Below are 56,959 nucleotides of genomic sequence, written 5' to 3' on the forward strand. Positions count from 1 at the left end.
AGCTCCGACAGCAGACCGTCGACATCCTCACGATCCAACGTCAGGTCATCGGCGAAATGCCGGTCACCGGTCGCGTCGGGCACGTACTTCACACAGACAACGATCCTCAAGCTCACGCCGGCTCTCCTACTGCATCGTCATTTCCGGGCTGCCTTGTTGCACGCAGCATAGGCGCCTGATGGGGCGTTTTCCGGTCAGGGCGACCGACGCTCCGACCGTAAGATTACTCGCCAGTACACCCATCCGAGGCCCATTAAGCAAGCGCTTTGCCTTGTGATCTGGCCTACGCCCGAGCGCCTCGGCGGGACCGGAAGGCCGTCACTCCCGCAGAGCCGTGAACCTGCCCTGGTGATAGACGAGCGGCCTGCCGCCACCGGCGGGATCGCCGACGACCGCCTGCGCGATCACGATCCGGTGGTCTCCCGCCGGGATCCGCGCCACGACCCGGCAGACGAGCCAGGCGAGCACGCCGTCCAGCACCGGGACACCTTCCGGCCCACTGCGCCAACCGGTGGACGGCCCGAACCGGTCGGCGCCGCTGCGGGCGAAAGTGGCGGCCAGATCCCGCTGATGCTCGCCGAGTATGTGGACGCCGATGTGGCCGGCCTCCGCGACGACCGGCCAGCTGGAGGACGAGGTGCCCACGCCGAAGGAGATGAGCGGCGGATCGGCGGCGACGGAGTTGAGGGAGGTGGCGGTGAAGCCGACGGGCCGGTCGCCCGCCGCGGTGATCACGGCGACACCGGCGGCATGCTGCCGGAACACGGACCGCAGGAGGTCCGGGGTTGCCGTCCGGGGGGTATCGGTCTCGGCTGATGCCGTCATGGAGAGGTCCTTCTGCGCGTCGGGAGTGCGGGGCCGTGGATGCTCAGGCATCCGGACAGCGCGCACTCGCGTTGCGGGCCAGGTCGACATGGACCCGGCCGTAGAGAAGGAGTTCTGGCGGCATAGCGTCAGACTGACGATGCGCGGCGGGTGCCGTCAAGAGCGTCCCACCAGGTGGGAGATGCATCACGGTCCGTCACATCGCCTGTCCCAGCGCGGCGACGACGTCGACGGTGCGCGGCTGTCCGACGGCCCGGCGCACCACCACTCCCGAAGCGTCGAGTACCAGGACCGTCGGGGTTCTCCTGATGTCGAGCGCCCGCACCAGAGTGAGATGCGCCTCGGCGTCGATCTCGACATGGGCGACGCCGTCGACCATGCCCGCCACCTCCGCGAGGGTGCGGCGGGTGGCCCGGCAGGGCTGGCAGAACGCACTGGAGAACTGGACGAGCGTGGCTTTCTCCCCCAATTCGACGCCGAGTTGGGCTGCGTCCAGCCTGTCCGCACGTGCTCGCCCGTCCACCTTCGGCCTCCTGTCAGAGCTCTACGCAAAGACTCAGCACCCAAGGAAGCCGGGACATTCCCTGCCGTTCCACGTGACGAGAATCTCGCGGCCCGCGGCCGCCGAGACTGGCCACCACGACGCGCATGGGGCACGATCGGCCCAATGCCGAAAACCTACGGCTGCGTAACTTCCGCCGGGAGAACCCTCCCCAGGCGCTGAAGAAGGGTCTTCTCCAGATGGCAGAACTCGTCTATCGGCCGGTCATCGGCGCCGCTCGTACGTTTTTCAAGGCGCTCGACCTGAAGATCGACACCCAGGGTTCGGAGCACATCCCGAAGACCGGTGGCGCGGTTCTGGTGAGCAACCACATCAGTTATCTCGACTTCATCTTCACCGGCCTCTCCGCGTTGCCGCAGAAGCGGCTGGTGCGGTTCATGGCCAAGGAGTCGGTGTTCCGGCACAAGGTCTCGGGCCCCCTGATGCGGGGCATGAAGCACATCCCGGTCGACCGCAAGCAGGGCGAGGACGCGTATGCGCACGCCCTCGAATCACTGCGCTCCGGCGAGATCGTCGGAGTGTTCCCCGAGGCGACGATCTCGGAGTCCTTCACGCTGAAGAGCTTCAAGTCGGGCGCGGCCCGCCTGGCCCAGGAAGCCGGTGTGCCGCTGATCCCGATGGCGCTGTGGGGCACCCAGCGCCTGTGGACCAAGGGACGCCCCCGCAATTTCCGGCGCAGCCACATCCCGGTGACGATCCGGGTGGGCGAGCCGCTGGAGGCCCCGGCCGACCAGTACGCGGGCGCGATCACCCGGCGGCTGCGCGAGCGCGTCCAGGAGCTGCTCGAGGCGGCCCAGCGCGCCTACCCGGTGCGCCCGAAGGACGCGAGCGACACCTGGTGGGTGCCCTCGCACCTCGGCGGTACGGCTCCGACCGCCGCCGAGGTCCGCGAGCGCAGCTGACGGCCCACGCGAAGGCGCGACGCCGGCACGTCGCCCGGGAGCGCGGATGCGTGGATGGGCCGTGGGCCGGTCGGCCGGGGTGTTCCGGCGGACCGGCCCGCGGCTCCGTGCGCGCCCGGCTCCCCTGCGACGCTCGGGCTCCGTACCGCCGACGTCAGAGCGCGGTGGGCAGCGCGCGCCAGAGCTCCTCGCGGTCGGCGGCTGTCCGAAGGCCCCGCAGGACCGCCGGGTGCGGCGCGGCGTAGAGCGTCGGGTAGTCCACTTCGTGAAGTTCGGGCCGGACGGGCCAGGCCAGCTTCTCCTCGTCCAGCGAGAACCGTGCGTCCACGCCCGCCGGCTGGTTGCCCCGTGCGTCCAGCCGGCTCCAGCGGTCCCGCCCGGGGAGCCGGACCGCGATCAGCCCGTGCACCACGCCGGGCGTTCCGTCGTCCTCGGCGAGCGCCTGGTAGCAGAGTGCGGCCGGAATGCCCTCCGCACGGAGCAGCGCGGCCAGGGCGTGCGATTTGGCGTGGCAGATGCCGTTGCGGGTGGCGAGGACGTCCGAGGCGCGCCAGCTGACGCGCATGTCGCCCGAGTCGGCGGAGTGCGGGATGGTGTCCCGCACGAAGCAGTAGGCCGCCTCCGCGTATGAGTATGCGTCGACGGTGCCGGAGCGCAACCGTGCGGCCGTGTCGCGGACCAGCGGGTGTTCGTGGTCGATCGCGTCGTCGGCAGCCAGATACGCCGAGATGTCAGGGGTTTGCTGGATCAGCTCCATGGCCGATGAGCGTAGGGAAGCGGCCGACCGGAGTCAATGAGTTTCCGGTCGGCCGCATATCCATGCACATTGTGTCCGCGTGCTACTGCGCGGCCATCTCTTCCTTCAGGGCGAGGACGAACGCGTCGACGTCGTCCTCCGTGGTGTCGAAGGCGCACATCCAGCGCACGTCACCGGCCTTCTCGTCCCAGAAGTAGAACCGGAAGCGCTTCTGCAGCCGCTCGCTCACCTCGTGCGGCAGCCGCGCGAAGACGGCGTTGGCCTGGACGGGGTGGAGGATCTCCACGCCGCCCACCGAACGGACGCCCTCCGCGAGCCGCTGGGCCATGGTGTTGGCGTGCCGGGCGTTGCGCAGCCACAGATCGCCCGCGAGCAGCGCCTCCAGTTGCACGGACACGAAGCGCATCTTGGAGGCGAGCTGCATCGACAGTTTGCGCAGATGCTTCATCGCCCGGACGGCGTCCGGGTTCAGCACCACGACGGCCTCGCCGAAGAGGGCCCCGTTCTTCGTCCCGCCGAACGAGAGCACGTCGACGCCGACGGTGTTGGTGAACGTACGCATCGGTACGTCGAGGGAGGCCGCGGCGTTGGCTATGCGGGCTCCGTCGAGGTGGACCTTCATGCCGTGCCCGTGGGCGTGCTCGCAGATGGCCCGGATCTCGTCGGGCGTGTAGACGGTGCCCAGCTCGGTGTTCTGGGTGATCGAGACGACCTGCGGCATGGCCCGGTGCTCGTCGTCCCAGCCGTACGCCTGCCGGTCGATGAGCTCCGGGGTGAGCTTGCCGTCGTCGGTGGGCACGGTGAGCAGCTTGATGCCGCCGACCCGCTCCGGCGCGCCGCCCTCGTCCACGTTGATGTGAGCGGACTCGGCGCAGATCACCGCGCCCCAGCGGTCGGTCATCGCCTGGAGCGCGACCACGTTGGCGCCCGTCCCGTTGAAGACCGGGAAGGCCTCGGCCGTGGGGCCGAAGTGGCTGTGCATCACGCGCTGGAGATGGCCGGTGTACTCGTCCTCGCCGTAGGCGATCTGGTGGCCGCCGTTGGCGAGGGCGAGGGCCGCGAGTACCTCCGGGTGGGTCCCCGCGTAGTTGTCACTGGCGAATCCGCGCACCTGCGGGTCGTGGTGACGACGCGCGTCGGTCCTTACGGTTGCGGGGTCAGCCACAGGCGCTTTCCGTTCACTTCGGGGGCGGGCTGGTCCCAGACGCCGGCGATGGCATCGGCCAGTTCCTTGACGTCGGTGAAGCCCGCGAACTTCGCATTCGGGCGCTCGGCGCGCATCGCGTCGTGCACCAGTGCCTTCACGACCAGGATCGCAGCAGCGCTCCGCGGGCCCTCGTCGCCCCCCGCCTTGCGGAAGGCGTCCGCGAGCGCGAGGGTCCAGGCCTCCGCCGCGGCCTTCGACGCCGCGTAGGCGGCGTTGCCCGCGGTGGGGTTGCTCGCGCCGGCCGCGCTGATCAGCACGTAGCGGCCGCGGTCGCTGCGCTGGAGGCCGTCCTGGAAGGCCAGCGAGGTGCTCTGGACCGTGCGGATCAGCAGCTTCTCCAGCAGCGTCCAGTCGGCGAGATCGGTGTCGGCGAACGTCTTGCTGCCGCGCCAGCCGCCCACGAGGTGGACCAGCCCGTCGATCCTGCCGAATTCCTTCTCGGTCTTGTCGGCCCATTCACGGGCGGCGCCGAGATCGAGCAGGTCCACGGTGTCACCGGTGACGGTGGCGCCGCCGTGGGCGTAGCGTGCCGCGTCCACCGCCTCGGCGAGCCGGGCGGCGTTGGCGTCCGAGGCGACGACCGTCGCGCCCGCCTCGGCGAGCCGGAGCAGGGTCGCCCGCCCCGCAGGACCGGCCGCCCCCGCGACGGCGACCACGGCACCTTCGAGCGCACCGTTCCCGTCGCCCTTGCCGTTTCCGTTCATGGCCACCGCCTCCTCACGACGTGCGCTCACGCGGCTGCCTGCCCGGCGTCCGCGGCGGTGATTCCCTTGGTCGAGGCGATCACGGTCTTCAGCTTCTTGGAGAGCGCCTCATAGAACATGCTCAGGGGAAACTCGTCGGGAAGCACGTCGTCGACGAGTTTGCGGGGCGGCTGGGAGAGGTCCAGCGCGTCGGGGCCCTTGGCCCAGCGGGACCCGGGGTGCGGGGCGAGATACGTCGCGACCAGGTCGTACGCGGCGAACCAGTGGACGAGCTTGGGCCGGTCGATGCCGTCCCGGTACAACTTCTCGATCTCGGCGCACAGCTGGTTGGTGACCTGGGGGGCCCGCTCCCAGTCGATCTTCAGGGTGTTGTCCGTCCAGCGCACGACGTCGTGCTTGTGGAGGTAGGCGAAGAGCAGCTGGCCGCCGAGTCCGTCGTAGTTGCGGACGCGCTCGCCGGTGACGGGGAAGCGGAACATACGGTCGAACAGCACGGCGTACTGCACGTCGCGGCCCTGGCCGAAGCCGTCGGCCTCCAGCTTCACGGCCTCCTTGAAAGCGGTGAGGTCGCAGCGCAGCTCCTCGAGCCCGTACATCCAGAACGGCTGCCGCTGCTTGATCATGAACGGGTCGAACGGCAGGTCGCCGTGGCTGTGGGTGCGGTCGTGGACCATGTCCCAGAGCACGAAGGCCTGCTCACAGCGTTTCTGGTCGGCGACCATCTCACGGATGTCCTCGGGCAGCTCGACGCCCAGGAGCTCGACGGAGGCCTCGGTGACGCGGCGGAAGCGGGCGGCCTCGCGGTCGCAGAAGATGCCGCCCCAGCTGAAGCGCTCGGGGGCTTCGCGCACGGCGATGGTCTCCGGGAAGAGCACGGCGGAATTGGTGTCGTACCCGGAGGTGAAGTCCTCGAAGGTGATGCCGCAGAACAGCGGGTTGTCGTAACGGGTCGCCTCCAGGTCGGCGAGCCACTCGGGCCAGACCATCCGGAGCACCACGGCTTCGAGATTGCGGTCCGGATTGCCGTTCTGCGTGTACATCGCGAAGACCACGAGGTGCTGGAGCCCGTCGACGCGGTTCCGGGCGGGCTGGAAGGCCAGCAGGGAGTCGAGGAAGTCGGGTACGCCGAACCCGTCGGCGGCCCAGCGACGCAGGTCCGCGACGAGGGCGCGGTGGTACTCGGCGTCGTGCGGGAGGAGCGGCGAGAGCTCCTCGACCGCGTTGGTCACCCGGTCCAGGACCGCCTCGGCGGCGGCGGGCGCGGGTGCGCCCTCGGCGTCGAAGTCGATGGAGCCGTCCTTCGACTGCCAGGGGCGGATCTCCTCCACGGCATTCTTGAGCGCGGGCCAGGCCGGGTGCTCGATCACCCGCCGGGCGGAAGCTATGTCGCCGTCGGCGACGTCGTGCACAAGAATTTCCGTCATCAGACTTCCTCCACGGGAGAAGCTCGCGTCAAGCAACCGTATCCGTGTGCGGTTCCCCGAGACAAGTGGGGACCTGGAAATTATCCTGCCGACCTCCATGGTCACCGCGATTTTTCCTGTCACTCAGCGTTTCGACGGCCTCTTCAGTGGACGAACCGGGTCCGCGCCTCGTGCCCGCCAGGGATATCCCGCCCCAGGGGATCCGTGTCGGTCATGCCGTCGCGCCAGTTGGGTAGGCAGGGGGGAGGAGCCGTCGACGGAAGCGAGAATCCCTTGTCTTTTCTCACCATCGGCCATCGCGGGGTGATGGGTGTCGAGCCGGAGAACACGCTCCGGTCGTTCGTCCACGCCGAACAGGCCGGGATGGACCTCATCGAGCTGGACCTCCACCTGACCAAGGACGGCGCCCTCGCCGTCATGCACGACGCCGAGGTGGACCGGACGACCGACGGCAAGGGGCCGATCGCCGAGAAGACCCTGGCGGAGCTGCGCGAACTCGACGCCGGTCAGGGCGAACGCGTGCCGGTCTTCGAGGAGGTCCTCGACGCTGTGCGGTCCCCCCTGCAGGCGGAGATCAAGGACGTGGCCGCCGCCCGGACGCTCGCCGAGGTGATGCGGCGGCGCGATCTCGTGGACCGGGTCGAGGTGATCTCGTTCCACGACGAGGCGATCGCCGAGATCGCCCAGCTCGTGCCGGGCGTGCGGACGGCCCTCGTGGCCAGCCGCTGGGGCGGCGACCTGGTGGACCGGGCGAAGGCGGTGGGCGCCACGCGCCTGGTGCTCAACATCAGGCGCATCACGCTGGAGCTGGTGGAGAGGGCCCACGCCGAGAAGCTGACGGTGGTCGGCTGGGTGGTCAACACGCAGGATCATCTGCGCCTGGCCCGCGGACTGGGACTCGACGGCGCGACCACCGACTTCCCGGAGATCCGTCGCGCGGGCCGTTTCACCGCGTAGGACGTGCGTCCGACAGGGGCGCGCCTTCGATGTCGGTCCCGTTCGTCCGCGGGCCGGGCGGGGCGTCCACCACCCGCCCGGGCCCGCACGGACCTTGCGGTCAGCTCCCGGACAGCTCCTTGACCAGCAGCTCGAAGGCGAGATCGTCGCGCTGCGGAACCCCGAAGCGCTCATCGCCGTACGGGAACGGGCTCAGCTGCCCCGTACGGCGGTAGCCGCGGCGTTCGTACCAGGCGATCAGTTCCTCACGCACCGAGATCACGGTCATGTGCATCTCGCGTGCGCCCCAGCTCTCCCGGACGGTACGCTCCGCCTCGGCGATGATCACCTTGCCGAGCCCCGCGCCCTGGAGCGAGGGACGGACCGCGAACATGCCGAAGTAGGCCGCCTCGCCGCGGTGTTCGAGCTGGCAGCAGGCGACGGGCTCGCCGTCCCGCTCCACGACGAGCAGCCGGCTCCCGGGCGCGTGGACCACGTCGCGCACCCCCTGCGGATCGGTGCGCTGCCCCTGCAGGATGTCCGCCTCGGTGGTCCACCCCGCGCGGCTGGAGTCTCCGCGGTACGCGGACTGGATCAGCTCGACGAGCGCGGGCACGTCCGCGTCGGTCGCGTCACGGAAGGTCAGCTGACCCGGGTCGCGGGGCGGGGCGGTGTCCATGGTGAGGCTCTCCGTTTCTCTGCTGTCGCCGTGCGCCAGCAGCGTAACCCTCAGGCGCCGGAGCGGGTTCCGGACCTCTTCCCGCTCGCCCGGCAGCCCCGTTTCAGAGCGGCCCCGTCACCTCCGCGCCGCGATTCACCCCCGCCGCGCGCTCCCCCTTGCCCCCGTGCGCCGCGTGCGGGCGTCGGGCCATGGGCATCGACTAGACGAAGGCGATGCCGTTCGCCCGGGGGGAGGACTGCTGTGCACGGACCTGCGATGTCCGGCTGGCTGCTCATGGCGTTGTGCGCGGCGACGGGCGCGTACTGCCTGCTGCGGGCCCGCGACGGGACCGGCGAGGAACGCAGGACGGCGCGCGCGGAGGCGCTGATGGGCTTCGGCATGGCCGCGATGGCCCTGCCGGCGGCTGTCGTCGCCCCGCCGGTGTGGGGCTGGGTGCTGTACACGGTGCTGTTCGGCGTCGCCGCCCTGCGCGCCCTGTGGTTCTCCCGCCGCAAGGGTCACCATCTGCACCACCTCGTCGGCTCCGGTGCGATCGTCTACATGTCCGTCGTGATGGCGCGCTCCGGCGGAGCGGGGCACGGGGGTCACGCGTCCCACGCCATGGCCGCCGCGGGCGGCGTTCCCCTGCTGACCGGACTGCTCCTCGCCTACTACGCCGCCTACGTACTGCGCTCCGGCGCCCGGCTGATACCCGTGACCGCCACCCCCGTCGGGGGCGGCGGGGCCGTCGCCGGCGGTCCGCCGGAGGGCGGCTGGGCGGCTCGGCCGGAACTGGCGCTGGCCTGCCGGCTGACCATGGCGATAGCCATGTTCGCCATGCTGCTCACCCTGTGAGACACGGGGCCCCGTACACCGTGGCGTACGTCACTTGCCCTGCGCAGCCATACCCGTGCGCGCCGTACCGCTCATAGGCTGACGCCATGTTGGTCTCCCTCGCGCTGCTGCTGCTCGGTGCACTGGCCGCCGTCGTGACCCCGCGGCTGATGGCACGGGCCGAGTGGCCCGAGCGCGAGCCGGTGGTGGCGCTGTGGGTGTGGCAGTGCGTGGTGGCCGGGGTGTTGCTGTCCTTCGCGTTGTCCATGACCTTCAGCGCGGCCGCGGCCTGGCAGGCGGTGCGCGGTCATGTGTTCGCGCCCGCCCCGCACGCCGTCGTCGAGGCCTACGCGCTCGCCGCCTACGGACCGTGGTCGGCCGTGATGGCCGTACTGCTGGCCCTGGGTGGGCTGTGGACCGCCGCGATGCTGACCCGTGAGATCCGCCGCGGCGGCCTGGAGCGCAGGCGGCGACGGGCCGAACTCCTGGTGCGTGCGCCGCTGCTGCCCGGCGAGGAGCCGGGCAGTGAGCGGCTGGTGGTCCTGGAGGGCGAGCGCCCGGACGCCTGGTGGCTGCCCGGCACGGCGCCGCGGCTGGTCATCACCACCGGTGCGCTGGGCCGGCTGAAGGGTCGTCAGCTCGATGCGGTGCTCGCCCACGAACAGGGGCACGCGAACGCGCGCCACGACTGGCTGCTCAACTGCTCGGCCGCGCTGGCCTCCGGTTTCCCGCAGGTTCCGGTGTTCGCGGCCTTCCGCGGCGAGATGCACCGGCTCGTCGAACTGTCCGCCGACGACATGGCTTCCCGGCGCTTCGGCCGTCTGACGATCGCGCTGGCCCTGGTCGAACTGAACGAGGAACGCGGCGTGTTCGGTCCCTGCCCGACGCCGGACGCGCAGATGCCGCTGCGGGTGAACCGACTGCTGGCCCCTGCGGGCCGGCTCACGGCGGGTCGTCGGCTGCGGCTCACCGCGGCGGCCACGCTCCTGCCGGCGGTTCCGCTGCTGGTGGCCTTCGTCCCCGCGCTGAGCGCACTGCGATAGGCGGCCCCGGCGCCTGGCGCGCCCGCGGAACCCTGCCGCTCGCCGCCCTGGCGCCCACCTCCGCGCTGACTGCACGTGGGCCGCGTCGACCCGGGACGCCCGCGCGGCCCTCCGACGCACACGGCGCACACGGAAGCCCGCGCGCCCACGGGGCCCACGGCGAATATGGAAGCCCGCCCGGTCCGCCGCCACGGCGCCCGCCGCCCACCTCCGCGCTCACTGCACGGGGGCGGCCCCGCCGCCTGACGCGCCCGCGGAACCCTGCCGCTCGCCGCCCGGGCGCCCACCTCCGCGCTGACTGCACGTGGGCCGCGTCGACCCGGGGCGCCCGCGAAAGCCCGCGCGGCTCGCCGCCACGGCGCCCGCCCACGGCACCCACGGAACGTGGGGTGCGTCGGGATGGCCCCGGGACCCGCCTTCGGCAAGGATTGCTCCATGCACTCCCCGCTCCTCTCCCCCGCGCACCGCACTCGCACCCGCACCTCCTCGCCGGTGCCGCGGGCGGGGGCCGTCTGCGGGGCCCTCGCCCTCGGGCTGGTGGCCCTGGTCTCCGGGCGATGGTCTCCCCTGGTGCGCCTGGACCGCGATCTCGCCGAGGCGCTGCACCGGAGGGCGGTGACGGAGCCGGGTCTCGTCCATGTGAACCGGCTGCTGACGGACTGGCTGTGGGACCCGTGGACGATGCGCGCCCTGATCGCGGTGGCCGCCGTCGTCCTGTGGCGGCGCGGGGACCGGGTGCTCGCGGCCTGGGTGGTAGCGACGACCCTGGTCTCCAGCCTCCTCCAGCAGGGCGTCAAGGCCGCCATCGGCCGGGAGCGCCCCCGGTGGCCCGACCCGGTGGACTCCGCCCACTACGCCGCGTTCCCCTCGGGACACGCGATGACGGCGATGGTGACCTGCGGTCTGCTGCTCTGGCTGCTGCGCCGGTCCGGCGCCCGCCCCTGGATCCGCAGGACGGCTCTGGCCGCCGCGGCGGTCTCGGTGCTGGGCGTCGGTCTCACCCGGCTCTATCTGGGCGTGCACTGGCCCTCCGACGTCCTGGGCGGCTGGCTGCTCGGCGCGGCCCTGACCGCCCTCGCCACGGCCGGATACGACCGGTACGCCTCCCGGCAGCGTACGGAAGAGGGCTGAACACGCCTCCTTGCCGCGTCGGCACCCCCTCGGCGAGGATCGGGCCATGCCGATCAAGGGTGCCCTCTTCGACTTCTCCGGGACGCTGTTCCGGATCGAATCCGTCCGCTCCTGGCTCGCGGCGACCCTGGCGGAGCGGGGGCTGCATGTGGACCGCGCCGACTTCGAGCAGTACGCACGCGAGCTCGAGATCTCCGGCGCACTGCCGGGCGGCCCTCCCCCGCACCAGGTGCCGGGACACCTGGCTGCGACGTGGGCCACGCGTGACGAGAGCGCGTCCCTGCACCGCGAGGCGTACACGGGCCTGGCGCGCCAGGTGGAGCTGCCCGATCCGGCGCTGTACGACGCCCTGTACGACAGGCACCTGAGCCCGGCGGCCTGGCAGCCCTATCCGGACGCCGCCGAGGTGCTCGCCTCGCTGCGCGACCGGGGCGTCGCGATCGGCGTCGTCAGCAACATCGGGTGGGACCTCAGACCGGTCTTCCGCGCCCACGGTCTGGACTCCTACGTGGACGCGTACGTGCTGTCCTTCGAGCACGGGGTACAGAAGCCGGACGCACGGCTCTTCCACACCGCCTGCACACTTCTGGGACAGGATCCGGCCGATGTGGTGATGGTCGGCGACGACCGGCACGCGGACGGCGGGGCGTCCGCACTGGGGTGCGCGGTGCGATTCGTGCAGCATGCGCCGGTGGACGAGCGGCCGGACGGACTGCGGGAGCTCGGACTGGCCGCCGGGGTTGCCTGAGAAACATGTGAGAGATGTCCCTGACGCGCCATGGGTCGGATTGTCACATCGGGGCCTTAGCCTGGTAGGTATGTCCCCGACTCCGTGCCCGTCCGGTTCCGTGCGTCCCGCCGCAGTGGTGAATGAAGACATTCGCGACCTGTGGCAGCGTTCGGGCGGATGCCTGTCCCCTGAGGACGAGGAGGAGTACCAGCGGCTGCTGGTCGAGTGGGCCGCGGCAACGGGTGGCAGCGCCAGGTCCGCCGCCTGACCCGCCTGACGGCGTGGCTCGTGTGACCGGCATGACCCGTGTGACCTGACTGACCCGCCTGAGGGCGTAGCCCGAGTGACCGGCATGACCGTGTGACCTGCCTGACAGCGTGACCCGTGTGACCCCGCCTGCGGCTCCCGGACCGGCACCGCCCGCGGGGCTCGCGCACGCCTGTCCGATCCGCCGTCGGCCGGGTTCCCGGTTCGCTGTGCGCCGGCTTCCCTCGCGTCGCACCCTGGAGGCATGACTTCTCCCCCGATCGTGATCTTCCGGCCGTCCCCTTCCGGAGGGCGGCGCGTCACCGTGCAGCGCGGCGGGCGGGTCCAGATACTCGGCCTCGCGCACTCGGACCACGAAGTGATCGTGTTCCTGGAGGGTGCGGGGCTCGACGACCCCGAGCGCATCCTGGACGACCCGGAGTGGGTCGAATGGCGGGGCGGCCGGGCGCACCGGTACGAGGCCGCCTGAGACGTCTGATTCCGGCGATCCCCTGCGTCGCCGGAACCAGCCGGTCACCCCGGCCGGCGGTACGGGCCGGGGACCGCGTGACGGACCGGCCGCGACAGCCGGTCACCGCGGGGGGTACAGCATGTCCCGGCGCGGCGGATCGGTCAATGAACGGGGACGCAGCGAGAAGGCCGGTCCCTCCCGGGTGAAGACCCGGGCGGGACCGGCCGTGTGCTCCGGCGGTCGGCCGGCCGCCCTGCTCGGCGGCCGGCGAGCAGCCTCCTCGGCCGACTCGCGAGCGCAGCGCCTCAGAAGCTTCAGCGGCCCCAGCCGTCGAGGAGCGCAGCGCCTCAGCGGTCGAAGTAGTCCGGCTGCGTCTGGACGTTCAGCTCGTCCGTCCGCACCCGCTTCGCCGGGTCGGTCCGCCGGTCGTCGATCTTCAGGACGTCGAATCCCTTGGCGATGTCGTTGGAGTAGATGTAGCCGTTGTAGTAGTACGCCGACCACGGGCCGGCGGTGGTGACCGCGTCGGTGCTGACGGGGCCGCGCTCGAAGAAGCCGATCTCCTGGGGGTGGGAGGAGTCGGTGAAGTCCCACACCGAGACGCCGCCCTGGTACCAGGCCTGGACCATCAGGTCGCGGCCCTTGACCGGGATGATCGAACCGTTGTGGGCGACGCAGACCTCGGTCGCGGCCTGCGGGCGGTCGATCTTGAAGTAGCTGCGGAAGACGAGTTTGCGGTGGTCGCCCCTGCCGACGATGTCGTAGATGCCGTCGGCGCCGCGCTTCGGGCCGATCTCCTCGTTGCAGGTGGCCGCGCCGCCGCCGCCGAGCTCATCGGTGAAGACCACCTTGTCGGCCCGCTGGTTGAACGTCGCGGAGTGCCAGAACGCGAAGTTCACGTTGTCCTGCACCCGGTCGATGATCTTCGGGTTCTCCGGGTCCTTGATGGAGAACAGCAGGCCGTCACCCATGCAGGCGCCGGCCGCCAGGTCCTTGGACGGCAGCACGGTGATGTCGTGGCAGCCCGTGGTCTTGGAAACGCCCGGGTTGGTGGGAGCGCCCGGGTTGCCGCCGTCCGGGAAGAGGACCGGGAAGTTGACGATGCGTGCCTCTTCGGGCGCGTTGCGCGGCACCTTGATGACGGAGATCCCGTCGTGCGGCGGCTGGCAGTCGGGGAACGTCGTGTTCGGCGAGTACGAGGAGACGTACACGTAGACGTTCTTGCGCTCGGGAACCAGCGTGTGGGTGTGCGATCCGCACGCGGTCTCGACGGCGGCGACGTACTTCGGGTTGCGCTTGTCGCTGATGTCGAAGACCTTCATGCCCTCCCAGGAGGACTTCTCCGTGGCGGGCTGGGTGGTGCTGCTGCAGGAGTTGTCGCTGCGCGAGGAGTCCGTGGACAGGAACAGCAGGTTCCCGGAGACCGAGATGTCGTTCTGCGATCCGGGGCACAAAACCTGGGCGATCGTGCGGGGCGCCTTCGGATTGCTGATGTCGAAGATCCGGAAGCCGTCGTAGTTTCCGGCGAAGGCGTACTTCCCCTGGAACGCGAGGTCCGTGTTCAGTCCCTGGAGCGCGTCCTTCGGGACGTTGGCGAGGTGGGTGACGTTACGACTGTGGACGATCTCGTCCACGCCGGGTATCTCACCGCTCGCGATCGCGGCGGTCGCGTCCGCTTCCTGGCTCGCGGAGAGATCGGTTCGGCTCGCGGTCGCGTCCCCGGGGTCGGGTGTCGCGGCCGCGGGCCCGGCCATCAGCAAAGTGGCGAAGAGCCCGGCGGCGGCTGCCGCCACGCCCAGACGTCTGCGCCGCACCGGGGTGGTGTGCAACGAGGTCACTGCGTCCTCCCATGGATCCAAATGTAGTTGGCCGGTTCACGGACTCCGGCAGTATCGTCCTTGCCATGGGCATCCCAACAGATGGCAACAGAGACGTAATAAAAGTTTTTGATCAAAGCTGTGCGTCGACGTGTTAGGACAGAGCGCAACCACCCTTGTGTCCCCGGAGGTCGCTTTGTTGATTCGTCGTCAGTCCCTGCGGGTGCGCGGCATCGTCCTCGGCGCGGCCGTCGCGGCAGCCGTGCTCACCTCGGCCGGCTGCGACGCGGGCAGCGGTGACAGCGGCTCGAAGTCCGAGGCGCACCGGGCGGGTTCGGTCGTGGCGCCCGGAAAGCCGGGCGAACCCGCACGGACGCTCTCCCCCTCACAGGCCGTCAAGGAGGCCGGGGTGGACAGCCCCAACTCGGCGGACGTCCGGTATGTGCAGCTCATGATCCAGCACCACGCGCAGGCACTGGAGTTGACCGGACTCGTGCCGGCCCGTGCCCGTTCGGCGGCGGTCAGGAGACTCGCCGAACGCATCACCGCCGCCCAGCAGCCCGAGATCGGCGCGATGGAGGGGTGGCTGACCCGTCACGGCCGGTCCGGGCAGCCCGGCGAGCACGAGCACGGCGCGATGCCCGGCATGGCCACGCCCGGACAACTGGACGAGCTCAGGGCCGCGAAGGGGACCGCGTTCGACCATTTGTTCCTCAAGCTGATGATCGCGCACCACCAGGGTGCGATCACCATGGCGACCGAGGTCCTGTCGGAGGGCAACAACGTGCAGGTCGAGGAGATGGCCGGCGACGTCGTGGCCCAGCAGACCAGCGAGATCGACCGGATGCGCGCCCTGTCCTCCTGAGGGCGGGGCCCGGAGGGCCGGGGCCCCTGACGGACGCGTGTCTCCCAGGAGCCCGGGGCGCGCCTCTCCCCCGCCGGGCCCGCCGGTGCGATGCTGGAGACACCCTCAGGGAAGAGGTGCGCCGTGCTCCGTGTCGCCGTCGTCGGCTCCGGCCCCAGCGGGGTCTACACCGCCCAGGCTCTGGTGGCCCAGAACCTGGTGCCCGAGGTGCGGGTGCACGTCCTGGACCGGCTGCCCTGTCCGTACGGACTGGTGCGGTACGGCGTCGCGCCGGACCACGAGAAGATCAAATCGCTCCAGCAGAGCCTGCGGGCCGTCCTGGAGCACGAGCGCGTCACCTTCGTCGGCAATGTCGCCGTGGGCGGGGACGGGGTGTCCCCCGAGCGGCTGGGCGAGCTCTACGACGCGGTCGTCTACTGCGTCGGAGCGGCCACGGACCGCCCGCTGGGCATCCCCGGCGAGGAGCTGCCCGGCAGCCATTCGGCGACCGAGTTCGTCTCCTGGTACAGCGCCCACCCGGACACGGCCGCGGGTCTCTTCGCGCTGCGGGCCCGTTCGGCCGTCGTGATCGGGATCGGTAACGTGGCGGTCGACGTGGCGCGGATCCTCGTACGGGGCGCGGACGAACTGCGCCCCACCGACGTGCCGCAGCCCGCACTCGGCGTGCTGGCCGGCAGCCGGGTGCGCGAGGTGCACATGGCGGGCAGGCGCGGCCCCTCCCAGGCGCGGTTCACCACCAAGGAGCTCCGCGAGCTCGGCTCGCTCCCCGGGGCGCGGATGGTCGTGGACCCGGCGGAGCTCGCCCTGGACCCCGCGTACGGGGACGCGGTGGCGGGCTCCCCGCCGCTGCCCGCGATGGTCCGGCGCAATCTCGACGTGCTGCGCGGCTGGGCCGGCGGTCCGCCCGGGACGGGTGACGGCCGCCCCAGGACCATCGGGCTCCGGTTCTTCCTGCGCCCGGTCGAACTGCTGGAGCGGGCGGGCCGGGTGGCCGGTGTCCGGTTCGCCCGTACGGTCCCGGACGGGAACGGCGGGGTCCGCGACACGGGGACGTACGAGGAGATCGGCGCCGAGCTCGTCCTGCGGGCGGTCGGCTACCGGGGCATGCCGCTGCCCGGGCTGCCGTTCGACGCGGTGCACGGCACGGTGCCGCACCGGGCCGGGCGGGTGCTGCGGGACGGGGTCCCCTCGCCCGGGGAGTACGTGGCCGGGTGGATCAAGCGCGGCCCGACGGGTGTCATCGGGTCGAACCGTTCGTGCGCGAAGGAGACCGTGGCGTCGCTGATCGAGGACGCGCCGCTGCTGGCGGGGCGGCCTTCGGCCCGGGACCCCCTCGCCGTACTGCGGTCCTGGGGGCTGCGGCCGGTGGAGTGGGACGGCTGGCTGTCGATCGAGCGGGCGGAGGCGACGCTGGGACGGTCGCTCGGCCGGGGGCCGGTGAAGATCCCGGACTGGCCGGGGCTGCTGGGAGCGGCGCGTGGCGACGGACCGGGGTGACCGACGCGGCACAGCCCGTGGCCGTCAGTCCTTGCCCAGACGGCCGGCCTGGAGGTTCGCCGCCTCCAGCACGCGGTCGAGCAGCCCGGGGAAGAGCGCCTCCAGGTCCTCGCGCCGGAGCCCGTTCATCTTGGCGGTCCCGCGGTAGACCTGCTGGACGATGCCGCTCTCGCGGAGCACCCGGAAATGGTGCGTGCTGGTGGACTTGGTCACCGGAAGGTCGAACCGGGAGCAGGTGAGCTCGTCGTCGGCGGCGGCCAGTTCGCGGACCACGCACAGCCGTACCGGGTCGGAGAGCGCGTGCAGGACCGTTTCGAGCCTGATCTCGTCCCGCGCGGGGTGGGCCAGCGTACGAGCGCCGGCTGCCGGTTCGGTGGCGCTGGCAGGGGTCACGGTCGCTCCGCATCGTCGCTCGTCCGGGGCCTCCCATGATACGAGACCTGTCGTAGTTGGCGGGCAATAGGACAGGATCCGGCCTGAAGGGTGGCTAGCGTGGTGAAGCCGCCGGGCACCGGCCCGGCCCCCCGAGGAGGCGCAGTCGGATGCCGGACCCCCAGGACACCCCCGAGAACGCACGTACCTTCGCGGGGCCCGCCGAGCTCGAAGCCTGGCTGGAGGAGCACCACGCCGAACGAACCGGGATCTGGCTGAAGATCGCCAAGCGCAACTCGGGCGTGCGGTCGGTGAGTGCGGCCGAAGTGGTCGACTCCGTGCTCTGCTTCGGCTGGATCGACGGGCAGCGCAAGTCCCTCGACGACGTGTACTACCTCCAGCGGATCACGCCCCGCCGGCGCCGCAGCCCGTGGTCGCTGATCAACGTGGAGAAGGCCGGGGCGCTCACCGGCGCGGGGCGGATGCGCCCGGCGGGTCTCGCCGAGGTCGCCCTGGCGCAGGCGGACGGACGGTGGGAGGCCGCGTACCCCTCGCAGGGCAGGGCCACCGTCCCGGCCGATCTCATCGCCGCCCTGGAGGCGAACGAGCCGGCGCGGCTCTTCTTCGAAGGGCTCGGCAGGTCGGACCGCTATCTGGTGCTCCTGCGCCTCATGACGGCCACGACCCCGGACGTGAGGGCGGCCCGCCTCCGGAAGGCGGTGGCCTCCCTGGCGGCGGGCCGGAAGATCCGCTGACGCCCGGTCAGCCGCTCAGAAGCTGGGGGTCCTTGGCGAGAGCGGCGAGCCGGCCGGCCGGATCCGTGACCAGCCTGCGCGTCGTCAGGTCGAGGACGCCGGCCACGCCCGTGATCTCGGCCGCCACCGTGCCGTCCTCCTTGAGGATCTGCTGGGCGACGGTGAACGTCTTGCCCTCCCCGTAGTCGAACCGGCAGGACACCCGCACCCGTTCGCCGCCCCGCAGCTCCTTGCGGTACTTGACCGTGACTTCCAGCGCCACGGGGCCCACCCCGTCGGCCAGCAGCTTCTCCTGGGGCAGACCGGCGGCCCGCAGCAGTTCCCAGCGCGCGTGCTCGGCGTACTGGAGGTAGACGGCCTGGTTGAGATGGCCCTGCGTATCGAGCTCGTAGCCCCGTACGGTCACGTCGACGAAGAAGGTCATGGACGTCGGAACAACCGGCTTCATTCCCGCATTCCCCTACCCGTCCGCCCGTCGGTCCGTTGCCGTCGCGAGGTGCGGGAACCTCAGCTCCGTGCGGCTGGAGAAGACGTCGTCCGGGCGCAGGACGGTGCCGGGGTGGCCGGGGCGGTTGGGCGAGTCGGGCAGGTGCTGGGTCTCGAGGCAGACCGCGCCGTGCCGTGCGTGCCGCCCGCCGTCGGGGGCGGCCAGGGTGCCGTCCAGCTGGTTGGCCGTGTAGACCTGGATGCCCGGTTCGGTGGTCCACACCTCCATGATCCGCTCGCCGCCGGGCGCGGCGAGCCGGGCGGCCCGGCGCAGGCCGCCCGGTGCCGCGGGCGCGTCGAGGACCCAGCAGTGGTCGAAGCCGCCGGCGCGGCGCAGTTGTTCGTCCGGGAGCGCGAGGCACTCCCCGATGCGGCGCGGAGCGGTGAGGTCGAACGGGGTGCCGCCCACAGCCGCGACCGGGCCTTCCGGGATGCCCTCGTCATCGACCGGCAGATAGCCGCCGGCATCCACCTGGAGCGTGTGGCCGAGGACGTCGCCCTGCGCGGTGAGGTCGAAGTAGGCGTGGTTGGTGAGGTTGACGACGGTGGGGCGGTCCGTGGTGGCGGTGTAGTCGAGGGCCAGGGTGCCCGCGCTGTCGAGGGTGTACGTCACGGCGACGTCCAGCGCGCCGGGGAAGCCCATGTCGCCGTCGGGGCTGTGCAGGGTGAGCCGGAGCGTCGCTGCCGTGTCGGTGGCCTCGCCCGCGGCATGCCAGAGGCGGGTGTGGAAGCCCTCGGGGCCGCCGTGCAGGGCGTGGCCCCGGTCGGTGGCCGGGATCCGGTACGACGCTCCGTCGAGGAGGAAGCGGCCGTGCGCGATGCGGTTGGCGAAGCGGCCGATGAGGGCGCCGAAGAACGGGTTCTCGCCCGTGTAGTCGTCGAGGGAGGCGAGCGACCGTACGACCGACGCGGGAGCTCCCCCGGTGTCCGGCACGGTGAGGCGGTGCAGGATGCCGCCGTAGGTGAGGATCTCGGCCCGGACTCCGGTGCCGGAGTCGAGGGTCCAGACGTCGACGTCCGTACGGGCGTGGGCGCCGAACGGTGTGCGGGTCACGGTGGGGCGAGGCATCAGGGATCCTTGGGAGGAACGGACGGCCCGGCGGGGCGGGGACGGCGGGCCAGGACGGGTGATCCTGCGGACGGGATGGCGGGCCCCGGCCTACGCGGGGGGCCGCGGCACGGTCGATTCCCGGACGACGAGACGGTAGCCCGGCCGGGGCCGCCGGGGTTCGGTCACCGCGTCGCCCGAGAGGCGTTCGACGAGGCTGTCGACGGCGAGCCGGGCGATCGCCTCCTTGTCGGGGGCGACCGTGGTGAGCGTGGTGGCCCCGTACAGGCTCTCCTCGATGTCGTCGAACCCGACGACTGCCACGTCCTCGGGGATGCGCAGCCCCCGTTCGGAGAGGGTGCGCATCGCCCCGATGGCGATGAGGTCGTTGTACGCGAACACGGCGTCGGGGCGTTCGCCGCGGTCCAGGAGGGCGGCCATGCCGGCGGCTCCGTCCTCGCGGCCGTAGCCGTCGGTGACCACGACGAGCGACTCGTCGGCCTCGATGCCCGCGGCGGCGAGCTCCTCGCGCCAGCCGCGCAGCCGCAGATGGGCCGGCTGGCGTTCGCGTCCGGTGCGCGAGCCGAGGAAGGCGATCCGGCGGTGCCCGTGGTCGACGAGGTGGCGCACGGCCTCGCGGGACGCGGCCACGTTGTCGATGGCGATGTGGTCGTACGGGGCCTCGTACTCGCGCTCGCCGAGCAGCACGAGGGGCGCGGTCTCGGTGCGCGCCATCAGGTCCTCGGTCTCCAGATGGATCGGGCTGAGGATGAGTCCGTCGATCACATGGGACCGGAATCCCTGGCTGACCAGGAGTTCCTTCTCCCGGAGGCCGCCGGTGTGGTCGACCAGCACGGTGTAGTCGTGCCGGGCCGCCGCGTCGACGACCTCGCCGGCCAGCTCCGCGAAGTACGGGTTGCCGAACTCGGGGACGGCGAGGGCGATGATGCCGGTGCGGCCTTTACGCAGATGGCGGGCGGTGAGGTTCGGCCGGTAGCCGAGCTCGTCGATGGCCTGCTGGACCTTGGCGCGCATCTTCGGTGTGACGTGCTGATAGTTGTTCACCACGTTCGACACGGTCTTGATGGACACGCCCGCCCGTTGCGCAACGTCCTTGAGGCTGACGCCCACGACACTCCCTGGATCGACTTGTCGCGCTGGCGCGCGGTGGCCCGGCTCCGCCGGTTCGGCTGCGAACGGTGTGCCGGGGCGGCGGCCCCGGCACCGGTTCAGGTACTTCTGCGGCTGCGCGACAGATAGCGCTGGGCCACGACGACAACAATAAGGAACCCTCCGCTGACGACCGACTGGTAGGAGGAGTTCAGCCCGCCTATCTGGTTGATCAGGTTCTGGATGACCTGGAGCAGCAGGACGCCCCAGAGGGTGCCGCTGATCGATCCGGCGCCGCCGATGAGGAGGGTGCCGCCGATGACGACGGCGGAGATCGCGTCGAGCTCCATGCCCACGCCGACGATGGTGACGCCGGAGGAGAGCCTGGCGGCGTTGAGCGCGCCGGCGAGTCCGGCCAGCAGTCCGCTGAGCAGGTAGACGAGGATCTTGGTTCGGGCGACGGGCAGGCCCATCAGCGTGGCCGCGTCGCTGCTGCCGCCGACCGCGAAGAGCGTCTGTCCGAACGAGGTGCGCTGGAGGAGCAGGCCGCCGATGCCGAACAGCGCCAGGGCGATCAGGACCGGGTAGCCGAAGCCCTGGACGCTGCCCTGTCCGAGGTCGGCGAAGGCGGAGTCCTTGGGGACCAGATAGGTGGTGGCGCCCTCGTCGGTGAACGCGAGGAGCAGGCCGCGCGCCCCCAGCAGGGTGGCGAGGGTGACGATGAAGGGCGCCATCCCGGCGCGGGCCACCAGAAGGCCGTTGAGCAGCCCGATCGCCGCGCAGACCACGAGGGGGACGGACAGGGCGGCGAGGAAGCCCCACTGGGAGGCCCAGGCGGCGAGCACCCCGCCGAGGGCGAAGACGGATCCGACGGACAGGTCGATGCCGCCGGTGATGATGACCATGGTCATGCCGAGGGCGACGACGGCGAGGAACGACGCCTGGACGGTCACGCCGCGGGCGTTGTCCAGGGTGGCGAACGTCGGGTAGATGAAGGACGCGACGGTCACGACCGTGAGCAGGACGGCGAGGACGCCCTGGCGCTGGAGGAGTTCGGCGATGCGCTGCCCGCCCGCGGGGCGGGCCGTGCGGCCGCCGGCCGCCGGGGGTGTCGTGCGCGGAACCTGGGCCACGGGGGCAGGTGAGGTGTGATTCATCGGGACCGACGCTCCCGGGCGACGTAGACGGCGGCGATGATGATGGCCGCCTGGGCGATCTGTGCGGTGGAGTCGGGCAGGTCGTGCTTGACGAGGGTGGCGCGCAGCAGCTGCATCAGCAGGGCGCCGGCGACCGTGCCGAGGACCCGGATGGAGCCTCCGTTGAGCGGGGTGCCCCCGACCACGACCGCCGTGATGGCGGAGAGTTCCATGAGGGTGCCGAGCGAGGAGGGGTCGCTGGCGGTGAGCCTGGCCGTGGCGAGGATGCCGGCCAGGGCGGCCAGGACCCCGCAGAGCACGTACACGCCGATGAGGACGCGGCGCACGGGCAGCCCCGCGAGGGCGGCCGCCGGCCGGTTGCCGCCGATGGCGACGACCTGGCGGCCGAAGGTGGTGCGCTGGACGAGGAAGGCGACGGCGACCGCGAGGACCGCGGCGATGAGCACGACCAGGGGGATCCCGAGGAAGGAACCGGTGCCGAGCGAGAGCAGGTCCGGGTTGACGATCTGCTTGAGCTGACCGTCCGCCAGGACCAGGGCCAGACCCCGGCCCCCGACGAACAGGGCGAGGGTGGCGACGATGGGCTGGAGTCCGACGAGCGAGACCAGTGAGCCGTTCACCGCTCCGACCACGGCACCGGCCAGCAGCGCCAGGGCGAGGGCGGGCACCAGCCCGTACCCGAGGTACAGCGGCAGGAGGGCGGTGGCCAGCGCCATGGTGGAGCCGACGGAGAGGTCGACGCCCTCGGTGCCGATCACGAGCGCCATGCCGAGGGCGACGATGACGATGGGGGCGACCTGGACGAGCTGGGTGCGGAGGTTGTCCGCGGTCATGAAGTGCTCGGTGAACAGGGCGTTGAAGAGGAGCACGACGGCGACGGCGAGGTAGACGCCGTACTCCTGGTACCAGGCGGGGTCACGGAGCCGGGCCAGTGGCCGGGCTGCGGGGGTGGAGAGGGCGGCCTGGGTCATCGGGGGTCCTCCTCGGCGGCAGGGGTGTGGCCCGCGGGCGCCGGTGCGTGGTCGGCGAGCACTTCGAGCAGATGGCTCTCGGCCACCTCGTCGCCCGACAGTTCGCCCGCGACCGCGCCGCCCCGCAGGACGACGATGCGGTCGGCGCCCTCGATGAGTTCCTCGATGTCGGAGGAGATGAGCAGGACGGCGAGGCCCTCGCGGGCGAGGTCGTCGATGAGGCTCTGGACCTCGGCCTTGGCACCGACGTCGATGCCGCGGGTGGGTTCGTCGAGCAGCAGGACCTTCGGCTCCAGGCAGAGCCAGCGGGCCAGCAGGACCTTCTGCTGGTTTCCGCCGGAGAGCTCACCCACCTTCTGTTCGGGGCTCGCGGCCTTGATCCGCAGCCGCTTCATGAAGATGTCGACGATGCGGTCCTGCCTGGCACGGGAGACGATGCCGGCGCGGGAGAGGCGGGGCATCGCGGCCAGCACGATGTTCTCGCGGACGGAGAGGCCGGGGACGATGCCTTCGGCCTTGCGGTCCTCGGGCAGCAGGCTGATGCCGGCCCGGACGGCGCCGGCGGAGGTGAGGCGGCGCAGGGTGCGTCCGCCGATGCTCAGCTCTCCGGAGTCCAGGGCGAGCGCGCCGGCCAGGGCCTTCGCGGTCTCGCTGCGGCCGGAGCCGAGGAGGCCGCCGAGGCCCAGCACCTCACCCGCGTACAACGACAGGGATATGTCGTGGAGCTGGTGGTCGCGGGAGAGGCCGGTCGCGGTGAGCACGGGGGTGCGAGAGGCGTCATGGCCCTCGGAACCGAAATGGGTGACGCCGTCGCGGCGCACCTCGGCCAGGTCGCGGCCGAGCATCATCGAGACGAGTTGCATGCGGTCGAGGCCGGCGAGGTCCCCGGTGTGGATGTGCCGGCCGTCGCGGAGCACGGTGACGCGGTCGCAGATCCGGTACAGCTCGTCCATGCGGTGGCTGACGTAGAGCACGGCGATCCCGCGTGCGCGCAGGTCCCCGATGACCCGGAAGAGGGTCTCGACCTCGCGCGGCTCCAGCGAGGACGTGGGTTCGTCCATGATGACGACCTGGGCGTTGACCGAGACGGCCCGGGCCAGCGCGACCATCTGCTGGGTGCCGATGCCCAGGGTGTGCAGGGGCCGCTTCGGGTCGACGCGTACGCCGAAGCCGTCGAGCAGTCCGGTCGTCTCGCGGTGCATCCGGGCGAAGTCGATCAGACCGAGGCGGTTCTTGGGTTCACGGCCGAGGAAGATGTTGCGCGCCACGCTCATCAGCGGGACGAGGTTCACCTCCTGGTAGATCGTGGAGATGCCCGCCTGCTGCGCCTCGAACGGCCGGGCGAACGCGATCGGTTGACCGGCTAGCCGCAGTTCACCCTCGTCGGGCCGGTAGACGCCGGTCAGCACCTTGATCAGGGTGGACTTCCCGGCCCCGTTCTCCCCGACGAGTGCGTGGGTCTCCCCGGCGCGCAGGGAGAAGGAGACGCCGTCGAGGGCGAGGACGCCCGGGAAGCGTTTGCTCACCGAGCGGGCTTCCAGGACGGCCGCGGCCGGTGCGGATGCCTCCTCCGCGAGGGCCGGCTGCGGTACTGCTTCAGGTGGTGCCATGGCTGTTCTTGGCCTTCCGCTCTTCCAGGGGTGCGGGCCCGGAAGCCGCCGTGACCTTCTGGGAGGGCCACGGCGACCGGGCTGTCGGAACTCGGGCTGTCAGAACGCGCCGCCGAGCGACGCCTTGGCGTTGGACTCGTCGTAGGCGCGGTCGGTGATGATGACGTTCTCGGGAATCTCCTCGCCGCCGTAGAACTTCTGGGCGGTCGCGAAGGCCAGCGGGCCGAAGCGCGGGTTGGACTCGATGACGGCGTTGTACTCGCCGTTGACCAGGGCCTGCACGGCGTTGCGGGTGCCGTCGATGGACACGATCTTGACGTCCTTGCCGGGCTTCTTCCCGGCGGCCTTCAGCGCGGTGACGGCGCCGAGGCCCATCTCGTCGTTCTCCGCGTAGACGGCGGTGATGTCGGGCTTGGACTGGATGAGCTGCTCCATGACCTGCTGGCCCTTGTCACGGGCGAACTCACCGGTCTGCTGGGCGACGATCTCCAGGCCCGGGGCCTCGGCCTTGAGCTGGTCGACGAACCCCTTGGTGCGGTCGGTGGTGACGTTGTTCCCCGAGGCGCCGAGGAGGATGGCGACCTTGCCCTTGCCGCCGGTCGTCTTGATCATCGCGTCCGCCGCACGCTTGCCCTGCTCCACGAAGTCGGAGCCCAGGAAAGCCACATAGTCCTCGCAGGCGGTGGCGTTGACCTTGCGGTCGATGGTGAGGACCGGGACCTTCTTGGCGGCGGCGGCCTTCAGAGCCGGCTCCAGGCCGTCGGAGTTCAGCGGGGCGACGATGAGGAACTGGGCGCCCTGGGACAGCATGTCCTGGATATCGCTGATCTGCTTGGAGAGCTGCGACTGCGCGTTGGTGGTGAGGAGCTTCTTGACGCCCGCCTTCTCGGCCTCGTCCTTGATGGACTGGGTCTCGGCGATCCGGAAGGGGTTGGCCTCCTTCTCCGACTGGGAGAAGCCGACCACGGCGTCCTTCAGATCCAGCTTCGGCGCCCCGTAGGTCTGCAGCGAGCAGCCCGAACCGGAGGAGGACTCGGGGGACTTGGCCGCCTGCGCGCCCTGGCTGCTGTCGCTGGTCGCGGTGTCCGGGGTCTCCGACTTGGAGCAGCCGGAGGCGGCCAGCGTGGCGGTGGCGGCGAGGAGACAGGCCACGGCGAGGGTACGGGTTCGACGCTGGATCATCATGCGCGGGAGCTCCTTGGCGGATTGACGGCACGCCGATGGGCGTGCGGTCGGGCATGGCTGGACGAGGCATCGGCTGCCGCTCGGTGGCTGATGTCGCCGCATTCCTCACGGGCCCGCCGGCTGGAGGAGCTGCGGTCGTGAGGGTGTGCGCGGCCTCTCGGCGGCTCGATTTACAACGTTATACAGCCGCCCCGACACGGGCGGCAAGAGTGCGGTCGATGTTTCCGGAACGCGCTCGGAGCCGCCCTGCGCCGACGGGCGGCTCCCGCCGTACCGGTTGCCGCCGCACCCCTGGACAGCCGCCCGGCGCCGTGCTGTCATACCGCCGGTACCCAATTTTCCAACGTTGCAAGCACGGTGTCGCGCATCCTGGCGGTCGCGACGGCGTGCCCTGCCGTGCGCGTGCTCCGCATCCGTTCCGGGCGGGCGTCATGGCAAGCCCTCCGTGTCATGTGCCGTTTCCGAGCCGGAGCCCCGCACGGCCGGCCGAGAGCAGGAGCCCTCCATGCCCCTGAACCGCAGACAACTCATGGCCGGCGCACTGGCCACCGTCGCCGCCTCGGCCGCGTCCGGCCGCTGGGCCACCCTCGCGACCGCGGCCGACCACCGGGCGAAGCCGGCTCACGGCGGCCACTACGCGCCCAACGCCGCACCGCTGCATCCGACCGCGTTCCTGAGACTCCCGCCCGGCCACGTCACCGCTCGCGGCTGGCTGGCCGGACAGCTGAAGCTCCAGCTGGACGGACTGTGCGGCCGCTACGAGGAGTTCTCGCACTTCCTCGACTTCACCGCCACCGGCTGGGTCCGCCCGGAGCTGGGCGGCTGGGAGGAAGTCCCCTACTGGCTGCGCGGATACGCCGACCTCGCGATCGTGACCGGTGACGCCCAGGCCCTGGCCGCCGTCCGCCGCTGGTTCGACGCGATCCTCGCCACCCAGCAGTCCGACGGCTTCTTCGGCCCGAAGCCGCTGCGTACGTCCCTGAACGGCGGCCCGGACTTCTGGCCCTTCCTGCCGCTGGTACAGGCCCTGCGCTCCTGGCAGGAGTACTCCGGCGACATTCGGGTCATCCCCTTCCTCAGCCGGTTCTTCCGATACATGAACGCCCAGGGGCCCGGCGCGTTCAACACCAGCTGGATCGCCCTGCGCTGGGGCGACGGACTGGACAGCGTCTTCTGGCTCTACAACCGCACCGGCGACGCCTTCCTGCTGGACCTCGCCGACAAGATCCACGCGAACGGCGCCGACTGGGGCGACAACCTGGTCGACCCGCACAACGTGAACATCGCGCAGGGCTTCCGCGAGCCCGCCCAGTACGCGCTGCGCAGCGGTTCGGCCGAGGACACCCGGAACACGTACGGGACCTACGGCAAGGCGATGGAGCAGTACGGTCAGTTCCCCGGCGGCGGCTTCGCCGGGGACGAGAACGCCCGCCCCGGACACGGCGACCCCCGGCAGGGCTTCGAGACGTGCGGCATCGTCGAGTTCATGGCCAGCCACCAGCTGCTCACCCGGATCACCGGCGACCCGCTGTGGGCCGACCGTTGCGAGGAGCTGGCGTTCAACTCGCTGCCCGCCTCGCTCGACCCGTCCGGCAGGGCGGTCCACTACATCACCAGCGCCAACAGCGTCGATCTGGACAACGCTCCCAAGAAGGAGCGGCAGTTCCAGAACGGCTTCGCGATGCAGGCGTTCCTGCCGGGCGTCGACCAGTACCGCTGCTGCCCCCACAACTACGGTATGGGCTGGCCCTACTTCGTCGAGGAGCTGTGGCTCGCCACCCCGGACGGAGGTCTCGCCGCCGCGATGTACGCGAGCTGCGAGGTCACCGCGAAGGTCGCGGACGGCACCGAGGTCACCTTCACCGAGGAGACCGGCTACCCGTTCACGGACACGGTCACCCTCACCCTGAGTGCGCCCCGCCGCCTCGACTTCCCGCTGGTGCTGCGCGTCCCCGCCTGGTGCGACAGCCCTCGGATCGCGGTCAACGGTCATCCGGTCACCGCCCCCTCCGGTCCGGCCTTCACCCGCCTCGACCGCACCTGGGCGGACGGCGACAAGGTGACCCTCCACTTCCCGCAGAGGACCACCGTCCGCACCTGGGAGCACAACCACGGAGCCGTGAGCGTGGACCGGGGCCCGCTCACGTACTCCCTGCGGATCGGCGAGGAGTACCAGCGCATCGGCGGCACCGATCAGTTCCCTGAGTACGCGGTGCACGCCACCAGCCCGTGGAACTACGGACTCGTCCTGGACGACCGGAAGCCCGCCTCCTCGCTGCGCCACCACACGGTCCGCCACGTCGAGGACGCCAACCCCTTCACGCTCGACGGCACCCCGCTGACCATGACCGCGCAGGCCCGCCGCATCCCGGAGTGGACGGCGGACGGCGAGCACGTGGTGGCCCCGCTCCAGGACTGCCCGGCGGGGAGCAGCGAGCCGGTGGAGGAGATCACGCTCGTCCCCATGGGCGCGGCGCGGCTGCGCATCACCGCTTTCCCCACAGCCGATCCCGGCGCGGAGCCATGGCTCGCCGACCGCTGGTACCGGTTCCGCAACCGGCACTCCGGCAAGGTGCTCGGCGTCGACACCATGTCCACGGCCAACAGTGCCCACGTCGTCCAGTTCGGTGACACGGGCACCGACGACCACGACTGGCGGCTCGTCGCCGAGGGGGACGGCTGGTACCGGATCCGCAACCGGCACTCCGGCAAGGTCCTCGGCGTCGACACCATGTCCACGGCCGACAGTGCCCACGTGGTCCAGTACGACGACAACGGCACCGACGACCACCTCTGGCAACTCGTCCCCGACGCCGACGGCTGGTACCGGATCCGCAACCGGCACTCCGGCAAGGTCCTCGGCGTCGACACCATGTCGACCGCCGACAGCGCCCACGTCGTCCAGTACGACGACAACGGCACCGACGACCACCTCTGGCAACTCGTCTGACCCCCCTGCCGTTCCACTGGCACCTCGTCTGACCCCTGACGTTCCACTGGCACCTCGTCTGCCCCCTGACGTTCCACGCACGTCACGCACCGCTCCCCGCGCCGCCCGGCGCGGGGAGTTTCCCCTGACCGGGCTGGCACCCGACGAAGGAGACGCATCACATGAGCCGTTTACGTGGACCCGGCCGCAGGCCGTGGTGGAGACGGGCGATCGCCACGACGGGACTGCTGGCGCTGGCGTCCTCGGCACTGGTGGGAGTCGGTTTCGCGCCGGCCGGCGCCGCGTCCTGGGCGCCCAAGCCGGCCCCCATGACCACACCGTGGACCAACCAGGTCCCCGTCGACAAACCGCTGCCCGAATACCCGCGCCCCCAGCTGACCCGCCCGGACTGGGCCAACCTCAACGGCCTCTGGGACTTCGCGGTGACCGGCCGGGACGCCGGTCAGCCGGCGTCGTTCCCCGATCAGATCCGGGTGCCGTTCGTCGCGGAGTCCGCCCTCTCGGGCATCCAGCGGAAGATCACCGAGAACGACAAGCTCTGGTACAAGCGCACCTTCACTGTGCCGGCCGGCTGGAGCGGCCGCCGGGTCGAGCTCAACTTCGGCGCGTCGGACTGGCAGACCACGGTCTGGGTCAACGGCGCCCAGGTCGGGGCGCACAAGGGCGGCTTCGACTCGTTCGCCTACGACATCACCCCGCAGCTCAACGGCGGGACGAACACCGTCGTGGTCTCCGTCTACGACCCGACGCAGACCGGCGGCCAGGCCGTCGGCAAGCAGCGCATCAATGACGTACAGCCCCACAGCGGCGGCGGCATCTTCTACACCGCGGCCTCCGGCATCTGGCAGACCGTCTGGCTGGAGCCCGTCGCGACCGCCCACATCACCCGCCTGGACATGACGCCGAACCTCGGCGACAGCACGCTGCGCGTGAAGGTGCAGGGCGCATCCGCGACCGGGCGCAGTGCCCGGGTCACCGTCTCCAGCGGCGGAACCGTGGTGGGGACCGCCACCGGGACCGTGGGTTCCGAGATCTCCGTACCGGTGCCGAATGCGCATCTGTGGACTCCGGAGGACCCCTTCCTGTACGACGTGAAGGCGGAGCTGCTCGACGGGTCCGCGGTCACCGACTCGGCCGGGAGTTACGCGGGCATGCGGTCGATCGCCGTGGCGAAGGCCGACGGCGTCCTGCGCCCGGTCCTGAACGGGAAGTTCGTCTTCCAGACCGGCACCCTGGACCAGGGCTACTGGCCGGACGGCATCTACACCGCACCGACCGACGCCGCCCTGAAGTCCGACCTCCAGGCCCACAAGGACCTGGGATTCAACATGGTCCGCAAGCACATCAAGGTCGAACCGCAGCGCTGGTTCTACTGGGCGGACAAGCTGGGCCTCCTGGTCTGGCAGGACATGCCGGCCATGGACACCGGTAAGACCCCCGCGGCGGGCTCCCGTACCCAGTGGGAGGCAGAGTTCCACGCGATCATCGATCAGCACCGCAGCTCCCCCTCGCTGGTGATGTGGGTCGACCAGAACGAGGGCTGGGGGCAGTACGACCAGGCGCGGATCGCCAACGAGGTGAAGGCCTACGACCCGTCCCGGCTGGTCGACAACATGAGCGGAGTGAACTGCTGCGGCTCGGTCGACGGTGGCAACGGGGACGTGGTCGACAACCACGTCTATGTGGGGCCGGGCAACACCGCGCCGACCGCCACGAGGGCGGCCGTGCTCGGTGAGTTCGGCGGCCTCGGCTACAAGGTGCCCGGCCACGAGTGGTTCCCCGGAGGGGGCTTCAGCTACGAGGACCAGGCAAGCCTCTCTGCGCTGAACAACCGGTTCGTCGGACTGCTCGACGCCATCCGGGTCGGCCAGCTGCCCGCGGGGCTCTCCGCCTCCGTCTACACGGAGATCACGGACGTCGAGAACGAGGCGAACGGCCTGCTCACCTACGACCGCCAGGTGGTCAAGGTGGACACGGCGCGGGTGAGGGCCGCGAACCAGGCCCTCATCAACGCCTCCCGCAACCCCGCTCCGCCGGTGACCCTGCCCACCGGCCAGTACAAGTCCCTCCGGGTCACGACCCCGGGGTACACGAACAAGTACCTGCGCCACCAGGACGCGCTGGCCTTCACCGCGGTCGTCGACGGAGCGAGCGGCGCGCTGCTCAAGAACGACGCCACCTGGAAGATCGTCACGGGGCTCGCCAACAGCAACTGCTACTCGCTGGAGTCCCGCAACTACCCCGGTGAGTACCTCCGTCACCGGGACTTCCGGGTCCGGCGCGACGCCAACGACGGCTCGGCGCTCTTCAGGGCCGACGCCACCTGGTGCGCCGTCGCCGGTGCGGGAGGGGTGAGGCTGTCCAGCGCCAATCTTCCGGGCAGCTATATGCGCCACATCGACTCGGAGGTCTGGCTGGCCACGCCGGGCGGAACGCACGCCTGGGACAACCCGGCCACGTTCACCGAGGACACCACCTGGGCGGTGGAGGCGCCCTGGGCGCCGTGAGCTGACCGCACGGCTCCCCCGTCACGGCCACGGCCCGGTGCGACGCGAGTGCGTCGTAGCCGGGCCGTCGGCCGTCTCGCGCGTCCCCGAGCCGGCGGTGACACCGGTGTGCGGCAGAGGGCTCCGGCCGCCGGCCGCTATCGCGACCCTGAGCCGGGGGGGGCGGCGTAGGGGTACGGCCATGGCGTCCGGCCGTCGGCGCTACCGCGTCCCCGAGCCGGGGGCGACGTAGGTGTGCAGCAGGGCCGTCCGGCCGTCGGCGGTCGTCCAGTCACCCGGGCGGCTGCCGGCACGGCACCACCCGGCCCGTTCGTAGAGGGCCATGGCGGCCCTGCCGCCGTCCTCCACCTCAAGGACCGCCCGCAGCCCCCGGGAAGCCGCAGCCTTCGTCACCGCGGCGAGCAGGGCGCCGGCCACACCGCGCCGGCGAGCCGATGCCGTCACGAACAGCCGGGCCACGGAGGCCAGTTCCCGGGCCGGAAGCCCTGCGTCGACCGCCAGCGCCTCGTCCGTACGGGTGAGCGCCGCATGGCCCAGGACATCCGGTCCCTCCACCGCCACCCAGGCGCCCAGCATGCTGTCCGGCGTCAGCCAGCCTCCCGGGTCGGCCGGCCACCGGGCCGGGTAGCGGTCCGCCTCGTGCACCGTGGCCAGCGCCTCGGCGCACGCCTTCAGGTCGTCGTCGCGGCGCTGGCGGATCTCCGGCTCTCCCATTCCCCGATCCTCACACGGAGCCGTCCCGGCGAGCTCGCCGGGCAGCGGAACATGCCGCTGCCTGCCGCCGCACGGTGCGGCAGCAGGCAGCAGGCAGCGGTTCAGTGCGTCAGTGCGTCAGTGCGTCAGGCTTCAAGACTTCACGAACGGCCTGGACCTACGGCTGTCCGGCCTCGTGCAGCGCGCTCACCTCGTCGGCGGTCAACGCCTTGTCGTACACCGCGACCTGGTCGACGGATCCGTTCCAGAAGTCGGTGTTCGCGCCCGACCACTTCGCCCGGCCCACGGACAGCGCGCCGCTGCTGACGTCGGCGGATCCCGCCGGCGCGGTCGCGGCGAGTCTGCCGTCGACGTACAGCTTGATCTCGTCACCGCTGCGCACGCCGGCCAGGTGGTACCACCGGCCGAGCTCCGGCTTCATCTCCAGCCGGGCGCGGTGGGCGCCCGGGGTGGAGAAGGCGAAGGCGCCCTGTCCGTACTGGAGGTAGAAGGGGTTCTCCTGGCGCCGGCCGTCCTGGCTGACGACGGTGGCGTAGTTGCCCGGAAGCGCGTCCAGCGACGCCCAGGCCGACACGGTGTAGTCACCGGTGGTGTCGACGACGGGGCCGTCGGTCTGCGCGTACTGGCCCTCGCCGTTGAACTTCAGCGCGGAACCCCGCACTCCGGGCGCCCAGGACGTTCCCTCGGAAAGGGTCAGGTCCTTGTGGTTCGGGCCGCTGTCGGCGGCCTTGGTCCCCCCGTTCTCGTCCAGCGACCAGGCGCCGCCACCCTTGACCGCTTCCCGCTCGCCCGCTGTCGCGCCGGCGGCGATGACCTCCTGGTTGATCTTCCGCACCTGGGCGGGGTCGACCTTGATCTCCCGGCGGTCGTACGTCCAGAGCCCGTTGAGCTCGTTCTCCAGGTCGGTCACCTGGGTGTAGATGGAACCGGAGAGTTCCGCGCCGGCCGCCTCCAGGTAGTGATCGCGCGTGTTCTCGACGTACTTGGCGGTCAGCGCGGCCTTGTCGGCGACACCGCTGTAGATCGCGGTGGGCGCGCCCGGCCACATGTGTCCGGGCATCCGCAGGGTGAAGCCGCCGTGCTCGCCGTCCATCGCCGCCCGCGTGCCGTCCGGGAAGGCCGGGTCGGTGTTGTTGTAGTCGTGGTGGTCGATGATGTCGCCCTTGCCCGAGTCACCCTTGGAGTTGCAGCAGTTGACTCCGCTGTGGGCGTTGACGACGCGGGAGGGGTCGGCGGCCTGGACCTGCTCGGTGATCTTGCCGGTCTCGGTGCGGTCCCACTCGCCCCAGCCCTCGTTGAAGACGATCCAGGCACCGATCGACGGGTAGTTGTGCAGCTGCTCCATCATCTCGGCCCCCTGGTCGAGGAAGGCCTTGTGGCCTTTCTCGCCGGTGAGGTTCCCGGAGACGAAGTCCTGCCACACCAGCAGACCCATCTGATCGGCGTGGTAGTACCAGCGCGCGGGCTCGACCTTGATGTGCTTGCGCACGGAGTTGAAGCCGAGGTCCTTCTGCGCCTTCAGGTCGAAGACCAGCGCGTCGTCACTGGGCGCGGTGTTCAGGCCGTCGGGGTAGAAGCCCTGGTCGAGCTGGGCGAGGGAGAAGAACGGCTTCCCGTTGAGGACCAGCTTCTGGTAACCGCCGACCTTGGCGACGCCGAAGGAGCGCATACCGAAGTAGCTGTCCACCGTGTCCTTGGAGCTGCCGTCCTTGAGGGTGACCTCCAGGTCGTACAGGTACGGGTCGTCGGGCGACCACAGGTGCTGCTGGGCGACCGGCAGGCTCAGCTCGCTGTTGGCCGGGCCGCTGACCGTGCCGACGACCTTGCCCTTCCTGTCGCGGGCGACGGCGGTGATCCGGGCGGACTTCGAGGCGTCGCCGGAGTGGACCGTCAGGGCGAGCCGGCCCTTGTCGATGTCCGGGGTGGTCGTCAGGGAGTCGACGGCCGCGGGAGCGACGGGCTCCATCCACACCGTCTGCCAGATACCGGAGGAGGCGGTGTAGAAGATGCCGCCCGGATGGGCCGCCTGCTTGCCGGTGGGCTGGTCGGCGCCCGTGGTGTCGGTGACCGCGACGACGATCTCCTGCGGTCCGCCGCCCTTGACCGCGTCGGTGATGTCGGCACTGAAGGCGGTGTAGCCGCCGGTGTGCTCGGCGACCTGCTTGCCGTTGACCCAGACGGTGGCCTGGTAGTCGACGGCCCCGAAGTTCAGCTTCAGGCGGTTGCTCTTGCCGTGCTTGTCGCCCTTGACGGCCCAGTTCTTCGGGACGGTGACGAGCTTGCGGTAGAACATGTGGTCTTCGTGGCGCTCCAGACCGGAGAGCTGCGACTCGACCGGGTACGGCACGGTGATGCGCTCACCGAGCTTCTTGCCGAAGACGGGCCGCTCGCCCGCCGCGGCTCCGGAGAACTCCCACGGGCCGTTGAGGTTCTGCCACTTGTCGCGCACCTGCTGCGGCCGGGGGTACTCGGGCAGCGGGTGGTTGCGGTCGGCCTTGTCGCCCCACGGGGTGGTGAGGCGGTGCGTGGAGAGGTTCGTGGCGCTGCGGCTGATCTTCGGGACGGCCTCCCCGCCCGCCCGGAGGCCCGCCTCACCGTCGTACGCGACCCTGACCTGCTGGCCCTTCAGGACGGGTCCGGTCAGGGTGACGTCCAGCGCGTGGGCGTCGCCGGGTACCGGGGCGACCGACTTCACCGGGATCGGCGAGGTGTCGGCCTCGATCGTGAGGTGGTCCTTCAGCGACGCGTAGTCGCTGACCTTGTCGTCGAACGTCGCCCGGAGCGTGAGCCCGTCGTCCGATACGCCGAGCCCGACCGGGTAGACCTCGAACCCGGCCGGCGGGGTGAAGGCCGACTCGGGCACGAGCTGCTTGGCGAGCTTCGCGCTCGACCACCGCAGGAACATGTTGGCGCCGCCGACGTCCTGGAACATCTCCAGCCTGAACTCGTGCGGCTCACCGGCCTTGAGCGCGACCGGCTTGCTCGTCTGCTCGTTGTCCCAGTCCGGCACCCAGTGGTCGATCACCACCTGGCCGTCGATGAAGAGCCGGAAGCCGTTGTCGCCGATCGCGGCGAAGGTGTAGTCGCCGTCCTCGGGGGCCGTGATGCTGCCGGTCCAGCGAGCGGTGGTGTTCTCGGTGCGGCCGGTGGCGGACTCGAACGTCCCCGTGAGGCCGGGGAAGTTGATCTGCGGGTCGAGGGCGACCCCGCCGAGCTTGTCGAAGTCCCGCGCACCGGGCGCGGACATGCTGAAGTACTCACCCTTCAGCCCGTGCACGGCGGTGGCCGGATCGCCGGCCGTGAACGTGGTCGCGGAGGCGGCTCCGGCGGCCGCGGCCGGGGTGGCCGCGGCGGCCGGGACCAGGGTGGCCCCGAGGGGCATCAAGAGCGCGGCGGCGCAGGCCACCGTTCGCAACACCGTGCGGGGCCGGGGGATTTGTCGTCTCAAGGCGTCGTCCTGTCGAGAGAGCTCACGTGCCTCTAACCTGTGAGGCACAGCACATGATCGAACATTGAGCCACAGCACCAAACGCAAAACAACAGTCGTGCACGGAGAATTTTCAACGATATAAATTGGGTGCGCCGGAGCCCCCGCCCCACCCGCGCCGGATCACCGCTGTCGGGACGCGGCGGTCCGGCGCAGTCGACGCGTACGCAACCGCCCTCCCCGCGGGGCCCGTCCTCCGTCGGAAGACGGCCGGACGAGACGGTGCGAGGAGGGCTCAGGAGGGCCGCGGAGGACCGGTCAGATGGCGTACGCGTACTGCTCGGGCGCGTGCGCGGTGCCGCTCAGCTCGCGTGCCGCGTACTGCGCCCAGGACGGGTTCCGCAGGAGTTCGCGCCCGAGGAGCACGGCGTCCGCGCTGCCTTCGGAAAGGATCTTCTCGGCCTGCTGAGGGTCGGTGATCAGGCCGACCGCGGCGACCGGAAGCGACGTCTCCCGCTTCACGCGTTCGGCGAAGGGCACCTGGTAGCCGGGACCGGCCGCGATGCGTGCGCGGGGGGCGTTTCCGCCGGTGGAGACGTCCAGCAGGTCGACGCCGTGGGCCTGGAGCTCCCCGGCCAGCCGCACCGTCTCGTCGGCGGTCCAGCCCTCGCGCTCGTCCTCCGCGTTCTCGGTGAGCCAGTCCGTGGCGGAGATGCGGAAGAAGACGGGCAGGTCCTCGGGCCAGACCTCGCGGACGGCGTCGACGACCTGAAGGGCGAACCGGACGCGGTTCTCGTAGCTGCCGCCGTACGCGTCGGTGCGGTGGTTGCTGTGGGGCGACAGGAACTGGCCGACGAGATATCCGTGCGCGCCGTGCACCTCGGCGACCTGGAAGCCCGCCTCGACGGCGCGGCGCGCGGCCTCCCGGAAGTCGGAGACGACCGACTGGATCTCGTCGACGGTCAGCTCGTGGGGCACCGGGTAGCCGGTGTCGAAGGGCAGCGGACTGGGGGCGACGGGCGTCCAGCCGTGGTCCTCGGGACCCACGGGCGCGCCGCCGGTCCACGGGGCCGCCACGGATGCCTTGCGGCCGGCGTGGGCGAGCTGGATTCCGACGGTCGAGCCCTGCGCCTTGACGAAGTCCGTGATCCGGCGGAACGCGGCGGCCTGGGTGTCGTTCCAGATGCCGAGGTCGGCGGGACTGATCCGGCCCTCGGGGCTGACCGCCGTCGCCTCGGTGAGGATGAGGCCGGTGCCGCCGGCGGCCCGCGCCGCGAGATGCGCGAAGTGCCAGTCGGTGGGCACACCCGTCTCGGGCCCCTCCACCGCGGCGCAGTACTGGCACATGGGTGCCATCCATGCCCGGTTGGGCACGACCAGCGACCTGAGGGTGAAGGGCTCGAAAAGGGCACTCACGACGGACTCCGTTTCGACGGGTGCGGAAGGATCGCTAGTACGATACATCCCGTACTACGACGTCCGTCAAATTACGAAGTCCCTCGTACAAAGGAAATGCCCTTCGGGGCCGCCTCCTCTCAGGTCAGCGGGTACGACGTGCGGCCGGACGCCTCGTCGATCTCGTCGTGGGCCTTGGTCAGCAGTTTCATCGCCAGTTCGTTGAGGGCGCGCGCCCCCGCGATCTCCTCGCCCACCCGGGGCTGTTCGGAGTCCGAGGGATGGCGGCTGGCATAGCCGTGCGCGCGGACCTCGCTCCCGTCGGAGAGCCGCACGAGAGCGGCCGCGCGGGTGCGGTGGGTGTCTTCCTCGAATTCCAGCTCGATGTGCCATCCGACAGCCGTGTGCGTCATGGCGCTCACCTCCGGAGTCTCCCCTCCAGGGTGCGCCCCGTCCCGCGGCGACGCGCGGCGGGACGGGCCGCCGGGCCGGTCTACCGCCCGCGGCGGCGCAGCGTGATGCGGGCGTCGGCGTCGTAGAGCTGGTTCCAGCTGCGTCCGGCGCCCGACTTCCAGGTGATGTGGGCGGTGGCCCCGTCGACGCGGACGGCGTCGACCGTCATGGCGCGGTCGCCGTCGCGTACGTCTCCGCGGCGCAGTTCGGCCGCCCTGACGGTGACCGGGTCCGCCGAGGCGGCGCTCTCGGCCTCGTCCGCCGCGAGGCCGAGAGCGGTGGCCAGTTCCCGGGCCCGGGCGGGGGTGCAGGTCAGTGAGAGCTTCCCCGACGGTGTGCCGATCCTGATCTCGACGCCCGCCCCCACGGGGGTCACGTCCAGGCGTTCGGCCGGCGCACCGGTGTCTTCGTTGCCGCTCTTCATCCGCTCTGCTCTCCCTCGCCCGGGCCCCCGGGCTCAGCGCAGCCGGAGGCTTTCCGGCGGGCCCAGGTAGCTGGGCTTGAGGCCGCCGGTGTCGACCACCAGGTTCTGGAGCACCACCGTGGGGTCGACCATCCAGAATTTCAGCACATGCACTCCGGCGGCGCCGATGTGGTGCGCCGTACTGGTCACGTTGACGTTGTCCGAGGTGTGGCGGGCCCACTGCGCGTTCATGGTGCCGTCGTCGGCCCCCGTCGCCTTCGTGACGTTGACCCGCTGCGGTGGTGCGTCGCCGAAGGAGACCGCGTACGTGAGTCCGTCGGTCGGCAACGGATTGTTGCGGGGCGACAGATACGCGTGGACGGTGACCTGGCCGGTGGTGAACAGGCTGATCCGGTACTCCAGCCGCGGGCTGTTCCCGCCCGGGGTCTGCCGGGCGGCGGTGACCGGGAAGGGTTCCATGCCCGCCCCCGTCCGCCCGATGTCCGGGATGCGCTGCCAGTGGATGCCACCGCCGTCGACGGCCCGGCTGTAGTGGTCGGCCTCGATGGAGACGTATCCGTTGGCCTCGACGAAGCCGGCGAGGCGCGAGCGGGACAGGGCGGGGCGGTCGACGACCGCCGTGACGACGACCTCGGCCCCGTCCGGTCCGGTGACCGTGACCGGCACCTCGGTGACCCCCTTCGGGGCCCTGGCCCAGTCGACGCGCAGGGTGATCCGGTCCTGCTGCTCGACGCGGCCCCGGACACGGTCGGGGGTCAGCCAGGGGGCACCGGTGCGCACGCGGTAGTCGAACGGGGCGCGGCCCCGGTTGAACACCTCGATGTACTGGGCGGGCTGGCTCTGGTACGGGCTGAAGACCGGCAGCACGGCCGGACTCTGCTCATGCGGCCACCATGCGGCCGAACCGTCGACGGCCACGCCCATCTCGGGACCCGCCGGCAGGTCGATGCGCTTGACCGCCGGGAAGAGGACGTCCTTGATCGCGACGTTGTTGATCTCGGGCTGCTGCCAGGGCGCGTTCGGTCCGTAGCGGGCCACGTCCCCGTAGTCGATGTGCGGCTGGGTCTGGAAGCCCTGCCATTTGCCGTCGGCGACCTGGGTGTTGAACCGGCCGGCCAGGGCCAGGTCGTCTGCGAGCCGGGCCTCGGCGGCGGCCGCCAGGTCGTTGGTGAGGGCCCGGCCCTGGGCGGCGTAGTGGAGGTTGGTGAACTCCGCCTCGCGCAGGGCGTACAGATTGGCGGTGGCCTGCACCTCGTAGCCGGCCAGTTCGTACCAGGCGTCCTGGGCGGAGGCCGGCAGCCGCCGCCCGACCCGCTCGGCCTCCGCCGCGAGCTGCCGCCACTCCTCGGTGACGCGCTCCAGTTCGCGGTAGTCCACGATGCTGAAGGGGGTCGCCTCGTCGTCGTACACGATCGCCGAGCTGTCCTTGGCGGGGTCCTTGGCCGGGTTGAGGGTGATCTTCCGGTTGAGGAGTTCGGGCTTGCGCCGCGACTGGAGCCGGGCGTAGGCGCGCAGGACGGCGGCGATCGCGGTGGCCTGCTTCTCGCCGAAGTTCTGCCGGGCGTACCGCTCCTCCCACTCGGGCAGCCGGTCCAGGGGCCACCGGTCGGGGTTCCAGGCGTACTCCAGGAAGAACTGGGTGGGCAGTTCGTTGCCCTTGAGGTCGCCGACGTTGGCCACCCACAGTCCGTGGTTGCCGTAGGCGATGGACTGGTGGAGCTGGTCCCACATGTTGGGCAGGGACGCGGTGTCCACCCACTTGTAGTTGCGGCCGACCCCGACGTAGTCGAAGTGGTAATAGAGGCCGTAGCCGCCCGTCCGGGCCTCGTTCGCGAGGTCGGGCAGCTTGCGGATGTTGGACCAGTTGTCGTCGGTGAGCACCACCGTGACGTCGTCGGGGACCCGCAGCCCCCGGTCCCAGTAGCGCTGAACCTCCTTGTAGAGCGTCCAGACCTGCGGAATCGCGGTGACGTCCTTGCCGGAGACCTCGGCCAGCAGAGCGCGCTGGGTGGCGATGATCTCGGTCATCAGCTCGATGCCGTCGCCGTCGGGGAGGCTGACATCGCCGTTGCCGCGCATGCCGAGGGTGACGACGCCCTCGAAGTCCTCGTCCTTCATCCGGCGGATGCCGTCGGCCCAGTAGGCCTTGATCGCCTCGGCGTTGCGGCGGAAGGACCACTCGCCGGTACCGCCGTAGGGGTCGTGGCCCGGGGTGGTGATGTTGCCCGCGCTGTCGCGTACGGCCGCGACGGCGTGCCGGTTCCACTCCTCGATGCCGCGCATCATGGGGGCTTCGTGCGAGGTGCCCATGACGACGCCGTACGCCTTGGCGGTGGCGTGGTTGAGCGGGTCGTCCTCGGCGAACGCGCGCCCCCAGACGGCCGGCCAGAGGTAGTTGGCCTTGAGGCGCAGCATCACTTCGAAGACCCGGGCGTAGAAGTCGGCGTTGAAGCCGCCCTCGAAGCCGGGCGCCTTGCCGGGGCCGAAGTAGGCGGGGGCCCAGGTGCCGAGCGCCGGGTTCTCGTCGTTGATGAAGAAGCCGCGGTACTTGACGGCCGGGGTGCCCTGGGTGTGGCGGCCGGGCAGCACATGGATCTCGTCGCGGTGTACGGGGACGACGTCGTCCCACCAGTACCAGGGCGACACGCCGATGCCGCGCGAGACGTCGTACGTGCCGTAGATCGTGCCGCGCTGGTCGCTGCCCGCGATCACGAAAGCCCGGTCGACGCCGGGCAGCGGGTGATCGACGACGGTCTGGAGACTCGTCTCCCACTTGCCGTGGATCGCCGAGACGTCGAGCTTGCCCCGGGCGACGAGCCCGTCGATCAGCGGGCTGCGGCCCACGGTGCCGATGATCGTGATCTCCCGGCCCCTGGGCACCGCGCCGTGGGAGAGGGTGGGGCGGACTCCGGTGACGCGTTCGATGTCGCTCTGGAGGTCGCCCGCCACCCGGACGACGCCCGGCCAGTCACGGTCGCTGACGAGGACGGGGACCGCGCGCCCGTTCCTGACCAGGGCGAAGCTGCCGCGCCGCGGCGTGAACGAGATGTAGGCACCGGGGTCCGTGGGCCGCACCTCCGGGATGCGGCCGCTCGCGGACGCCTCGGCGGACAGGCCGAGGAGGGAGCCGAGGGGTGTCGCGGTGAGCGCGGTGAGGCCCAGCCCGAGTCCGAGGACCGCTCTGCGGCCGGCGTGCTGCGGGACGCTGTCGTCCATGCTGCTCTCCTATTTGTTCATATTGATGACAAATTGGGCGGATGGGTGCCCCGAACGGCGTGTCCGGTACGGGGACGGACGTGCTCAGCCGGCGGAGCCGGGCACCGCGGGCCGCTGCCGCACGGCCGGGGCCGGCTCGTCGTCGCCGTCCGGCCCCGAGACCGCCGCGGTGATCGCGTCGGCCGTCGCGTCGGGTTCCGGGGCGATCAGCCCGACGACGGCGTACACCGCCAGCGAGGTCACCAGTGGGGTGACGATGACGAGGGTCTGGTCGGCGCTGTCGAGGACGAACTTCACCAGGACGTAGCCCAGCAGCCCGAGCCCCCAGGAGGACAGCGCCGCCCGCGGGCCGCACCGGCGGAACAGGGGCAGCAGGCCCAGCAGCATCGGGATGGAGATCGGCCCCATCACGGCGGCGACCAGGCCAACGATGATGCCCAGCACCCCGCCGAAGTGATCGGCCTCTATGGCGACGACCATGCTGATGGTGATGAAGACGACCGTGCAGACCCGGGCGACGAGCAGCCCGGCCGACGGGGACAGGTTCCTGGCGCCGCGGACGACGGCCGGAATGATGTCGCGGGTGACGACGGCCGAGACGGCGTTGGCGTCGGAGGACGCCATGGCCATCGTGTGGGAGAACATCCCGGCGAGCGTCAGTCCCACCAGACCGGCGGGCAGATAGGACTCCGCCATCAGCGCGTAGACCTTCTGCGGATCGGTGATGTCCGGCAGCAGCACCGCCGCGGCGAGCGGGGGGAACAGCAGGACCGCGGGCCACACCACGTACAGCACGGCGGAGAGTCCGGCCGACCGCCGGGCGGCCTTCGGGGTGTCGGTGGCCATGTAGCGCTGGGCCAGGTTCCACATGCCGCCGTTGTACTCGAAGAGCTTCACGACGACGTACGCGCCGAGGAACGTGGCGGTGTAGGGGCCGACCAGCGGATGGCCGTGCCCCTCCGGCAGCCGGTGCCAGATCGTGCCGAGGCCGGATATGCCGTCGCCGAGCCTGTCGAGCACCACCCAGACCATGGCCAGGGCCGCGAAGCCCTGGATGATGAACTGACCGAAGTCGGTGAGTGCGTCGGCCCACAGTCCGCCGACGGTGCAGTACAGCAGGGTGACCACACCGGTGATCAGGATGCCCGCCGTCATGGACATACCGGTGAACACGTTGAGCAGGACCGCCACCGACGCCCATTTCGCTGCGACGTCGAAGACCTTGAGCAGGGCGCCGCTCCAGGCGAGCGCCTGCTGAGTGGGGACGTTGTACCGCTTGGCCAGGTACTCCAGCGGCGAGGCGACGGCGTACCGCCGCCGCAGCCGGTTCCAGCGCGGGGCGAACAGCCAGGCGCCGACGCCGGTGCCGAGGGCGAGCGGCAGGAACGCCCAGACGTAGACGGTGATTCCGTAGGTGTACGCGATCGCCGCGTACGCGACGAACACGGCGGCGCTGTAGCCGGACATGTGGTGGGAGATGCCGGACAGCCACCAGGGCATCCGGCCGCCACCGGTGAAGTAGTCGCTGACGTCACCGACGCGCTTGTGCGACCAGAGGCCGATGAGCAGCATCACCAGGAAGTAGCCGCCCAGGGCGGCCCAGTCGAGAGGGGCCATGACAGATCCTCGATGTCCTGTGAAGGGGTGCGGGGCGGGGCGCCCGGGCCGGCGGCGGGCCCCGGGGCAGGTCACCAGCGCGGTGACCTCTTCTCGTAGCCCGGGACGATCCGCCGCATGTAGCCGGTGTCGTCCCGGTTGCGCAGACCGCAGGCGAGGTACTGCTCGTGCAGCCGGGCCAGCGCGTCCCGGTCGAGCTCCACACCCAGCCCCGGCCCCTCGGGAACCCGGACGGCCCCGTCGGCGAACTCGAGGGCGCCCGGTTCGACGACCTCCTCCGTCTTCCACGGCCAGTGCGTGTCGCAGGCGTAGGTGAGGTGGGGTGTGGCGGCTGCCAGGTGGGTTATCGCGGCCAGGCTGACGCCGAGATGGGAGTTGGAGTGCATGGACAGCCCCATGCCGAACGTGTCGCAGATCCCGGAGAGCAGCTTCGAGCGGTGGAGACCACCCCAGTAGTGGTGATCGGAGAGCACCACCTGCACGGCCCGCCGCTCGACGGCGGGCGCCAGGTGCCCGAAGGCGACGACGCACATGTTGGTGGCGAGCGGGATCGGGGTCTGCCGCGCCACCTCCGCCATGCCCGCCAGGCCGGGGGTCGGGTCCTCCAGGTATTCGAGGACCCCCTCCAGCCGGCGGGCGACGGAGGCCGACGTCGGCACGCTCCAGGCCGCGTTCGGGTCGAGCCGGAGCGGCACGCCGGGGAAGGCCGCCCGCAGGGCGAGGACCGCCTCGATCTCCTCCTCGGGCGGCCGGACACCTCCCTTGAGCTTGATCGCCTTGAATCCGTACGCGTCGACCATGCGCCGGGCCTGCGCCACGAGGGCGTCCGGATCCAGCGCCGCTCCCCAGTCGTCGGGTTCGGCGCCGGGGTGCCCGGCCCACTTGTAGAAGAGGTAGGCGCTGAACGGGACGGAGTCCCGCACCGCGCCGCCGAGCAGATCACTGACCGGGCGGCCGGCGGCCTTGCCCTGGAGGTCCAGACAGGCGACTTCGAAGGGGGAGAAGACCCGATCGGCCGTACTGCTGCTCGTGATCATCCCGGTCAGCCCCGAGCCGCCGGCGCCGTCGTCCCCGGCGAGCGCCCCGGCCACCGTGCGGTGCATGGCGCCGAGTGCGTACACATCCATCCCGGTGAGGGCGTCGGCAGCCGTCCGCAGGCGGCGCAGATGTCCCTCGTCGGCGTACGTCTCGCCGAGGCCGACGAGCCCTTCGCCGGTATCGACCTCGACGATCGCCCGCAGCGCGTACGGTTCGTGCACGCCCACGGCGTTCAGCAACGCCGGGTCCCGGAAGGCCACCGGGGTGATTCTCACTCCGGTGATCCGGAGGGTGTTCCTCATGCCGATGCCCTTCCGGTGAGCGGTCGGTCCCGGCCCGCGGTGAGCGGTCAGTCCCGGCCCGCGGCGAGCTTCAGGTCCTGGGTCAGGGCCTTGTAGGCGGGCTTGGCCGCGTAGTTCTCGTCGAAGAGGTTGGCCGCGCCCTCCCCCTCGAAGACGCCGGGCACCCACGAGTACTTGTCGGTGAAGCCCCACACGGTGAAGTCGGTGCAGCGGCGGGTGAGCAGGCAGCCGCGGAGCAGCACGTCGTACCCCTCGGCCTGCGCCTCCTGCTTGGTGCTGTCGGAGGGCATCGGGACGCGGACGTCGGCCTCGGTGATCGCGGTCTCCAGCCCGAGGTCGTCGAACCGCTTCATGTTGTCGGCGATGTCGTGCGGGGCGTTGTACTGGACGGAGAGGTGTCCCTGGATGCCGACGCCGTCGATGGGTACGTGCTGCTTGCGCAGCTCCACGACCAGCTTGTAGAGCGCCGTGCTCTTGGCGTTGACGCCCTCGATGTTGTAGTCGTTGATGAACAGCTTGGCCTTGGGGTCGGCCTGGCGGGCCCACCGGAAGGCGTCCGCGATGTAGCCGGGGCCGAGCTTGCGCAGCCAGATGCTGTCGCGCAGGGTGCCGTCGTCGTTGAAGGCCTCGTTGACGACGTCCCACTGCCAGATCCGGCCCTTGAAGTGGCCGGCCTCGTCGGTGATGTGCTTGCGCAGGATGGCGCGCAGTTCGCCGGCACTGAAGTCGCCCTCGGTCAGCCAGGCCGGCAGCTGGTTGTGCCAGAGCAGGGTGTGGCCGCGCACCAGCTGCCCGTTGGCCCTGGCGAAGTCGACCAGCTCGTCCGCAGCCGCCCAGTCGTACGTGCCCCGCTCCTTCTCGACGACCTCCCACTTCATGACGTTCTCGGGGGTGACGGAGGTGAACTCGCTCGCCGTCTTGGCGCGGTAGGGCGCGTCGTCCGCGAGGGCCGCCATGTCGACGGCCGTGCCGATGCGCAGGTCGGCCCGGAGGCCGAGGGCTCCCAGACTGCCGGCGGCGGGGAGCTTCGGCTTCCCGTGCGAGCCGGAGTGCTCGGGGGCGGCCGAGGCGCTGAGGGTGAAGGAGGAAACGAGCAGGGCCGCGGCGGCGGTGCCGATCATGGCGGCCTGGGCTGTCTTGCGCATGACATATCCCTTTCGGTGGGCGCGCCTCCCCGGAATTCGAGTGCCGGGATCGACGCGCGTGCGATGAAGATGCTTCGAAAGTTTCGTGAGCCTCCCCGCATCCGGGCGGGACGTGCGCGTGGTGCGGGGGGCTCACGAAAGGGATGGTGCGGCTGTGCGGGCGGTGCCGGTCAGTGCGCGGCCGGCTCCGGTACGGGGGCGGGCTCGACCGAGGCGCCGCAGGCGAGCCGTCGCGTGTGGTCGACGACGCGCTCGGGTCCGGTCAGCCGGAGCCTCAGGGTCCGGCGGACGTCGGCCGTGTCGCTGGAGGCGGCGAGCCGCAGTTCCAGCTCGCCGGGCTCGACGACGCGACGGCCGCCTATGCCGGTGAAGGACGCCAGGTCCGCGTGGAAGCGGAACCGGACCCTGGCCGCCGCTCCGGCGGCCAGCGGCACCCGGGTGTAGCCGATGAGCCGCGCCTGCGGACGGGTGATCTGGGCCACCGGGTCGTGCAGGTAGAGCTGCACCACCTCGGCGCCGTCGCGCTCCCCCGTGTTGCGGACCGTGACCTCGATGTCCGCGGAGCCGTCGGTGGTGATCTCGGCCGGTTCCGGGTCGCCCTGCTCCCAGTCGAAGGTCGTGTACGAGAGGCCGTGCCCGAAGGGGTAGAGCGGTGTGGGGTCCAGGTTGCTGACCCCGCTCACCAGCCCCAGCGGCGGCTGGAGATACGTCCACGGCTGACCGCCCGGACCCTGCGGAACGCTCACCGGGAGCCGGCCCGACGGGTTGACCCGGCCGGAGAGCACCCCGGCCAGCGCCGGACCGCCCTCCTCACCCGGGAAGAACGTCTGCACGACGGCCGCCGTACGGTCCGCCCAGCGTCCCAGCCCGTACGGGCGGCCCGCCAGCAGCACCAGGACCACCGGGGTGCCGGTGGCCAGCAGCGCGTCGAGGAGTTCGCCCTGCACGCCGGGGAGTGACAGATCGGCCGCGTCGCAGCCCTCGCCGGAGGTGCCGCGGCCGAAGAGACCGGCCCGGTCGCCGAGCACGGCGACGCAGACATCGGCGTCCGCGGCGAGCCGGGCGGCCTCCGCGATGTGCGAGGTGTCCGTTCCGTCCACCTCGCAGCCGGCGGCGAAGCCGATGCCGGAGCCGGGGAACTCCCCGCGCAGCGCCTCGAGCACCGTGGGCACGTCGATCCCCCGCTCGAACTCGGGGTGCGAGACGCCGACGTGGCTGGGGAAGGAGTAGCAGCCGAGCATGGCCAGCGCGTCGTCGGCGCGGGGCCCGACCACGGCGATCCGCCCGGCGTCCCGCAGCGGCAGCGTGCCGCCGGGGTTGGCGAGCAGGACACAGGCCTGTTCGGCGAGCTCCCGGGCCAGGGCCCGGTTCTCCGGGGGGTCGAGGTCGACGGTGTCGCGGACCTGCTCCGGCTCCGCGCCCTTCAGTACGGCGGGCAGCGGCGACCAGTCGGGGTCGAGCAGTCCGAGTTCGCACTTCTGGAGCAGGACGCGGCGCAGGGCCCGGTCGACGAGCGCCTCGTCCACCGTCCCCTCCCGTACGGCGGCGACGAGGACGTCGCCGTAACTGCGGACGGTGGGCAGTTCCACGTCGACGCCGGCGCCCAGGGCGAGCCGGGCGGCGTCCGCGCGGTCGGCGGCGACCTTGTGCAGGGTCTCCAGGAAGCCGATGCCGAAGTAGTCGGCGACCACGGTCCCGTCGAAGCCCCAGGTGTCGCGGAGGAGCCCGGTGAGCAGGGCCGGGTCGGCGGCGGCGGGCAGGCCGTCGATCTCGGCGTACGAGTGCATCACCGAGCGCGCCCCGCCCTCCAGCAGCGCCATCTCGAAGGGCGGCAGGATCACGTCCGCCATCTCACGGGCCCCGGCCCGCACCGGTGAGAGGTTGCGCGCGCCGGCGGAGGCCGCGTATCCGGCGAAGTGCTTGAGGGTCGCGATGATGCCCGCGGACTCCAGTCCGCGGACGTAGGCGGTGCCGATGGTGGCCACCAGATAGGGGTCCTCGCCGATGGTCTCCTCGACCCGGCCCCAGCGCAGGTCTCGCACCACGTCCAGAACGGGCGCCAGCCCTTGGTGGACACCGACGGCACGCATGTCGGCGCCGATCCGGCGGGCCATCTCGGCCACCAGCTCCGGGTTCCAGGCCGCCCCCCACGACAACGGGACGGGGTAGGCGGTGGCGCCCCAGGCGGTGAACCCGGCCAGACACTCCTCGTGGGCGAGGGCCGGGATGCCGAAGCGTCCCGCCTCGACGATCCGGCCCTGGGCGCGGGCCAGGCCGAGGGCGCCGACGCCGGGGTCGACCGGGGCGGTGCCGAAGGGCCGGGTGAGCTGGCCGAGGCCACGGGTGGTCAGGTCGCCGAAGTCGACGTCGTCGACCATGTCGTTCTGGTGCGGCGCGACCCCGTCGCCGTCGGCGTCGGCGCCCACCCAGATTCCGTACAGCTGCGCGGCCTTCTCCTCCAGGGTCATCCGGGGGATCAGATCGGCCACCCGCTCCTCGGGGGTGCGGGAGGGGTCGCGCCAGGGGCCGTCGACGGCCGCGGCCGCTCCTGTGCTGCGGGCATGCGGGACTGCGGGGATTGCCATGGGGGCAGGGGTTCCTCTCATGAGTACGGTGGCGCGGGGCGGCGTGGAGCGCTACTTGCCGCCCACCCCCATCAGTCCGTTGACCAGTGCCTTGCGTGCCACGAGGTACACGGCGAAGATCGGCACGACGGAGAGCACGATCGCGGCCAGGACGGCGGGCACGTTGACCCCGAACTGGGACATGAAGTTGAAGAGGCCCAGCGTGAGCACCCGGTTCTCCTCCGACTGCGTCAGGATCAGCGGGAACAGGAACCCGTTCCACGCCTGGAGAGCCGTGTAGATGGCCACGGTGCTGATGCCCGCCTTGGACATCGGGATCGCCAGCTGCCACAGCATCCGCAGGGGGCTCGCGCCGTCGAGCGCCATCGCCTCGTACATCTCCTCGGAGACGTCACGCATGGTGCCGCTGAGGATCAGCACGGCCACCGGCATCGCGAACGCGGCGGTCGGCAGGATGATGGCCGGCAGGCTGTCGTACAGACCCATCTTGCTGATCAGCAGGTACAGCGGCACGATCACGGCCTGCGCGGGGATGGCCACGCCGAGCAGGAAGGTCCGGAAGGCGAGCGAGGAGAGCCGGCTGCGGGTCCGTACCGCGACGTACGCGACGGGCACCGAGAGCAGCAGGACGATGGCCACCGTGGCCACGGCGACGATGGCCGTGTTGGTGAGCATCGTGGAGAAACCGCTGTCGAGCACGGTGCGGTAGTTGTCGAGCGTCGGGTCGGTCGGGACGGCCAGCGGATCGCCGTTGAGTGCCTCGTCCTGGTGCATGAGCGACGAGGAGACCAGCGTGTAGAGCGGGACGATGACGAGCAGCAGCCAGACCAGCGAGCCCAGGCCGGCCAGGGGGTTGCCCCACTTCCGGCGGCGCCGGGCGGCGGCCAGCCGGCTCCGGGTCACGGGCGACGCGGGGCGTGCCACGGGGCGGGTGTCGATTGACATCTCGTCACATACCTTCCCGGGTGGACCGCATGTTCCCGAAGCCGCTGAAGCGGACCAGGATCAGCGACAGGGCGGTGGCCACCACGACCAGGGCCGTGGCGATCGCCGCGGCGTAGCCGAGGTCGTAGGTCTGGAAGCCGGTCCGGTACATCAGATACGGCAGCACGGTGGTGTCCGTGCCGGGACCGCCCTTGGTCATGATCAGCACGGTGTCGAAGTACGTCAGCGAGCCGACGATCATCAGGACCGAGGAGGTCGTGATGGTGTTGCGCAGTTGCGGCAGGGTGATGTGGAAGAACTGGCGGAGCATGCCGGCGCCGTCGATCTCCGCGGCCTGGTACAGGACCTGGGGGATCTGCCGGGTGCCGCCCTGGTAGATCAGGGTGTGGAACGGCATGAACTGCCAGCCGCCGACGAAGGCCACGGTGAGCAGCGCGCCGGTGGACGAGCCCATGATGTTCGGATCGATGCCGAACCAGGGTCCGATCGTCTTGATGACACCGAAGTTGGGGTCGAGCAGCGCGTGGAACAGCATCGCGATGGCCGTGGTGGAGAGCAGCAGCGGGATGAAGAAGACCGCCGAGAGCACGGCCCGGCTGCGCTGCCTGCCCGCCGCCCAGACGCCGAGCAGCAGCGCCACCGGGGTCTGGAACGCCCAGCTGATCGTGGTGAGGAGCAGGCTGAGCCACGCGGCCTGCCGGAACTCCGGGTCCTTGAACAGCCGGGTCCAGTTGTCCGCGCCGACGGGTGTCGGGGAGTTCAGCCCGTCCCAGTGGCAGAAGGAGAGGTAGACGGCGATCGCGAGTGGGACGATCGCGAAGAGGGCGAAGAAGAGGATGCCGGGCACCGCCCAGGCGACCGGGGGGCGGCCGACGTTACCGGCGGCCGCCTTCCTTCCTCCGCGCACCTTTTTGTACGAAGAGACGTGGGACATTGTTACTTGACGGCCTTCATCGCGGCGACGAACTGTTCCGGGGTCGACTTGCCGGCGAACAGCTTGCTGATCTCGGTGAGCAGCGGGGTGGCGTACCGGGACTCCAGTGCCTGGTCCCAGGAGAGGGTGAAGTCCGGGGCCTTCTGGACCATGTCGTACTGGTCGGTGGCGAACTTCGGGTTGGGCGAGCCGCTCAGCATCGAGGCGGCGTTCGACGTGGTCGGGACGTCACCGTTGTCGACGAGCGCCTTGCTGTAGGACTTGGCCGCCATGGCCTTCAGGAACGCTATCGCCGCGTCCTTGTGCTTGGTCCTGGCGTTGACCGACCAGTAGTTGGTGGGGTTGCCCACCACGTTCGCCGCGTCACCGACGCCGCCGGCCACGGTCGGGAACGCCGTCCAGCCGAGGTCCTTCTTGGCGAACTCGGGCGCCTTGCCCAGCTGCGTCGAGTACTCCCACGAGCCCATCAGGTGCATGGCGGCCTTGCCCTTGTTGAGCAGGGTGGGCGCGCCTCCGTTGCCGTAGTCGACGGAGTTGAAGTTCTTGCCGAAGGCGCCGTCGTCGACGAGCTGCTTGACGGTCTGGGCCGTCTTGAGCACGGCCGGGTCGCCCCAGCCGGAGGTGTCGCCGTTCTGGATCTTCCGGAAGACGTCGGGGCCGCCGATCCGGTCCAGCAGGTACTCCATCCACATCAGCTCGGGCCACTTGTCGGAGCCGCCGAGGGCGAACGGGGTGATGCCCTTGCCCTTGAAGGTGGTGATGGCCTTCTGCAGGTCCTCCCACGTCTTGGGGGGCTCGATGTGGTTCTCGGCGAAGAGGGCCTTGTTGTAGAAGAGCATCACGGGCTGCATGCCGCGCATGGGGATGCCGTAGGTCTTCCCGTCGAGGCCACCGGCGGTGACGATCGACGGCAGGAAGCCGTCCTTGAGCGTGGCGTCGTTCTTCACCGTCGACGTGAGGTCGACCAGCTGGTTGGCTTCGACGTACGGCTTGATGGAGCCGCCGCCCCAGTTGAAGAAGATGTCGGGGGCGCTCGGGGAGCCCATGGCGCTCCGCAGCTTGTTGACGTATTCGGTGCCCGGAACCGGAACGAGCTTGACCTTGACCTTCGAGGTCTTGTTGAACTCCTTGACCGCGGCTTCCTGCACCTTGACCGCGTCGTCGCCGTAGACGTACGCGGTGAGGGTGCCGCCGCCGTCACCGCCGCCGCCGCCGTTCGACCCGCAGCCCGCGAGCACGCCTGCCATGACCATGGCCGCACCCGCTGCGGTCAGTCTCGCCGCACGCGTACTCTGAGTGAATATTCCCGACCCCATGACCGCACCTCTGTCGAATGTTTCGGCCCTGCTTGCGAATGTTGCCGGAACCGTACGGTCGCGTTTCGGGCCAGTCAAGAGGTCCGGACAAGGGAATTTTCCTCGGGGGCCCACCCACCCCTCCTTGCGGCGGGCAGTTACGATTCCCTGTATGAGCCCCGCAAACGTCCAGTCACATCAGGAGAATGCGCCTGCCGGCGAGTCGTCGGACGGCACCGCCACGTTGGCGGAAATCGCCCGGGCGGCCGGAGTCTCGGCTCCGACAGTTTCGAAAGTGCTGAACGGGCGGGCCGATGTCGCCCCCGGCACCCGCACCAAGGTCGAGGAGCTGTTGCTGCTGCACGGCTACCGCCGCAGACGCGGCTCCACGACCCAGTCGCAGCTGATCGACCTGGTCTTCCACGAGCTGGACAGCGCGTGGGCCATGGAGGTCGTGCGCGGCGTGGAGAACGTGGCGCGCGAAGAGGGGCTGAGCCTGGTGCTCTCGGAGAGCGCGGGCCGTCTCACCCCCGGGCAGACCTGGGTGGACGGCGTGCTGGCCCGCAGGCCGGTCGGGGTGATCCTGGTCCTGTCGGACCTCACCGCCGCCCAGCGCGCCCAGCTGACCAGCCGCAACATCCCGTACGCGGTGGTCGACCCGGCCGGCGACCCCGGCGACGACATCCCGTCCGTCGGGACGACGAACTGGCAGGGCGGCCTCGCCGCCACCCGCCACCTCACCGGGCTCGGACACCGCCGGATCGGGGTCATCAGCGGCCCGTCGCGCATGATGTGCAGCCGCGCCCGGGTGGACGGCTACCGCGCCGCCCTGGAGACCGCGGGCCTGCCGATCGATCCCGCCCTGTTCCGCGAGGGCGAGTTCCAGCACGAGGCCGGCTACACCGCGGGCCTGGAACTGCTGCGCATGGAGGACCGGCCGACGGCCGTCTTCGCCGGGAACGACCTGCAGGCGCTCGGCGTGTACGAGGCCGCGCGGGAACTGGGGCTGCGCATCCCCGAGGACCTCAGCGTGATCGGTTTCGACGACCTGCCGCTCACCCGGTGGATCGGGCCGCCGCTGACCACGGTGCGCCAGCCGCTGATAGAGATGGCCGAGACCGCCGCCCGGCTGGTCCTCGACCTCGGCCGGGGCCGGCAGCCCGCGACCACCCGCGTCGACCTGGCCACCAATCTGGTCGTACGCAGCAGCACGGCGGCCCCCGGCCGCTGACCATGTCGGTTGCGACCGCGGTGGGACGTGGCTACCGTCGCGCGGCATGAAGACTCCTGTCCTGCACACGCGGCGGTTGCTGCTGGAACCGTACGCACCCGCCGACGAGGAGGACTTCGTCGCACTGTTCCAGGACGCCGGGGTGGGGCGCTGGATGGGCGACGGCGTGAACGCGGAGGCCGAGGACCGCGCGTTGTTCGGCCGTCTCTTCACGAAGGTGTACGCGCAGGACCTGTTCGGCGTCTGGGTGGTGCGGCACGAGGGGCGCACGGTCGGGCACGCGGAGATCAAGCCGTCCCCCACTCCCGGCGTCGACGGGCACGAGATCGTCTACGCGGTGGCCCCGGCGGCGTGGGGGCGGGGGCTGGGCACCGAGATCGCCCGGACGCTGGTCGCCCACGGCTTCGGCGCCCTGGGCCTGACCGAAGTGCACGCGACGGTGAACGCCGCCAACGAGCCGTCGCTCGCCCTGCTGGACCGGATCGGCTTCCGTCATGTCCGTGACCTCACCGAGGACGACGGAGGCACGACCCGCCTCCTGACCCGGACGAAGGGGCCCGAGGGGCTCTGAGGCCGCCCGGCGGCCGAGACCCGTCGCCCGCCGCGGAAGCGGCGGTGTCCGGAGCCGTCCTGCGCGCCGCTGTCAGTGGCCGGGTGCAGACTGGCCCGTATCCGGCACAACGGCGTCTCGGGAGGTTCGGTCATGACCGATGTTCTGCTCACCGTGGGCACCCGCAAGGGGCTCTTCATCGGCCGCAGGAGCGGCGATGCATGGGAGTTCGCGGGTCCGCACTTCAACGCGCAGGCGATCTACTCGATCGCCATCGACAAGCGCGGCGACGTCCCCCGGCTGCTGGTGGGCGGCGACAGCGCGCACTGGGGCCCGTCCGTCTTCCACTCCGACGACCTGGGTGCGAGCTGGACCGAGCCCACGCAACCGGCCGTCAAGTTCCCCGAGTTCACCGGGGCGTCGCTGGAGCGGGTCTGGCAGCTGCATCCGGCGGGCCCCGAGGCCCCCGGCGTCGTATACGCCGGCACCGAGCCGGCCGCCCTGTTCCGTTCGCAGGACAGGGGCGAGTCGTTCGAGCTGGTGCGCCCGCTCTGGGAGCATCCGACGCGCTCGAAGTGGGTGCCGGGCGGGGGCGGCGAGGGGCTGCACACGGTACTGACCGACGAGCGGGACCCGCGGTCGGTCACGGTCGCCGTCTCCACCGCGGGGGTGTTCAGGACGGCGGACGGCGGCGAGAGCTGGGTCCCGGCCAACCGGGGAGTCTCGGCGGTCTTCCTGCCCGATCCCGACCCGGAGTTCGGCCAGTGCGTCCACAAGGTCAGCCGGGACGCCGTCGATCCCGACCGGCTCTATCTCCAGAACCACTGGGGCGTGTTCCGCAGCGACGACGCCGGGGACAGCTGGACGGACATCGGCGCGGGCCTGCCCTCCGACTTCGGCTTCGCGGTCGCGGCACACCCGCACCGCGCGGACACGGCGTACCTCTTCCCGATCAACGCCGACGCCGACCGGGTGCCGGCCGGACACCGCTGCCGCGTCTTCCGGACCACCGACGCGGGCGGCACCTGGGAGCCCCTGTCGTCGGGGCTGCCCGACGGCGCGCACTACGGCACGGTGCTGCGGGACGCCCTCTGCACGGACGACGCCGATCCGGCGGGTGTGTACTTCGGCAACCGCAACGGAGAGGTGTACGCGAGCGCGGACGACGGCGACAGCTGGCAGCAGCTCGCCTCGCACCTGCCGGACGTGCTGTGCGTCCGGGCGGCCACGATCGACGGGTGACGGCGGCCTCGCACCGCAGGACCGGCGCCAGGTCCTGTCCGGAGTTCCGGCGCGGGAGAAGGAACGGCGTCCGGTGCCGTCGGATCCGGGGCGGAGGAGGGAGCCGACGCGAAGGAGGCCCCTCCCCTGCCCTTCAAGGCTATGGGGGAATCGGCGACCGACGGCAACGCCGCAGGCCGCGGTGCCGGACGCCGCGACGCCGAGGGGGGCTCCGGACAGGACCTACGGCAGGCGCCAGTCCACCGGCTGCGCCCCCTGCCGGGTCAGGAGTTCATTGGCCTTGCTGAAGGGGCGCGAGCCGAAGAAGCCGCGGTCGGCCGACATGGGCGACGGATGGGCGGACTCGATCGCCGGATAGTCCCCCAGCAGGGGCCGGAGGTTGCGGGCGTCGCGGCCCCACAGGATGGACACCAGCGGGGTGCCCCGCGCGGCCAGCGCCCGGATGGCCTGCTCCGTGACCGCTTCCCAGCCCTTGCCGCGGTGGGCGGCGGGCTTGCGGGGTTCGGTCGTCAGCGCCCTGTTCAGCAGCAGGACGCCCTGGCGCGTCCACGGCGTCAGATCGCCGTTCGACGGGCGGGGCAGCCCCAGGTCCGTGTGCAGCTCGCGGTAGATGTTCTCCAGGCTGCCGGGCAGCCGGCCGACCTCCGGTGCGACCGCGAAGCTCAGCCCGATGGCCATCCCCGGTGTGGGATAGGGGTCCTGACCGACGATCAGGACCCGCACCTCGTCGAAGGGCTGCTGGAACGCCCGCAGCACGTTGGCCCCCGACGGCAGATACGTGCGGCCGGCCGCGACCTCCGCCCGCAGGAAGTCCCCCATCTCGGCGATGCGCCCCGCCACGGGGGCCAACGCCTGGGCCCAGCCGGGCTCCACCACTTCGTTCAACGGTCGCGCTGTCACAGGAGTCACCCTACCGGCGTAGGGGCGGGCGCCCCGCCGCTCCCCCGCCCCGGTGAACGCGCAGGCCACACGCCCGCGTCCCGGCGCCACCGGTCCACCGCGATCCGCCCGGGAACGCGCGACACGCGTGAGGATAGGCTGCCGCCGTCCTTCCTCTGCTGACGGGAGCCGCTCCATGGAGTCAGACGGCCACGCGCCCGGGGAGTACGTCCTCGGGGTCGACTCGGGCGGTTCCGGGCTGAGGGTGGCCCTGGCCACCGTGGACGGGGACGGCCCCCTGGACACCGTCGCGTGCGCCGAACCGGTGCGCACCGGGCCCTCCGGCATCGACGCCGGCCATCTCCTCGATCAGTTGCTGCCCACCGTCCGGCTGCTGCTCGCCCGGCACGGCGGCGACGGACGGATCGCCGCCGCGACGATCGGGGCGGCCGGCATGGCCACGCTGGGCGACCGGCTGCGCGCCGAACTGCCCCCGGCCCTGACGGAGGCGTTCGGGCTGCGGAGGCTGGCGCTCGCCGCCGACGCGGTGACCGCGTACGCCGGGGCGGTCGGGCAGCGGCCCGGCGCCGTCGTCGCGGCCGGCACCGGCCTGATCGCCCTGGGCACGGATCTCACACGGTGGCGAAGGGCCGACGGGTGGGGGCATCTGCTGGGCGACAGCGGGGGCGGCGCCTGGATCGGGCGGGCCGGACTCGACGCGGCCATGCGCGCCCATGACGGCCGGCGCGGCGGCTCGCCCGCCCTGCTGGCCAGGCTGGAAGCGGTGTTCGGCCCGGCGCCCGATCTGCCCGGCCGGCTCTATCCGCGTACCGACCGGCCCGCCGTCCTCGCCTCGTTCGCCCCCGAGGTGGCCGCGTGCGCGGCGCACGATCCCGTCGCCGAAGCGATCCTCCGCGACGCCGCCGGACACATCGCCGAGGCAGCCGCCGCGGTGTGCCCGCAGGCCGGTGCGGACGGTTCCGGATGCGAAGTGGCGCTGACCGGAGGCCTGTTCCGGATGGGCGAGCCGCTGCTCGTACCCCTGCGCGAGGAGCTGGCGCGACAGCTGCCGCACGCACGGGCGGTCCCCGGTCCGGGTGATCCGCTGGCCGGTTCGCTGCGGATCGCGCAGGCGCTCGCCACGGAAGGTCTGCGGTTGCCGCTCCATCCCACGCTGTTCCGGGTCACCGGACCGGGGCAGGAGTCCGGCGCCTTCCCCGTGGCGGAGGCACCTTAACGGGGGCGACAGAACAGGGCAGTCGACCAGTAAGCCACTGATCGGATAAATGCGGACAGACGACGCTCGACCGGGCCCTACCCGAGCAGCGGGGTACCCAAAACCAGTAGCATGCGGCGCCATGAGCACCCCCACTGGGCCCGCTTCCGGCCTGCCTGTACGAATGCCGCGACCTCGCCAGTCCGGACGGCACCGCCGCCCGGAGCCCGTGGTCGCACCTGAGGGCGCTGCCGCGCTCGTTCTCGCCGTTCCCGGTACTCCCTCCCCGGCCAGCCGCAGTCTGGCCGAAGAGGTCATCAGCATCGCCCGCTCCGAGCTGCCCGGTCTGAACGCCCTGATCGGTTACCTCGACGGCGACGACGCCGAGTACCCCAGCCTCGCCTCCGTGCTCGCGCACGCCGCCGCCGAGCGCATCGCGCGCTTCGAGCAGGCGAAGGCCGCCGGCCGCGAGGTCGCCGAGCCCGAGGGGCACGCCGCCGTCGTGGTGCCGCTGCTCGCGGGCCCCGAGAGCACCCTGGTGCAGCGGATGCGCCGTGCGATCGAGGAGAGCGGTGCTCCGGCCGAGCTGACCGATGTGCTCGGCCCGCATCCGCTGCTCGCCGAGGCGCTGCACGTGCGCCTCTCCGAGGCCGGTCTCGCCCGCGCGGACCGCGCCAGGCTGTTCACCGTGGCCACGGCCGCCGACGGCATCGTCCTGGCCACCGTGGGCGGCGAGGAGGCCGTGCAGGCGGCCGGGATCACCGGCATGCTGCTGGCCGCACGGCTCGCGGTACCGGTGATGGCCGCCGCGCTCGACGTCGAGGGCTCGGTCGCCTCGATCGCCGAGCAGCTGAAGGGCTCCGGCTCGCTGCAGCTGGCCGTGGCGCCCTACCTGGTGGGGCCGGAGGTCTCCGAGGGCCTGCTGGACGCCGCCCTGAAGGAGGCCGGCTGCGCGAGCGCCGAGCCGCTCGGCGCGTACCCGGCCATCGGCAAGCTGGTCCTGTCGATGTACACGACCGCGCTCGGCATCGCTCCGGCGATGGCGCAGGGAGCCCAGGCCCTCTGATCCGAACCACGGGCGGCCGGGTGCGCCGCCCGTCGCTGGGTGGGGCGGGGCCGGACGACGCGCCCCGCCCCACCCGTGACACGCGTACGCCCCGGGACCCGTTGGTGGTCCCGGGGCGTACGCCGTTCCTCAGGCGAAGATCACGCAGGAGGCCGAGGGGACCTTCAGGGACCCTCCCGGAGCGGGGACGCCGGTCTCGGGGTCCACGGTGAACCAGCTGACGTCCCCCGACCGCTCGTTGGCCGCGTACAGCCGCCGGCCGGTGGGGTCGAGGGCGAGGTCGCGCGGCCAGTGCCCGCCGCACCCCACGGTCGTGACGAGGGACGCCTGCTCGCCCGTGGCGTCGAGGGCGAGCACGGAGATGGTGTCGTGCCCGCGCGTGGCCACCCACAGGAACCGGCCGTCGTGGGCCACCACGGCCTCGGACGGATAGCTCGCCGGGGCGGCGCCGCCACTCGCGCCGGCAGGCAGCACGGGCGTCTCCCCGAGGGCCTCCAGGGTCCCCGCTGCGGCGTCCCACC

The 56,959-nt window shown here is 71.3% G+C and carries 49 protein-coding genes and 1 pseudogene (1 of these 50 cut by a window edge); 18 read left to right on the top strand and 32 right to left on the bottom strand.

The genetic code is table 11. The annotated features are described in order from the left end of the window. The 3 genes and pseudogenes from E6R60_RS09590 to E6R60_RS09600 all read right to left on the bottom strand — a co-directional run. Positions 1-116, bottom strand: a pseudogene (locus tag E6R60_RS09590) (electron transfer flavoprotein subunit beta); the annotation flags it as partial. Positions 117-318: 202 nt separating this feature from the next. Beyond that, on the bottom strand, positions 319-825 hold the full coding sequence (locus E6R60_RS09595) for a flavin reductase family protein (protein WP_136326044.1): 507 nt from the start codon (positions 823-825) through the stop codon (positions 319-321). Positions 826-1,021: 196 nt separating this feature from the next. Beyond that, positions 1,022-1,348 carry a thioredoxin family protein gene (locus E6R60_RS09600; RefSeq protein WP_136326045.1) on the bottom strand — a complete coding sequence of 109 codons (327 nt, stop codon included), beginning with the start codon at positions 1,346-1,348 and terminating at the stop codon, positions 1,022-1,024. A gap of 218 nt (positions 1,349-1,566) precedes the next feature. On the opposite strand from E6R60_RS09600, the gene E6R60_RS09605 reads away from it, so the two are divergent. Beyond that, on the top strand, positions 1,567-2,289 hold the full coding sequence (locus E6R60_RS09605; RefSeq protein WP_136326046.1) for a lysophospholipid acyltransferase family protein: 723 nt from the start codon (positions 1,567-1,569) through the stop codon (positions 2,287-2,289). A gap of 154 nt (positions 2,290-2,443) precedes the next feature. Here the strand turns inward: E6R60_RS09605 and E6R60_RS09610 are convergent, their stop codons facing one another. From E6R60_RS09610 to E6R60_RS09625, 4 genes are all read right to left on the bottom strand, one after another. Continuing rightward, positions 2,444-3,046 carry a transglutaminase family protein gene (locus tag E6R60_RS09610; RefSeq protein ID WP_136326047.1) on the bottom strand — a complete coding sequence of 201 codons (603 nt, stop codon included), beginning with the start codon at positions 3,044-3,046 and terminating at the stop codon, positions 2,444-2,446. Positions 3,047-3,128: 82 nt separating this feature from the next. Next, positions 3,129-4,211: a low specificity L-threonine aldolase gene (locus E6R60_RS09615; protein WP_136326048.1), complete on the bottom strand. Its 1,083-nt coding sequence runs from the start codon at positions 4,209-4,211 to the stop codon at positions 3,129-3,131. Further along, complete coding sequence (locus E6R60_RS09620; protein WP_136326382.1) at positions 4,190-4,957, bottom strand: SDR family NAD(P)-dependent oxidoreductase; 768 nt, start codon at positions 4,955-4,957, stop codon at positions 4,190-4,192. The genes E6R60_RS09615 and E6R60_RS09620 overlap by 22 nt, the downstream gene beginning before the upstream one ends. 26 nt (positions 4,958-4,983) lie before the next feature. After that, positions 4,984-6,381 carry a DUF6421 family protein gene (locus E6R60_RS09625; protein ID WP_136326049.1) on the bottom strand — a complete coding sequence of 466 codons (1,398 nt, stop codon included), beginning with the start codon at positions 6,379-6,381 and terminating at the stop codon, positions 4,984-4,986. Between the two features lie 273 nt (positions 6,382-6,654). Here E6R60_RS09625 and E6R60_RS09630 point away from each other — a divergent pair, with 273 nt between their 5' ends. Then, a complete protein-coding gene (locus tag E6R60_RS09630) occupies positions 6,655-7,338 on the top strand; it encodes a glycerophosphodiester phosphodiesterase family protein (protein ID WP_136326050.1) in 684 nt (227 codons plus the stop codon). A gap of 100 nt (positions 7,339-7,438) precedes the next feature. Here the strand turns inward: E6R60_RS09630 and E6R60_RS09635 are convergent, their stop codons facing one another. Further along, positions 7,439-7,996, bottom strand: a complete 558-nt coding sequence (locus E6R60_RS09635; RefSeq protein WP_136326051.1) for a GNAT family N-acetyltransferase — start codon at positions 7,994-7,996, stop codon at positions 7,439-7,441. A gap of 243 nt (positions 7,997-8,239) precedes the next feature. Here E6R60_RS09635 and E6R60_RS09640 point away from each other — a divergent pair, with 243 nt between their 5' ends. From E6R60_RS09640 to E6R60_RS09665, 6 genes are all read left to right on the top strand, one after another. After that, positions 8,240-8,833 carry a DUF5134 domain-containing protein gene (locus E6R60_RS09640; RefSeq protein WP_136326052.1) on the top strand — a complete coding sequence of 198 codons (594 nt, stop codon included), beginning with the start codon at positions 8,240-8,242 and terminating at the stop codon, positions 8,831-8,833. A gap of 86 nt (positions 8,834-8,919) precedes the next feature. Then, positions 8,920-9,855 (top strand): M56 family metallopeptidase, encoded by a 936-nt coding sequence (locus tag E6R60_RS09645; RefSeq protein WP_136326053.1) that lies wholly within the window; start codon positions 8,920-8,922, stop codon positions 9,853-9,855. 435 nt (positions 9,856-10,290) lie between these two features. Continuing rightward, positions 10,291-10,986: a phosphatase PAP2 family protein gene (locus E6R60_RS09650; RefSeq protein WP_136326054.1), complete on the top strand. Its 696-nt coding sequence runs from the start codon at positions 10,291-10,293 to the stop codon at positions 10,984-10,986. A 46-nt stretch (positions 10,987-11,032) separates the two neighbouring features. Continuing rightward, positions 11,033-11,734 carry an HAD-IA family hydrolase gene (locus E6R60_RS09655; RefSeq protein ID WP_136326055.1) on the top strand — a complete coding sequence of 234 codons (702 nt, stop codon included), beginning with the start codon at positions 11,033-11,035 and terminating at the stop codon, positions 11,732-11,734. Positions 11,735-11,804: 70 nt separating this feature from the next. Further along, on the top strand, positions 11,805-11,984 hold the full coding sequence (locus E6R60_RS09660) for a hypothetical protein (protein WP_136326056.1): 180 nt from the start codon (positions 11,805-11,807) through the stop codon (positions 11,982-11,984). Positions 11,985-12,227: 243 nt separating this feature from the next. Then, the gene (locus tag E6R60_RS09665) at positions 12,228-12,452 is read left to right on the top strand and encodes a hypothetical protein (protein WP_136326057.1); all 225 of its coding nucleotides are present in this window, start codon (positions 12,228-12,230) and stop codon (positions 12,450-12,452) included. Between the two features lie 329 nt (positions 12,453-12,781). Here E6R60_RS09665 and E6R60_RS09670 read toward each other — a convergent pair whose 3' ends face one another. Then, positions 12,782-14,272: a hypothetical protein gene (locus tag E6R60_RS09670; protein ID WP_136326058.1), complete on the bottom strand. Its 1,491-nt coding sequence runs from the start codon at positions 14,270-14,272 to the stop codon at positions 12,782-12,784. A gap of 175 nt (positions 14,273-14,447) precedes the next feature. Here E6R60_RS09670 and E6R60_RS09675 point away from each other — a divergent pair, with 175 nt between their 5' ends. Together E6R60_RS09675 and E6R60_RS09680 are read left to right on the top strand one after the other, a co-directional pair. After that, positions 14,448-15,116, top strand: a complete 669-nt coding sequence (locus E6R60_RS09675; RefSeq protein WP_240802481.1) for a DUF305 domain-containing protein — start codon at positions 14,448-14,450, stop codon at positions 15,114-15,116. Positions 15,117-15,239: 123 nt separating this feature from the next. Then, positions 15,240-16,613 carry an FAD-dependent oxidoreductase gene (locus E6R60_RS09680; protein WP_136326060.1) on the top strand — a complete coding sequence of 458 codons (1,374 nt, stop codon included), beginning with the start codon at positions 15,240-15,242 and terminating at the stop codon, positions 16,611-16,613. 24 nt (positions 16,614-16,637) lie between these two features. Here E6R60_RS09680 and E6R60_RS09685 read toward each other — a convergent pair whose 3' ends face one another. Further along, positions 16,638-17,006 carry a helix-turn-helix transcriptional regulator gene (locus tag E6R60_RS09685; RefSeq protein ID WP_136326061.1) on the bottom strand — a complete coding sequence of 123 codons (369 nt, stop codon included), beginning with the start codon at positions 17,004-17,006 and terminating at the stop codon, positions 16,638-16,640. A 149-nt stretch (positions 17,007-17,155) separates the two neighbouring features. On the opposite strand from E6R60_RS09685, the gene E6R60_RS09690 reads away from it, so the two are divergent. After that, a complete protein-coding gene (locus E6R60_RS09690) occupies positions 17,156-17,740 on the top strand; it encodes a YdeI/OmpD-associated family protein (protein ID WP_136326062.1) in 585 nt (194 codons plus the stop codon). A gap of 7 nt (positions 17,741-17,747) precedes the next feature. On the opposite strand, the gene E6R60_RS09695 is transcribed toward E6R60_RS09690, so the two are convergent. The 7 genes from E6R60_RS09695 to E6R60_RS09725 form a co-directional block, all read right to left on the bottom strand. Next, a complete protein-coding gene (locus E6R60_RS09695; RefSeq protein WP_136326383.1) occupies positions 17,748-18,164 on the bottom strand; it encodes an acyl-CoA thioesterase in 417 nt (138 codons plus the stop codon). Between the two features lie 36 nt (positions 18,165-18,200). Beyond that, positions 18,201-19,295 (bottom strand): aldose epimerase family protein, encoded by a 1,095-nt coding sequence (locus E6R60_RS09700; RefSeq protein ID WP_136326063.1) that lies wholly within the window; start codon positions 19,293-19,295, stop codon positions 18,201-18,203. 90 nt (positions 19,296-19,385) lie between these two features. Continuing rightward, positions 19,386-20,405 carry a LacI family DNA-binding transcriptional regulator gene (locus tag E6R60_RS09705; protein ID WP_136326064.1) on the bottom strand — a complete coding sequence of 340 codons (1,020 nt, stop codon included), beginning with the start codon at positions 20,403-20,405 and terminating at the stop codon, positions 19,386-19,388. A gap of 98 nt (positions 20,406-20,503) precedes the next feature. Next, positions 20,504-21,541, bottom strand: coding sequence for an ABC transporter permease (locus E6R60_RS09710; RefSeq protein ID WP_136326065.1), 1,038 nt, complete (start codon positions 21,539-21,541; stop codon positions 20,504-20,506). Beyond that, positions 21,538-22,512: an ABC transporter permease gene (locus tag E6R60_RS09715; protein ID WP_136326066.1), complete on the bottom strand. Its 975-nt coding sequence runs from the start codon at positions 22,510-22,512 to the stop codon at positions 21,538-21,540. The genes E6R60_RS09710 and E6R60_RS09715 overlap by 4 nt, the downstream gene beginning before the upstream one ends. After that, on the bottom strand, positions 22,509-24,122 hold the full coding sequence (locus tag E6R60_RS09720; RefSeq protein WP_136326067.1) for a sugar ABC transporter ATP-binding protein: 1,614 nt from the start codon (positions 24,120-24,122) through the stop codon (positions 22,509-22,511). The genes E6R60_RS09715 and E6R60_RS09720 overlap by 4 nt, the downstream gene beginning before the upstream one ends. A gap of 99 nt (positions 24,123-24,221) precedes the next feature. Further along, on the bottom strand, positions 24,222-25,307 hold the full coding sequence (locus tag E6R60_RS09725; RefSeq protein WP_136326068.1) for an ABC transporter substrate-binding protein: 1,086 nt from the start codon (positions 25,305-25,307) through the stop codon (positions 24,222-24,224). Between the two features lie 505 nt (positions 25,308-25,812). Here E6R60_RS09725 and E6R60_RS09730 point away from each other — a divergent pair. Next, entirely contained in the window at positions 25,813-28,257 is a 2,445-nt protein-coding gene (locus E6R60_RS09730; protein ID WP_136326069.1) for an RICIN domain-containing protein, read from the top strand. 161 nt (positions 28,258-28,418) lie between these two features. Next, positions 28,419-30,764 (top strand): AbfB domain-containing protein, encoded by a 2,346-nt coding sequence (locus tag E6R60_RS09735; protein WP_136326070.1) that lies wholly within the window; start codon positions 28,419-28,421, stop codon positions 30,762-30,764. 201 nt (positions 30,765-30,965) lie between these two features. On the opposite strand, the gene E6R60_RS09740 is transcribed toward E6R60_RS09735, so the two are convergent. The 13 genes from E6R60_RS09740 to E6R60_RS09800 form a co-directional block, all read right to left on the bottom strand. Further along, positions 30,966-31,478, bottom strand: coding sequence for a GNAT family N-acetyltransferase (locus E6R60_RS09740; protein ID WP_240802482.1), 513 nt, complete (start codon positions 31,476-31,478; stop codon positions 30,966-30,968). A 157-nt stretch (positions 31,479-31,635) separates the two neighbouring features. Then, positions 31,636-34,926: a LamG-like jellyroll fold domain-containing protein gene (locus tag E6R60_RS09745; protein WP_136326071.1), complete on the bottom strand. Its 3,291-nt coding sequence runs from the start codon at positions 34,924-34,926 to the stop codon at positions 31,636-31,638. A gap of 297 nt (positions 34,927-35,223) precedes the next feature. Beyond that, the gene (locus tag E6R60_RS09750) at positions 35,224-36,321 is read right to left on the bottom strand and encodes an NADH:flavin oxidoreductase/NADH oxidase (protein WP_136326072.1); all 1,098 of its coding nucleotides are present in this window, start codon (positions 36,319-36,321) and stop codon (positions 35,224-35,226) included. A 119-nt stretch (positions 36,322-36,440) separates the two neighbouring features. Continuing rightward, entirely contained in the window at positions 36,441-36,713 is a 273-nt protein-coding gene (locus tag E6R60_RS09755; RefSeq protein ID WP_136326073.1) for a DUF1876 domain-containing protein, read from the bottom strand. A gap of 80 nt (positions 36,714-36,793) precedes the next feature. Then, positions 36,794-37,177 carry a hypothetical protein gene (locus E6R60_RS09760; protein ID WP_136326074.1) on the bottom strand — a complete coding sequence of 128 codons (384 nt, stop codon included), beginning with the start codon at positions 37,175-37,177 and terminating at the stop codon, positions 36,794-36,796. 33 nt (positions 37,178-37,210) lie between these two features. After that, on the bottom strand, positions 37,211-40,393 hold the full coding sequence (locus tag E6R60_RS09765; RefSeq protein WP_136326075.1) for a glycosyl hydrolase 115 family protein: 3,183 nt from the start codon (positions 40,391-40,393) through the stop codon (positions 37,211-37,213). Positions 40,394-40,477: 84 nt separating this feature from the next. Then, a complete protein-coding gene (locus E6R60_RS09770; protein WP_136326076.1) occupies positions 40,478-42,010 on the bottom strand; it encodes a sodium:solute symporter family protein in 1,533 nt (510 codons plus the stop codon). A gap of 71 nt (positions 42,011-42,081) precedes the next feature. Further along, a complete protein-coding gene (locus tag E6R60_RS09775; protein WP_136326077.1) occupies positions 42,082-43,350 on the bottom strand; it encodes a glucarate dehydratase family protein in 1,269 nt (422 codons plus the stop codon). A gap of 47 nt (positions 43,351-43,397) precedes the next feature. Continuing rightward, positions 43,398-44,495 (bottom strand): endo-1,4-beta-xylanase, encoded by a 1,098-nt coding sequence (locus E6R60_RS09780; RefSeq protein ID WP_136326078.1) that lies wholly within the window; start codon positions 44,493-44,495, stop codon positions 43,398-43,400. A 170-nt stretch (positions 44,496-44,665) separates the two neighbouring features. After that, positions 44,666-47,080 (bottom strand): glycoside hydrolase family 3 N-terminal domain-containing protein, encoded by a 2,415-nt coding sequence (locus tag E6R60_RS09785; RefSeq protein ID WP_136326079.1) that lies wholly within the window; start codon positions 47,078-47,080, stop codon positions 44,666-44,668. A gap of 51 nt (positions 47,081-47,131) precedes the next feature. Continuing rightward, entirely contained in the window at positions 47,132-48,025 is an 894-nt protein-coding gene (locus E6R60_RS09790; protein WP_136326080.1) for a carbohydrate ABC transporter permease, read from the bottom strand. A gap of 4 nt (positions 48,026-48,029) precedes the next feature. Continuing rightward, positions 48,030-48,959, bottom strand: coding sequence for a sugar ABC transporter permease (locus tag E6R60_RS09795; RefSeq protein WP_136326081.1), 930 nt, complete (start codon positions 48,957-48,959; stop codon positions 48,030-48,032). Between the two features lie 2 nt (positions 48,960-48,961). After that, positions 48,962-50,212: an extracellular solute-binding protein gene (locus tag E6R60_RS09800; protein WP_136326082.1), complete on the bottom strand. Its 1,251-nt coding sequence runs from the start codon at positions 50,210-50,212 to the stop codon at positions 48,962-48,964. Between the two features lie 214 nt (positions 50,213-50,426). Between E6R60_RS09800 and E6R60_RS09805 the strand changes: the two genes are divergently transcribed. The 3 genes from E6R60_RS09805 to E6R60_RS09815 all read left to right on the top strand — a co-directional run bounded on the left by E6R60_RS09805 (position 50,427) and on the right by E6R60_RS09815 (position 53,277). After that, positions 50,427-51,485 carry a LacI family DNA-binding transcriptional regulator gene (locus E6R60_RS09805; protein WP_136326083.1) on the top strand — a complete coding sequence of 353 codons (1,059 nt, stop codon included), beginning with the start codon at positions 50,427-50,429 and terminating at the stop codon, positions 51,483-51,485. A gap of 46 nt (positions 51,486-51,531) precedes the next feature. Then, positions 51,532-52,056, top strand: a complete 525-nt coding sequence (locus E6R60_RS09810; RefSeq protein WP_136326084.1) for a GNAT family N-acetyltransferase — start codon at positions 51,532-51,534, stop codon at positions 52,054-52,056. A gap of 132 nt (positions 52,057-52,188) precedes the next feature. After that, positions 52,189-53,277, top strand: coding sequence for an exo-alpha-sialidase (locus E6R60_RS09815; RefSeq protein WP_136326085.1), 1,089 nt, complete (start codon positions 52,189-52,191; stop codon positions 53,275-53,277). A gap of 222 nt (positions 53,278-53,499) precedes the next feature. Here the strand turns inward: E6R60_RS09815 and E6R60_RS09820 are convergent, their stop codons facing one another. Then, positions 53,500-54,177, bottom strand: coding sequence for a uracil-DNA glycosylase (locus tag E6R60_RS09820; protein WP_136326086.1), 678 nt, complete (start codon positions 54,175-54,177; stop codon positions 53,500-53,502). Between the two features lie 175 nt (positions 54,178-54,352). On the opposite strand from E6R60_RS09820, the gene E6R60_RS09825 reads away from it, so the two are divergent. Both E6R60_RS09825 and E6R60_RS09830 read left to right on the top strand, forming a co-directional pair. Beyond that, the gene (locus tag E6R60_RS09825) at positions 54,353-55,393 is read left to right on the top strand and encodes a BadF/BadG/BcrA/BcrD ATPase family protein (protein WP_136326087.1); all 1,041 of its coding nucleotides are present in this window, start codon (positions 54,353-54,355) and stop codon (positions 55,391-55,393) included. Positions 55,394-55,514: 121 nt separating this feature from the next. Then, positions 55,515-56,438 carry a hypothetical protein gene (locus tag E6R60_RS09830; RefSeq protein WP_136326088.1) on the top strand — a complete coding sequence of 308 codons (924 nt, stop codon included), beginning with the start codon at positions 55,515-55,517 and terminating at the stop codon, positions 56,436-56,438. 129 nt (positions 56,439-56,567) lie between these two features. On the opposite strand, the gene E6R60_RS09835 is transcribed toward E6R60_RS09830, so the two are convergent. Continuing rightward, positions 56,568-56,959, bottom strand: partial view of a lactonase family protein gene (locus E6R60_RS09835; RefSeq protein ID WP_136326089.1) — the end only. 679 nt of this gene lie beyond the right edge of the window; only the last 392 of its 1,071 coding nucleotides appear in the window; the start codon falls outside the window, past its right edge; its stop codon occupies positions 56,568-56,570.

This window comes from Streptomyces sp. A0642, assembly GCF_004795105.1.
Classification (GTDB): Bacteria; Actinomycetota; Actinomycetes; order Streptomycetales; family Streptomycetaceae; genus Streptomyces.

What these genes read in the sequence shown, in the direction of transcription:
- E6R60_RS09780 (WP_136326078.1), bottom strand. Translation starts at nt 44,495, where the DNA reads ATGCGCAAGACAGCCCAGGCCGCCATGATCGGCACCGCCGCCGCGGCC.
- E6R60_RS09760 (WP_136326074.1), bottom strand. Translation starts at nt 37,177, where the DNA reads ATGAAGAGCGGCAACGAAGACACCGGTGCGCCGGCCGAACGCCTGGAC.
- E6R60_RS09815 (WP_136326085.1), top strand. Translation starts at nt 52,189, where the DNA reads ATGACCGATGTTCTGCTCACCGTGGGCACCCGCAAGGGGCTCTTCATC.
- E6R60_RS09720 (WP_136326067.1), bottom strand. Translation starts at nt 24,122, where the DNA reads ATGGCACCACCTGAAGCAGTACCGCAGCCGGCCCTCGCGGAGGAGGCA.
- E6R60_RS09635 (WP_136326051.1), bottom strand. Translation starts at nt 7,996, where the DNA reads ATGGACACCGCCCCGCCCCGCGACCCGGGTCAGCTGACCTTCCGTGAC.
- E6R60_RS09790 (WP_136326080.1), bottom strand. Translation starts at nt 48,025, where the DNA reads ATGTCAATCGACACCCGCCCCGTGGCACGCCCCGCGTCGCCCGTGACC.
- E6R60_RS09610 (WP_136326047.1), bottom strand. Translation starts at nt 3,046, where the DNA reads ATGGAGCTGATCCAGCAAACCCCTGACATCTCGGCGTATCTGGCTGCC.
- E6R60_RS09785 (WP_136326079.1), bottom strand. Translation starts at nt 47,080, where the DNA reads ATGGCAATCCCCGCAGTCCCGCATGCCCGCAGCACAGGAGCGGCCGCG.
- E6R60_RS09770 (WP_136326076.1), bottom strand. Translation starts at nt 42,010, where the DNA reads ATGGCCCCTCTCGACTGGGCCGCCCTGGGCGGCTACTTCCTGGTGATG.
- E6R60_RS09800 (WP_136326082.1), bottom strand. Translation starts at nt 50,212, where the DNA reads ATGGTCATGGCAGGCGTGCTCGCGGGCTGCGGGTCGAACGGCGGCGGC.
- E6R60_RS09595 (WP_136326044.1), bottom strand. Translation starts at nt 825, where the DNA reads ATGACGGCATCAGCCGAGACCGATACCCCCCGGACGGCAACCCCGGAC.
- E6R60_RS09650 (WP_136326054.1), top strand. Translation starts at nt 10,291, where the DNA reads ATGCACTCCCCGCTCCTCTCCCCCGCGCACCGCACTCGCACCCGCACC.
- E6R60_RS09725 (WP_136326068.1), bottom strand. Translation starts at nt 25,307, where the DNA reads ATGATGATCCAGCGTCGAACCCGTACCCTCGCCGTGGCCTGTCTCCTC.
- E6R60_RS09620 (WP_136326382.1), bottom strand. Translation starts at nt 4,957, where the DNA reads ATGAACGGAAACGGCAAGGGCGACGGGAACGGTGCGCTCGAAGGTGCC.
- E6R60_RS09700 (WP_136326063.1), bottom strand. Translation starts at nt 19,295, where the DNA reads ATGCCTCGCCCCACCGTGACCCGCACACCGTTCGGCGCCCACGCCCGT.
- E6R60_RS09765 (WP_136326075.1), bottom strand. Translation starts at nt 40,393, where the DNA reads ATGGACGACAGCGTCCCGCAGCACGCCGGCCGCAGAGCGGTCCTCGGA.
- E6R60_RS09695 (WP_136326383.1), bottom strand. Translation starts at nt 18,164, where the DNA reads ATGACCTTCTTCGTCGACGTGACCGTACGGGGCTACGAGCTCGATACG.
- E6R60_RS09605 (WP_136326046.1), top strand. Translation starts at nt 1,567, where the DNA reads ATGGCAGAACTCGTCTATCGGCCGGTCATCGGCGCCGCTCGTACGTTT.
- E6R60_RS09740 (WP_240802482.1), bottom strand. Translation starts at nt 31,478, where the DNA reads ATGGGAGAGCCGGAGATCCGCCAGCGCCGCGACGACGACCTGAAGGCG.
- E6R60_RS09715 (WP_136326066.1), bottom strand. Translation starts at nt 22,512, where the DNA reads ATGACCCAGGCCGCCCTCTCCACCCCCGCAGCCCGGCCACTGGCCCGG.
- E6R60_RS09645 (WP_136326053.1), top strand. Translation starts at nt 8,920, where the DNA reads ATGTTGGTCTCCCTCGCGCTGCTGCTGCTCGGTGCACTGGCCGCCGTC.
- E6R60_RS09625 (WP_136326049.1), bottom strand. Translation starts at nt 6,381, where the DNA reads ATGACGGAAATTCTTGTGCACGACGTCGCCGACGGCGACATAGCTTCC.
- E6R60_RS09665 (WP_136326057.1), top strand. Translation starts at nt 12,228, where the DNA reads ATGACTTCTCCCCCGATCGTGATCTTCCGGCCGTCCCCTTCCGGAGGG.
- E6R60_RS09810 (WP_136326084.1), top strand. Translation starts at nt 51,532, where the DNA reads ATGAAGACTCCTGTCCTGCACACGCGGCGGTTGCTGCTGGAACCGTAC.
- E6R60_RS09795 (WP_136326081.1), bottom strand. Translation starts at nt 48,959, where the DNA reads ATGTCCCACGTCTCTTCGTACAAAAAGGTGCGCGGAGGAAGGAAGGCG.
- E6R60_RS09655 (WP_136326055.1), top strand. Translation starts at nt 11,033, where the DNA reads ATGCCGATCAAGGGTGCCCTCTTCGACTTCTCCGGGACGCTGTTCCGG.
- E6R60_RS09660 (WP_136326056.1), top strand. Translation starts at nt 11,805, where the DNA reads ATGTCCCCGACTCCGTGCCCGTCCGGTTCCGTGCGTCCCGCCGCAGTG.
- E6R60_RS09830 (WP_136326088.1), top strand. Translation starts at nt 55,515, where the DNA reads ATGAGCACCCCCACTGGGCCCGCTTCCGGCCTGCCTGTACGAATGCCG.
- E6R60_RS09730 (WP_136326069.1), top strand. Translation starts at nt 25,813, where the DNA reads ATGCCCCTGAACCGCAGACAACTCATGGCCGGCGCACTGGCCACCGTC.
- E6R60_RS09735 (WP_136326070.1), top strand. Translation starts at nt 28,419, where the DNA reads ATGAGCCGTTTACGTGGACCCGGCCGCAGGCCGTGGTGGAGACGGGCG.
- E6R60_RS09825 (WP_136326087.1), top strand. Translation starts at nt 54,353, where the DNA reads ATGGAGTCAGACGGCCACGCGCCCGGGGAGTACGTCCTCGGGGTCGAC.
- E6R60_RS09755 (WP_136326073.1), bottom strand. Translation starts at nt 36,713, where the DNA reads ATGACGCACACGGCTGTCGGATGGCACATCGAGCTGGAATTCGAGGAA.
- E6R60_RS09710 (WP_136326065.1), bottom strand. Translation starts at nt 21,541, where the DNA reads ATGAATCACACCTCACCTGCCCCCGTGGCCCAGGTTCCGCGCACGACA.
- E6R60_RS09805 (WP_136326083.1), top strand. Translation starts at nt 50,427, where the DNA reads ATGAGCCCCGCAAACGTCCAGTCACATCAGGAGAATGCGCCTGCCGGC.
- E6R60_RS09775 (WP_136326077.1), bottom strand. Translation starts at nt 43,350, where the DNA reads ATGAGGAACACCCTCCGGATCACCGGAGTGAGAATCACCCCGGTGGCC.
- E6R60_RS09690 (WP_136326062.1), top strand. Translation starts at nt 17,156, where the DNA reads ATGCCGGACCCCCAGGACACCCCCGAGAACGCACGTACCTTCGCGGGG.